The organism is Flavobacteriales bacterium, assembly GCA_016699575.1.
Lineage (GTDB): Bacteria > Bacteroidota > Bacteroidia > Flavobacteriales_F > PHOS-HE28 > PHOS-HE28.
The window spans coordinates 2,937,484-2,993,669 of sequence record CP064979.1; the positions used below are offsets into that span (position 1 = coordinate 2,937,484).

Annotated in this window: 60 protein-coding genes (2 of these 60 only partly in view); 23 read left to right on the forward strand and 37 right to left on the reverse strand. The window is 60.7% G+C overall.

Annotated elements, in window-relative coordinates; translation table 11 throughout:
* Positions 1-62: the 5' end (the start) of a single-stranded DNA-binding protein gene (gene ssb, locus IPJ76_12170; GenBank protein QQR85364.1), read on the reverse strand. It extends 373 nt beyond the left edge of the window; 62 of the gene's 435 nt are visible here — the first part of the coding sequence; its start codon is at positions 60-62; its stop codon lies off the left edge, out of view.
* A 45-nt stretch (positions 63-107) separates the two neighbouring features.
* On the reverse strand, positions 108-1,025 hold the full coding sequence (gene gldA, locus IPJ76_12175) for a gliding motility-associated ABC transporter ATP-binding subunit GldA (GenBank protein QQR85365.1): 918 nt from the start codon (positions 1,023-1,025) through the stop codon (positions 108-110).
* A gap of 82 nt (positions 1,026-1,107) precedes the next feature.
* Here gldA and IPJ76_12180 point away from each other — a divergent pair, with 82 nt between their 5' ends.
* The 3 genes from IPJ76_12180 to fumC are packed head-to-tail and all read left to right on the forward strand — an operon-like array spanning position 1,108 to position 4,125.
* Entirely contained in the window at positions 1,108-1,560 is a 453-nt protein-coding gene (locus tag IPJ76_12180; GenBank protein ID QQR85366.1) for a RecX family transcriptional regulator, read from the forward strand.
* Positions 1,561-1,582: 22 nt separating this feature from the next.
* The gene (gene prfB, locus IPJ76_12185; GenBank protein QQR85367.1) at positions 1,583-2,680 is read left to right on the forward strand and encodes a peptide chain release factor 2; all 1,098 of its coding nucleotides are present in this window, start codon (positions 1,583-1,585) and stop codon (positions 2,678-2,680) included.
* Between the two features lie 50 nt (positions 2,681-2,730).
* Complete coding sequence (gene fumC, locus IPJ76_12190) at positions 2,731-4,125, forward strand: class II fumarate hydratase (GenBank protein ID QQR85368.1); 1,395 nt, start codon at positions 2,731-2,733, stop codon at positions 4,123-4,125.
* 176 nt (positions 4,126-4,301) lie between these two features.
* Here the strand turns inward: fumC and IPJ76_12195 are convergent, their stop codons facing one another.
* Positions 4,302-4,544 (reverse strand): hypothetical protein, encoded by a 243-nt coding sequence (locus IPJ76_12195; protein QQR85369.1) that lies wholly within the window; start codon positions 4,542-4,544, stop codon positions 4,302-4,304.
* Positions 4,545-4,674: 130 nt separating this feature from the next.
* Here IPJ76_12195 and IPJ76_12200 point away from each other — a divergent pair, with 130 nt between their 5' ends.
* From IPJ76_12200 to IPJ76_12210, 3 genes are all read left to right on the forward strand, one after another.
* Positions 4,675-5,877 (forward strand): NAD(P)/FAD-dependent oxidoreductase, encoded by a 1,203-nt coding sequence (locus IPJ76_12200; protein QQR85370.1) that lies wholly within the window; start codon positions 4,675-4,677, stop codon positions 5,875-5,877.
* A gap of 44 nt (positions 5,878-5,921) precedes the next feature.
* Positions 5,922-6,575 (forward strand): peroxiredoxin, encoded by a 654-nt coding sequence (locus tag IPJ76_12205; protein QQR85371.1) that lies wholly within the window; start codon positions 5,922-5,924, stop codon positions 6,573-6,575.
* Between the two features lie 168 nt (positions 6,576-6,743).
* On the forward strand, positions 6,744-8,156 hold the full coding sequence (locus IPJ76_12210; protein ID QQR85372.1) for an MBL fold metallo-hydrolase: 1,413 nt from the start codon (positions 6,744-6,746) through the stop codon (positions 8,154-8,156).
* A 51-nt stretch (positions 8,157-8,207) separates the two neighbouring features.
* Here the strand turns inward: IPJ76_12210 and IPJ76_12215 are convergent, their stop codons facing one another.
* From IPJ76_12215 to IPJ76_12270, 12 genes are all read right to left on the reverse strand, one after another.
* Positions 8,208-9,695, reverse strand: coding sequence for an MFS transporter (locus IPJ76_12215; protein QQR88455.1), 1,488 nt, complete (start codon positions 9,693-9,695; stop codon positions 8,208-8,210).
* A gap of 10 nt (positions 9,696-9,705) precedes the next feature.
* Positions 9,706-10,152, reverse strand: coding sequence for a DinB family protein (locus IPJ76_12220; GenBank protein ID QQR85373.1), 447 nt, complete (start codon positions 10,150-10,152; stop codon positions 9,706-9,708).
* A gap of 16 nt (positions 10,153-10,168) precedes the next feature.
* Positions 10,169-10,882, reverse strand: coding sequence for a DUF2490 domain-containing protein (locus tag IPJ76_12225; GenBank protein QQR85374.1), 714 nt, complete (start codon positions 10,880-10,882; stop codon positions 10,169-10,171).
* A 2-nt stretch (positions 10,883-10,884) separates the two neighbouring features.
* Positions 10,885-11,658, reverse strand: a complete 774-nt coding sequence (locus IPJ76_12230; protein QQR85375.1) for a metallophosphoesterase family protein — start codon at positions 11,656-11,658, stop codon at positions 10,885-10,887.
* Between the two features lie 3 nt (positions 11,659-11,661).
* Positions 11,662-12,315, reverse strand: coding sequence for an aquaporin (locus tag IPJ76_12235; GenBank protein QQR85376.1), 654 nt, complete (start codon positions 12,313-12,315; stop codon positions 11,662-11,664).
* On the reverse strand, positions 12,312-12,725 hold the full coding sequence (locus IPJ76_12240; protein QQR88456.1) for an arsenate reductase ArsC: 414 nt from the start codon (positions 12,723-12,725) through the stop codon (positions 12,312-12,314). The genes IPJ76_12235 and IPJ76_12240 overlap by 4 nt, the downstream gene beginning before the upstream one ends.
* Entirely contained in the window at positions 12,722-13,654 is a 933-nt protein-coding gene (locus IPJ76_12245; protein QQR85377.1) for an arsenite methyltransferase, read from the reverse strand. The genes IPJ76_12240 and IPJ76_12245 overlap by 4 nt, the downstream gene beginning before the upstream one ends.
* A 55-nt stretch (positions 13,655-13,709) precedes the next feature.
* Positions 13,710-14,033 (reverse strand): winged helix-turn-helix transcriptional regulator, encoded by a 324-nt coding sequence (locus IPJ76_12250; GenBank protein ID QQR85378.1) that lies wholly within the window; start codon positions 14,031-14,033, stop codon positions 13,710-13,712.
* 94 nt (positions 14,034-14,127) lie between these two features.
* Complete coding sequence (locus tag IPJ76_12255; protein QQR85379.1) at positions 14,128-14,505, reverse strand: rhodanese-like domain-containing protein; 378 nt, start codon at positions 14,503-14,505, stop codon at positions 14,128-14,130.
* Between the two features lie 60 nt (positions 14,506-14,565).
* On the reverse strand, positions 14,566-14,868 hold the full coding sequence (locus tag IPJ76_12260; protein QQR85380.1) for a rhodanese-like domain-containing protein: 303 nt from the start codon (positions 14,866-14,868) through the stop codon (positions 14,566-14,568).
* Positions 14,869-14,943: 75 nt separating this feature from the next.
* Positions 14,944-16,287 carry an outer membrane porin, OprD family gene (locus IPJ76_12265; GenBank protein ID QQR85381.1) on the reverse strand — a complete coding sequence of 448 codons (1,344 nt, stop codon included), beginning with the start codon at positions 16,285-16,287 and terminating at the stop codon, positions 14,944-14,946.
* An 87-nt stretch (positions 16,288-16,374) separates the two neighbouring features.
* Positions 16,375-16,791, reverse strand: coding sequence for a DsrE family protein (locus IPJ76_12270; protein QQR85382.1), 417 nt, complete (start codon positions 16,789-16,791; stop codon positions 16,375-16,377).
* A 127-nt stretch (positions 16,792-16,918) separates the two neighbouring features.
* Here IPJ76_12270 and IPJ76_12275 point away from each other — a divergent pair, with 127 nt between their 5' ends.
* Both IPJ76_12275 and IPJ76_12280 read left to right on the forward strand, forming a co-directional pair.
* Positions 16,919-17,680, forward strand: coding sequence for a hypothetical protein (locus IPJ76_12275; GenBank protein QQR85383.1), 762 nt, complete (start codon positions 16,919-16,921; stop codon positions 17,678-17,680).
* 225 nt (positions 17,681-17,905) lie between these two features.
* The gene (locus IPJ76_12280) at positions 17,906-18,346 is read left to right on the forward strand and encodes an Rrf2 family transcriptional regulator (GenBank protein ID QQR85384.1); all 441 of its coding nucleotides are present in this window, start codon (positions 17,906-17,908) and stop codon (positions 18,344-18,346) included.
* A gap of 83 nt (positions 18,347-18,429) precedes the next feature.
* On the opposite strand, the gene IPJ76_12285 is transcribed toward IPJ76_12280, so the two are convergent.
* The 7 genes from IPJ76_12285 to IPJ76_12315 form a co-directional block, all read right to left on the reverse strand.
* Complete coding sequence (locus tag IPJ76_12285; protein ID QQR85385.1) at positions 18,430-18,999, reverse strand: fasciclin domain-containing protein; 570 nt, start codon at positions 18,997-18,999, stop codon at positions 18,430-18,432.
* 108 nt (positions 19,000-19,107) lie between these two features.
* Positions 19,108-19,875 carry an ABC transporter permease gene (locus IPJ76_12290; protein ID QQR85386.1) on the reverse strand — a complete coding sequence of 256 codons (768 nt, stop codon included), beginning with the start codon at positions 19,873-19,875 and terminating at the stop codon, positions 19,108-19,110.
* 2 nt (positions 19,876-19,877) lie between these two features.
* Positions 19,878-20,594 (reverse strand): ABC transporter ATP-binding protein, encoded by a 717-nt coding sequence (locus IPJ76_12295; protein QQR85387.1) that lies wholly within the window; start codon positions 20,592-20,594, stop codon positions 19,878-19,880.
* Between the two features lie 11 nt (positions 20,595-20,605).
* The gene (locus tag IPJ76_12300) at positions 20,606-21,874 is read right to left on the reverse strand and encodes a nitrous oxide reductase family maturation protein NosD (GenBank protein QQR85388.1); all 1,269 of its coding nucleotides are present in this window, start codon (positions 21,872-21,874) and stop codon (positions 20,606-20,608) included.
* Between the two features lie 3 nt (positions 21,875-21,877).
* Positions 21,878-22,945 (reverse strand): nitrous oxide reductase accessory protein NosL, encoded by a 1,068-nt coding sequence (locus IPJ76_12305; GenBank protein ID QQR85389.1) that lies wholly within the window; start codon positions 22,943-22,945, stop codon positions 21,878-21,880.
* A gap of 72 nt (positions 22,946-23,017) precedes the next feature.
* Positions 23,018-25,012 carry a Sec-dependent nitrous-oxide reductase gene (nosZ, locus tag IPJ76_12310; GenBank protein ID QQR85390.1) on the reverse strand — a complete coding sequence of 665 codons (1,995 nt, stop codon included), beginning with the start codon at positions 25,010-25,012 and terminating at the stop codon, positions 23,018-23,020.
* A gap of 31 nt (positions 25,013-25,043) precedes the next feature.
* Entirely contained in the window at positions 25,044-25,517 is a 474-nt protein-coding gene (locus tag IPJ76_12315; protein QQR85391.1) for a cytochrome c, read from the reverse strand.
* Between the two features lie 115 nt (positions 25,518-25,632).
* Between IPJ76_12315 and IPJ76_12320 the strand changes: the two genes are divergently transcribed.
* The 8 genes from IPJ76_12320 to IPJ76_12355 all read left to right on the forward strand — a co-directional run bounded on the left by IPJ76_12320 (position 25,633) and on the right by IPJ76_12355 (position 35,532).
* On the forward strand, positions 25,633-26,871 hold the full coding sequence (locus IPJ76_12320) for a hypothetical protein (protein QQR85392.1): 1,239 nt from the start codon (positions 25,633-25,635) through the stop codon (positions 26,869-26,871).
* 201 nt (positions 26,872-27,072) lie between these two features.
* Positions 27,073-28,713: an STAS domain-containing protein gene (locus IPJ76_12325; protein ID QQR85393.1), complete on the forward strand. Its 1,641-nt coding sequence runs from the start codon at positions 27,073-27,075 to the stop codon at positions 28,711-28,713.
* A 149-nt stretch (positions 28,714-28,862) separates the two neighbouring features.
* Positions 28,863-29,270, forward strand: a complete 408-nt coding sequence (locus IPJ76_12330; protein QQR85394.1) for a LytTR family transcriptional regulator — start codon at positions 28,863-28,865, stop codon at positions 29,268-29,270.
* Between the two features lie 91 nt (positions 29,271-29,361).
* Positions 29,362-30,000 (forward strand): GNAT family N-acetyltransferase, encoded by a 639-nt coding sequence (locus IPJ76_12335; GenBank protein ID QQR85395.1) that lies wholly within the window; start codon positions 29,362-29,364, stop codon positions 29,998-30,000.
* 60 nt (positions 30,001-30,060) lie between these two features.
* Entirely contained in the window at positions 30,061-30,570 is a 510-nt protein-coding gene (locus tag IPJ76_12340; GenBank protein QQR85396.1) for a hypothetical protein, read from the forward strand.
* Positions 30,571-30,601: 31 nt separating this feature from the next.
* Positions 30,602-31,240 (forward strand): isoprenylcysteine carboxylmethyltransferase family protein, encoded by a 639-nt coding sequence (locus tag IPJ76_12345; GenBank protein ID QQR85397.1) that lies wholly within the window; start codon positions 30,602-30,604, stop codon positions 31,238-31,240.
* A gap of 31 nt (positions 31,241-31,271) precedes the next feature.
* A complete protein-coding gene (locus IPJ76_12350; protein ID QQR85398.1) occupies positions 31,272-32,330 on the forward strand; it encodes a T9SS type A sorting domain-containing protein in 1,059 nt (352 codons plus the stop codon).
* A gap of 124 nt (positions 32,331-32,454) precedes the next feature.
* A complete protein-coding gene (locus IPJ76_12355; protein QQR85399.1) occupies positions 32,455-35,532 on the forward strand; it encodes a CHAT domain-containing protein in 3,078 nt (1,025 codons plus the stop codon).
* 113 nt (positions 35,533-35,645) lie between these two features.
* On the opposite strand, the gene IPJ76_12360 is transcribed toward IPJ76_12355, so the two are convergent.
* The 15 genes from IPJ76_12360 to IPJ76_12430 form a co-directional block, all read right to left on the reverse strand.
* The gene (locus tag IPJ76_12360) at positions 35,646-36,416 is read right to left on the reverse strand and encodes a hypothetical protein (GenBank protein QQR85400.1); all 771 of its coding nucleotides are present in this window, start codon (positions 36,414-36,416) and stop codon (positions 35,646-35,648) included.
* The gene (locus IPJ76_12365) at positions 36,409-36,996 is read right to left on the reverse strand and encodes a sigma-70 family RNA polymerase sigma factor (protein ID QQR85401.1); all 588 of its coding nucleotides are present in this window, start codon (positions 36,994-36,996) and stop codon (positions 36,409-36,411) included. The genes IPJ76_12360 and IPJ76_12365 overlap by 8 nt, the downstream gene beginning before the upstream one ends.
* Positions 36,997-37,514: 518 nt before the next feature.
* The gene (locus tag IPJ76_12370; protein ID QQR85402.1) at positions 37,515-39,302 is read right to left on the reverse strand and encodes a 5'-nucleotidase C-terminal domain-containing protein; all 1,788 of its coding nucleotides are present in this window, start codon (positions 39,300-39,302) and stop codon (positions 37,515-37,517) included.
* 113 nt (positions 39,303-39,415) lie between these two features.
* Positions 39,416-40,309 carry a c-type cytochrome gene (locus IPJ76_12375; GenBank protein ID QQR88457.1) on the reverse strand — a complete coding sequence of 298 codons (894 nt, stop codon included), beginning with the start codon at positions 40,307-40,309 and terminating at the stop codon, positions 39,416-39,418.
* A 228-nt stretch (positions 40,310-40,537) separates the two neighbouring features.
* Positions 40,538-41,056, reverse strand: a complete 519-nt coding sequence (locus IPJ76_12380; GenBank protein ID QQR85403.1) for a YeeE/YedE family protein — start codon at positions 41,054-41,056, stop codon at positions 40,538-40,540.
* Positions 41,057-41,060: 4 nt separating this feature from the next.
* Positions 41,061-41,624 carry a YeeE/YedE family protein gene (locus IPJ76_12385; protein ID QQR85404.1) on the reverse strand — a complete coding sequence of 188 codons (564 nt, stop codon included), beginning with the start codon at positions 41,622-41,624 and terminating at the stop codon, positions 41,061-41,063.
* A 75-nt stretch (positions 41,625-41,699) separates the two neighbouring features.
* The gene (locus IPJ76_12390) at positions 41,700-43,112 is read right to left on the reverse strand and encodes an MBL fold metallo-hydrolase (protein QQR85405.1); all 1,413 of its coding nucleotides are present in this window, start codon (positions 43,110-43,112) and stop codon (positions 41,700-41,702) included.
* A gap of 124 nt (positions 43,113-43,236) precedes the next feature.
* Entirely contained in the window at positions 43,237-44,049 is an 813-nt protein-coding gene (locus tag IPJ76_12395) for a sulfite exporter TauE/SafE family protein (GenBank protein QQR85406.1), read from the reverse strand.
* A gap of 2 nt (positions 44,050-44,051) precedes the next feature.
* Positions 44,052-44,366: a helix-turn-helix transcriptional regulator gene (locus IPJ76_12400; GenBank protein QQR85407.1), complete on the reverse strand. Its 315-nt coding sequence runs from the start codon at positions 44,364-44,366 to the stop codon at positions 44,052-44,054.
* 108 nt (positions 44,367-44,474) lie between these two features.
* The gene (locus tag IPJ76_12405; GenBank protein ID QQR85408.1) at positions 44,475-45,599 is read right to left on the reverse strand and encodes a ribonuclease D; all 1,125 of its coding nucleotides are present in this window, start codon (positions 45,597-45,599) and stop codon (positions 44,475-44,477) included.
* A gap of 21 nt (positions 45,600-45,620) precedes the next feature.
* Positions 45,621-46,277, reverse strand: a complete 657-nt coding sequence (locus tag IPJ76_12410; protein QQR85409.1) for a hypothetical protein — start codon at positions 46,275-46,277, stop codon at positions 45,621-45,623.
* A gap of 9 nt (positions 46,278-46,286) precedes the next feature.
* Positions 46,287-46,640: a DUF2752 domain-containing protein gene (locus IPJ76_12415; protein ID QQR85410.1), complete on the reverse strand. Its 354-nt coding sequence runs from the start codon at positions 46,638-46,640 to the stop codon at positions 46,287-46,289.
* 3 nt (positions 46,641-46,643) lie between these two features.
* On the reverse strand, positions 46,644-47,153 hold the full coding sequence (locus IPJ76_12420; GenBank protein ID QQR85411.1) for a hypothetical protein: 510 nt from the start codon (positions 47,151-47,153) through the stop codon (positions 46,644-46,646).
* A 396-nt stretch (positions 47,154-47,549) separates the two neighbouring features.
* A complete protein-coding gene (locus IPJ76_12425) occupies positions 47,550-48,641 on the reverse strand; it encodes a mannose-1-phosphate guanylyltransferase (GenBank protein ID QQR85412.1) in 1,092 nt (363 codons plus the stop codon).
* Between the two features lie 262 nt (positions 48,642-48,903).
* Positions 48,904-49,539, reverse strand: coding sequence for a SprT-like domain-containing protein (locus IPJ76_12430; GenBank protein QQR85413.1), 636 nt, complete (start codon positions 49,537-49,539; stop codon positions 48,904-48,906).
* 398 nt (positions 49,540-49,937) lie between these two features.
* Between IPJ76_12430 and IPJ76_12435 the strand changes: the two genes are divergently transcribed.
* The 7 genes from IPJ76_12435 to IPJ76_12465 all read left to right on the forward strand — a co-directional run.
* Complete coding sequence (locus tag IPJ76_12435) at positions 49,938-50,636, forward strand: ABC transporter permease (GenBank protein ID QQR88458.1); 699 nt, start codon at positions 49,938-49,940, stop codon at positions 50,634-50,636.
* Entirely contained in the window at positions 50,636-51,397 is a 762-nt protein-coding gene (locus IPJ76_12440) for an ATP-binding cassette domain-containing protein (GenBank protein ID QQR85414.1), read from the forward strand. The genes IPJ76_12435 and IPJ76_12440 overlap by 1 nt, the downstream gene beginning before the upstream one ends.
* A gap of 139 nt (positions 51,398-51,536) precedes the next feature.
* Positions 51,537-51,833: a nucleotidyltransferase domain-containing protein gene (locus tag IPJ76_12445; GenBank protein ID QQR85415.1), complete on the forward strand. Its 297-nt coding sequence runs from the start codon at positions 51,537-51,539 to the stop codon at positions 51,831-51,833.
* Positions 51,820-52,170, forward strand: a complete 351-nt coding sequence (locus IPJ76_12450; protein QQR85416.1) for a DUF86 domain-containing protein — start codon at positions 51,820-51,822, stop codon at positions 52,168-52,170. The genes IPJ76_12445 and IPJ76_12450 overlap by 14 nt, the downstream gene beginning before the upstream one ends.
* A 328-nt stretch (positions 52,171-52,498) precedes the next feature.
* Positions 52,499-54,211 (forward strand): T9SS type A sorting domain-containing protein, encoded by a 1,713-nt coding sequence (locus tag IPJ76_12455; protein QQR85417.1) that lies wholly within the window; start codon positions 52,499-52,501, stop codon positions 54,209-54,211.
* Between the two features lie 149 nt (positions 54,212-54,360).
* A complete protein-coding gene (locus tag IPJ76_12460; GenBank protein QQR85418.1) occupies positions 54,361-55,158 on the forward strand; it encodes a PASTA domain-containing protein in 798 nt (265 codons plus the stop codon).
* Positions 55,148-56,186 carry the 5' portion of a T9SS type A sorting domain-containing protein gene (locus IPJ76_12465; GenBank protein ID QQR85419.1) on the forward strand. Its footprint extends 1,181 nt past the window's final position, so the window shows 1,039 of its 2,220 coding nt (coding positions 1-1,039); its start codon is at positions 55,148-55,150; its stop codon lies beyond the right edge, outside the window. The genes IPJ76_12460 and IPJ76_12465 overlap by 11 nt, the downstream gene beginning before the upstream one ends.

Here is a 56,186-nt window from a genome sequence, read left to right on the forward strand (position 1 = left end):
TGACGGATCTCGGGGTCGGCACCCAGGTTGCCGATGAGGATGACTTTGTTGACGCCGCTCATGTCGTGAAGAATGGACGCCGAAGATAGCGGCGCGCGGAACCGCCCTCAGGCCTCGCCGGGACGTGTCAATTCCTTGAAGACATCCTCCAGCCCGCGCTCGCCCTTGCGCAGGGTGAGCACTTGCAGGCCGTTGTCCACGGCGAAGCGGAACACGGCCGGGCGCACGTCTGTGCCCGCGCTATGGGCAATGCTCCAGAAGTTGCCGTCCATGCGCTCGGCGCGCTTCACGCCGTCGATGCCCAGGAGCTTGCCTTTGTTCACGTCCTTGTCGAACTCAGCTTCCAGCACTTCGAACTGCCCGCTGGCGCTGCGGAGCTCGTTCGCCTTGCCGTCCGCCACGATGCGGCCCCGGTCAATGATGATCACGCGGTCGCAGATGGCCTCCACCTCCTGCATGATGTGCGTGCTCAGCATCACGGTCTTCTCCCCCCCGATGCGTTTGATGAGGCCGCGCACTTCCTCGAGCTGGTTGGGGTCCAGGCCGCTGGTAGGCTCGTCGAGGATGAGGACCTTGGGGTCGTGGATGAGGGCTTGCGCAAGGCCCACACGCTGGCGGTAACCCTTGCTCAGTGCTCCAATGCGTTTGTGCTGTTCACGTTCCAAGCCCACGGTGCCGATCATCTCGCGCACACGCTCACCTTTCTTCTTCAACCCGTGCACCCCGGCCACGAAGTCGAGGTATTCCTTTACGTACAGATCGGTGTAGAGCGGGTTGTGCTCGGGCAGGTAGCCAACGTTGCGGCGCACGTCCATGCTGGCCTCGCGCGTGTCGAAGCCGCATACGGAGGCCGTGCCGGAAGTCGGGGGAAGGAAACACGTGAGCACCTTCATCATGGTGCTCTTCCCGGCGCCATTGGGCCCCAGAAAACCTACCACCTCGCCGCCACCGATCTCGAACGCGACGTTGTCCACGGCCTTTTGCTTGCCATAGACCTTGGTGATGCCCTGCACGCTGATGCTCATGCGCGCCTGCTCGCCGCAGGCGGGGCGAATGTAGACGCCCGGTTGCGCAGCGCACGACCGTTGCTCGCGCCATCTTCACGCCGTGGACCAGGAGAATGCCCTGCGCAAGTGCCGCGCGTTGTGCGCCCGCCAGGAACGGTGCCGACAGGAACTGCTGCTAAAGCTGAAGGGCTGGGGAACGCCGCGACCGGAGAAGGTGCTGGACCAGCTGGTGAAAGAGGGTTTCCTGAACGAGGCGCGTTTCGCGGAGGACTTCGCCGTGGGCCACTTCAGGCAGAAGGGCTGGGGCAAGCAGATGATCCGTGCGGCCTTGCAAGCGAAGGCGGTCCCTTCATCTTTGATCCAGGCGGGTTTGGACGCCATTGATCCGGCGGAATACACGGCGGCGCTGAAGGCGCTGGTGAAGAAGCGGTGGGCGCAGGAGAAGGAGCCGGATCCGTTCGTTCGGGAACAACGCGTGCTGCGCTACCTGGTGGGGCGTGGGTGGGAGGCCGACGATGTGCGTAGCGCATTGGCTTCCGTGGCCAAGCGGTAGCGGTTAGTTTCGCGGCCCGAAAATGGTCACGGCTTATCAGATCGAAGAACTGGGCCAGCGCCTCGAAGCGCTGAAGGGCTACCTGCAGGTGGAGGACAAGCGCGGCCTGATCCAGGAAGAGGAGAAATACACGCACGACCCCGAGTTCTGGAACAACCAGAAGAAGGCCCAGGCCACCATGAAGAAGATCCGCGAGCTGAAGCGGTGGGTGGAGCTGTACGAAGGCGTGAAGCGCGAGGTGGACGACGCCGGTGTGATGCTGGAGTTCTTCAAGGCGAAGGAGGTGAGCGAGGAAGACCTGGAAGCGCAGTACAAAAAGGCCGCCGACGCGCTGGAAGAACTCGAGTTCAAGAACATGCTCAGCGCGGAAGAAGACCCGCTGAGCGCCGTGGTGCAGATCACCGCAGGGGCGGGCGGCACCGAAAGCTGCGACTGGGCCGGCATGCTGCTGCGCATGTACCAGATGTGGGCGAAGAAGAACGGCTACGAAACACGCACGCTCGACTACCAGGACGGCGAAGGCGCCGGCGTGAAACAGGCCACCATGGAAGTGGACGGCGAGTTCGCGTTCGGCATGCTGAAAGGCGAGAACGGCGTGCACCGCTTGGTGCGCATCAGTCCGTTCGACAGCAACGCGCGCCGCCACACGAGCTTCGTCAGCGTGTACGTGTACCCGCTGGTGGACGAGACCATCGAGATCGACATCAACCCGGCCGATATCACGTGGGACACCTTCCGCAGCGGCGGTGCCGGTGGCCAGAACGTGAACAAGGTGGAGACCGGTGTGCGCCTGCGCCACGCGCCCAGCGGCATCATCATCGAGAACACCGAAACACGGAGCCAGCTCGACAACAAGACCAAGGCGCTCCAATTGCTGAAGAGCCAACTGTACGAGGCCGAACTGGAGAAGCGCCGTAGCAAACGCAGCGAGATCGAGGCGGGCAAGAAGAAGATCGAGTGGGGCAGCCAGATCCGCAACTACGTGCTGCAGCCCTACAAGCTGGTGAAGGACGTCCGCACCGAGCACGAGACCAGCAGCGTGGACGATGTGCTGAACGGCTACATCGACGACTTCCTCAAGGCCTTCCTGATGAAGCACGGCCAGTCACAGAAAGTCTGAATCCCTACCACCCGTACCGTCGACCCACCGGGTCGACCCACATAGCAACCATGGAATACCGCATCGAGAAAGACACGATGGGCGAGGTGAAAGTCCCCGCCGACAAGTACTGGGGCGCTCAGACCGAGCGCAGCCGCAACAACTTCAGGATCGGTCGGCCGGCGAGCATGCCGCTGGAGATCATCAAGGCCTTCGCTTACTTGAAGAAGGCAGCGGCGCTCACCAACGTGGAGCTGGGCAAACTGCCCAAGGAGAAAAGCGACCTCATCGGTCGCGTGTGCGACGAGATCCTGGAAGGCAAGCTCGACGACCAGTTCCCGCTGGTGATCTGGCAGACGGGCAGCGGCACGCAGAGCAACATGAACCTCAACGAGGTGATCGCCTACCGCGGTCATGTGCTGCAGGGCGGCAAGCTCACCGACGAGCAGAAGGCGCTGAACCCGAACGACGATGTGAACAAGAGCCAGAGCAGCAACGACACGTATCCCACGGCCATGCACATCGCTGCGTACAAGCTGACGGTGGAAGTGACGCTGCCGGGGGTGAAGAAGCTACGCGACACGCTGGACCGGAAGGCGAAGGCGTTCGAGAGCATCGTGAAAACGGGCCGCACGCACTTCATGGACGCCACGCCCCTCACGCTGGGGCAGGAGTTCAGCGGTTACGTGCAACAGATCGACAACGGCCTGCGTGCGGTGAACAACGCTTTGGAAATGGTGCGCGAACTGGCGCTCGGCGGCACGGCCGTCGGCACGGGCCTCAACGCGCCCAAGGGCTATAGCGTGCTGGTGGCGAAGAAGATCGCGGAGCTCACCGGCCTGCCCTTCGTCACGGCCCCTAACAAGTTCGAGTCGCTCGCCGCGCACGATGCCATGGTGGAGCTGAGCGGTGCGTTCAAGCGTCTTGCGGTCTCCTTGATGAAGATCGCCAACGACATCCGCATCCTCAGCAGTGGTCCGCGCAGTGGCATCGGCGAACTGGTGATCCCCGACAACGAGCCGGGTTCATCCATCATGCCGGGCAAGGTGAACCCCACGCAGCCGGAGGCGCTCACCATGGTGTGCGCCCAAGTGATCGGCAACGACGTGGCGGTTAGCATCGGCGGCATGCAGGGCCACTTCGAGCTGAACGTGTTCAAGCCGCTCATCGCGGCGAACGTGCTGCTGAGCGGCCGTCTGCTCGGTGATGCCTGCGTGAGCTTCAACGACAAATGCGCCGAGGGCATCGAGCCGAACAAGGAGGTGATCAAACGCCACTTAGAGAACTCGCTGATGCTCGTGACCAGTCTCAACCCGCACATCGGCTACTACAAGGCCGCTGAGATCGCCAAGAAGGCGCACAAGGAGGGCACCACACTGAAGCAGGCTGCGCTGGCACTGGGCCACGTCACCGCCGAGGACTTTGACAAGTGGGTGGATGCGGCGAAGATGTGCAGCGAGGGATGACCACCGATCGTGCTGAATGACGAAGGGCTGCTGATGGGCAGCCCTTCGCTTTTTGCGCGGCGATGGCCTCTAACCCACCCAGCGCCGTGCCATGATCGTTCGTAATACGTGTCCGCTCAATGGACCATTGAGCAGCCAAAGCTCAAGAGGATGTGCGGAGCGGAACATGATGTTCATCACTCCACCCGGGTCTTTTCCTCCGTTGGGCCCGAGGCTTCAACTGACCGACGGCGCTGCCGGAAATAACCTGCAAGGTCTCCGACAACATTCCCGGCCAGCCCGCCCAAAACCGCTCCGCGCACCGCACTGCCCAACGGATGCGCGCTGAAGACGCATCCGCCCGATGTGCAGGATGCCTCGCTCCAAGTGAGCCACCCGATGATGGCTCCGACCATGGCGCCGGCGATCAGGAAAAGCATTCCGCGTTGCACGATCGTTGGTTTTTGTTGCAGGCAAAGTTCCGAGCAGGTCGCCTCCCGCGATGGTGAGGATCATCACGGTCCGCGGCGGTCCGTGGAGATACGTTCGCCCATCAACCTCCCCCTTCCTATGGCCCAACACTACCAACTCCTCGTGATCGGCGGCGGCAATGCCGGTCTCTCCGCAGCCGCACACCTGCTGCTGAAGTCGCCGAAGACCAGCGTGGGCATCGTGGAACCATCGGAAAAGCACTACTACCAACCGGCGTGGACCTTGGTGGGCGGCGGTGCGTTCAACATCAAGGACACCGAACGCAACGAGCAGGAGTACATCCCGAAAGGAGCCGAGTGGATCAAAAGCAGTGTAGCCACCTTCCAACAGGAAGCCAACACCGTTACGCTCTCGGATGGGAAGGTGATCGGCTACGATCAATTGCTCGTGTGCCCGGGCATCCAGCTCGACTGGTCGGCGGTGAAAGGACTACCGGAGGCTCTGGGCAAGAACGGTGTCAGCTCCAACTACAGCTTCCAGCACGCGCCGTACACCTGGGAACTGATCAAGGGCTTGAAGAAGGGCCGCGCGATCTTCCACAACCCGCATACGCCGGTGAAGTGCGGGGGCGCGCCGCACAAGATCATGTACCTGGCCGCTGATCATTGGCGCAAGACGGGCGATCTGAAGAACATGGACATCCAATACTGGAGCGGAGGTGCCAAGCTCTTCGCCGTACCACGTTATGAGAAGACCTTGTTGAAAGTGGTGGAACGCGGCGGGATCAAGCTCAACTTCAATTGGAAGCTTGAAGAGATCGACGGTGCGAACAAGCGCGCACGCTTCATGGGCATCGGCGAGAAGAACAAGGACGTGGTGCAATGGGTGGAGTACGACATGATGCACGTCACACCGCCACAGAGTGCGCCGGACTTCATCAAGAAGAGCCCGCTGGCCAACGCCGCCGGCTGGGTGGATGTGGACAAGCACTCGCTGCGGCACACCAAATTCCCGAACGTGTGGAGCATCGGTGATGCTGCCGGCTTGCCCACCTCGAAGACCGGTGCGGCCATCCGCAAACAAACGCCCACGGTGGTCGCGAACATCCTGGATGCCATGGCGGGCAGATCGCTGCACGCGAACTACAACGGTTACACCTCCTGCCCGCTCGTCACCGGCTACGGCAAGCTCGTGCTCGCCGAATTCGACTACGACAACAAGCCGCAGGAGACTTTCCCCATCGACCAGAGCAAGGAGCGCTGGAGCATGTACATGCTGAAGCGTGAAGTGCTGCCGCGCATGTATTGGAACTTCATTCTGCGCGGCAAGGCGCAGGGGTGACGATCATCACCAGAGCGCTTCCCAGCTGGAGCGATCTTCGCGGCATGGAAACGATCAACACCATGCCCCGCATCGGCGACCAAGCTCCCGACTTCGAGGCCCTCACCACGCACGGTCCGCTGAAGTTCAGCGACTACATCAAAGGCAGTTGGGCCATCCTCTTCTCGCACCCGGCCGACTTCACGCCCGTGTGCACCACGGAACTGAGCGGCTTCGCGCAGAACAAGGAGTGGTTCGCGGCGCGCAACACCAAGCTCATCGGCGAGAGCATCGACAGCATCCACAGCCACGTGGCCTGGGTGCAAGCCGTGCGCGAGAAGACCGGTGTGTACATGGACTTCCCGATCATCGCCGACATCGATATGAAGGTGGCGAAGCTCTACGGCATGCTGCATGAGAACGCGAGCAATACCGCCGCCGTGCGCGCCGTGTTCTTCATCGACCCGAAAGGCATCATCCGCCTGGTGATGTACTACCCGCTGAACGTGGGCCGCAACATGGACGAGATCATGCGCGTGCTGGAAGCCATGCAGACCGCGGACGCCAACGGTTGCGCCATGCCCTTGAACTGGAAGAAGGGCGAGAAGGTGATCGTGCCACCGCCCAAGACCTTGAAGGACCTTGATGCGCGCCTGAACGAGAAGGGCATTGAACTGATCGACTTCTATCTCGCGAAGAAGCAGTTGGAGACGGCCTGAGACGACCGTCGGTTTTTCAGGAAAGGCTCCTTCGGGGGCCTTTCTTGTTGGCGGTGGTGATGATCGTTACACAAGCCCGTTTTCCTGACGATCATCACGTGTACGGCCAGTGCCCCCATGGACTTTTGCGATGAACAAGACCGGGACAGGTCGCAAAACGAACGAGCCATGACCATCAAACAGATCTACACCGGCTGCATCGCCCACGCAGCGTATTACCTGGAGAGCAACGGCGAAGCGGCCATCTTCGATCCGCTGCGCGAAGTGCAACCCTACATAGATCGCGCTGCGGCCGACAAGGCGACGATCAAGTACGTTTTCGAGACCCACTTCCACGCCGACTTCGTGAGCGGCCATTTGGACTTGGCGAAGAAGGCCGGTGCCACCATCGTGTACGGCCCAACGGCGAAGCCGGGATTCACGGCTCACGTAGCCATGGATGGCGAGGTGTTCAACGTGGGCAAGGCGAAGGTGAAGGTGATCCACACACCCGGGCACACCATGGAGAGCACCACCTACTTGGTGATCGATGAGAACGGGAAAGAGCACGGCATCATCACCGGGGATACGCTCTTCATTGGCGATGTCGGCCGCCCTGACCTGGCGCAGCACGTCATCGCTGACCTCACCGAGGAGAAGCTCGCCGGTCACCTGTACGATTCGCTGCGCAACAAGATCATGCCGCTGAGCGATGACCTCATCGTGTACCCGAACCACGGCGCAGGCAGCGCATGCGGCAAGATGATGAGCAAGGAGACCACCGACACCCTCGGCCACCAGAAACAGGTGAACTACGCGCTGGACCCGAAGCTCACCAAGGAGGAATTCAAGAAGGCGCTGCTCACTGGGCTCACACCGCCTCCCGGCTACTTCCCCAAGAACGTGCTGATGAACATCCAGGGCTACGAAAGCCTCGATGCGGTGATGGCACGTGGCAAGCGCGCACTCGCTCCGAACGACTTCGAGGTGGTGGCCAATGAAGAGCGTCCGCTCGTGCTCGATACGCGCCCGGCCGCGGTGTTCGCGAAGGGCTTCATACCGAACAGCATCAACATCGGGCTGGACAGCAACTTCGCCATGTGGGTAGGGGAGATGATCCCCGACATCAAACAAGCGATCCTGCTCGTGACCGAACCCGGCAAAGAAGAGGAGAGCATCATCCGCCTGAGCCGCGTGGGCTACGACCATACCATCGGCTTCCTTGAAGGTGGTTTCGACGCGTGGAAGACGGCAGGGAAGGAGGTGGACTCCGTTGCTCGCATCTCGGCTGAGGAGTTCGCGACGCGTTACAACACCAAGCCGCTCGTCTTCGATGTGCGCAAGAAGAGCGAGTTCGACAGCGAGCATGTGGAAGGCGCCATCAACGTGCCGCTCAACCGCATCAACGATCACCTCGCGGAGTTCCCGAAGGACAAGCCCTTCATCCTGCACTGCGCCGGTGGCTACCGCAGCATGATCGCCGCCAGTATCCTGAAGGCACGCGGCTGGGACAACTTCGTGGATGTGGAGAGCGGCTTCACCGGCATCAAGAAGACCGGCGTGAAGGTGACGGAGTACGTGTGCCCGACGACCTTGCTCTAAAGAACAGGTACCTGAACGCAGAAGCCCCGGTCGGAAGGCCGGGGCTTCATGCTATCGCCATCCCAAAGCCCCCCCGCACAACCACCACGCCCGTCCGAACCCCATGTCCCGCAGCACCTGCGCGGCCTGCGCACTTCTTCCGCCGCCCTTGGCGCACACGGTGATGATGCGCTCCCTGGGCGACCAGTCCCGAACGCGCTCCTGCAGCTCGGTGAGGGGAATGTTGATGGCTTGTGGCAGGTGGCCGCTTGCATATTCTTCGGCGCTGCGCACATCCACCATGCGCACACCGGGTTTGTTCAGCAGCGGCTTCAGGGCTTCCGGCTCCAAACACTCGCGTTCGCTCGGCATACGCAGCCACACCACGATACCGCTAAGCATCGTGACCGCTCCGATGGCCAGGATTGATGCGGTGATGCCGAAGCGATCGGCGATGAGACCGGTGATCAGCGCGCCGATCGCATAGCCCAGATCGCGCCACCAGCGGAATACGCCTACGGCTTCGCTACGCTGTTGCGGATGCGTGTGCGCGGCGATCACCGCGAGGAAAGTCGGGTATACGAGCGCGGTGCCGAAGCCGAGCGCGGCGCTAAGCATGATGTATGCACCCTGCGCATGCACGTAGTGCAGTCCGATGATCGCGAGCCCTTGCAGCACCATGCCGATGATCAGCAACGATCGGCGGTTGACATGATCGGCGAGCTTGCCGGTGAAGAGTTGCCCCAAGCCCCACACTGCAGGATACACAGCTGCGATCAGCCCGATGCGTTCCTGCCCTAAGCCTTCGTTCAGCAGCAGTACGGGCAGCAGGCCCCACAGCATGCCATCGTTCAGGTTGTTCACCAGTCCGGCTTGAGTGACGCTGCCCAGCGTGCGGTGCGTGAGACTGGTCTCCACGAACACGCGCTTGAGTTTCGGGATCGCGCTGGTCACGCTCTCTGCCGCTACATGGTGCACGGTGTCCTTCACCCAAAGCAGTGTGAGCAACAGCCCTATCACTGCGATGCCGATCCCCACCTGGAAGGGCACCGGTCGCGGACCGTACTGTGCGGCCAGGTATCCCGTGAGAAAGGCCATGGCACCTACGGCGATGTAACCGGCGAATTCGTTGAGGCCCATGGCCAGGCCCCGGTCCTTCTCGCCCACGAGGTCCATCTTCATCACCACCGTGCTGCTCCAAGCAAAGCCTTGGTGGATGCCCAGCAAGATGTTGGCTGCTACCACCCACGCCCACGCATCGGCGTAGATGAGCAGGAAGGGCACGGGCAGCGCGAGCGCCCAACCCGTGACAAGCAGTGCTTTGCGTCCGTAGCGCCCAGCCAGCCTTCCAGTGAAATAGTTCGCCAGCGCCTTACTGATGCCGAAGGCCATGATGAAGCTCAGCGCCGCAGCGTGCGAGCCAATGCCGAACTCCACTTCCGCCAGCAGCGGCAGAACTGTGCGCTCTATGCCCACCATGCCGCCTACGAAGGCGTTGACGATGACGAGCAAGGTGAACTGCTTCCAGTGGGGGCGGAGGCCGAGCTGGGCGTTCATGATCTCGGTGCTGTCAATGGCCGTGCTTGAGGAGCATCCCGATCTGGCCTGCGTGGTAGGCCGTGTGCGTCACGATGCGGCCCAGGGCCTCGGCCTTGGTCTTCCTCCCGAACTCCTTTGTTTCGATCACGGCATCCCAGTCGGCATCGGACTGTGCCTCGATGGCGCGACGCAGCGTATCCGCGCTCTCCGCCACGTAGGCCTTCAACGCGGCCAGGTCGGTCCACTCACCGGTATCGTGTCCTTTGGCCACGGTGCTGGCATGCACCTGCACGTCCTTCAGCCCGAACACGTTCTTGGCGAAGAGCATCTCCACATCGCCGATGTGCCGCACCAGGTAGCCGATGCTATTGGGCGCGGGGGCGAGCTTCTTCGGCAGGTCGGCCTCGGTAAGCTGGTCGAGCAATTTGGTGAAACGGGTGCGGCCCTCGGTGAAGAGGGCTAGGAATGATGCGGTCATCGGATGAGCGAGAGTGTCATTCGTTCGTTCCCTGTTCCGGTGCGTTCGAGCGGAAGTCGAGATGGTTCACCCACGTCAGCTGCATGTACCACTGGTTGAACCAACCGTTGGACATCTTCCAGTTCACCAGCAGCAAGCCCGCTTCGATCCCGTGCCTGTCGTTCAGCTTGTAACCAAGCTGTGCGGCGCTCCAGTTCTCCTCGTAAGTGAAGTCCTGGCTGGTGTTGAAGAAGGGTTCCACGTAGCCCATGAAATAGGCTCGCGCATCCGAGGGCCATTTCACCCCCATCAGGTAGCGTAATCTTCCACTGAAGCTAGCGCTGCCCGTCGTGCGATCCTGGATGAAGCGTTCATCGAAACGCAGGCGGTGCTTCCATTCCAACCGTGGGAACGGGTGCTTGTAGGTGATCTGTTGGAAGGCGCGGTTCTCCACCCGGTAGTCGTCGCGGAAAGGGTTCTGTCGTTCATGCACGTACGACGCTGTCACACTCCATCGCGTGGTCAGCTTGTAGCTGAGGCCCAGCTCCCCATAGAGGTAGAAGGAACCGGTCGGGATGGCCCCGTTGGCATCATCCCCTAGCGTGATCGCGTCGAAGAGATAGACGTTGTAGCTGAACTTGTTCGACAGGTCACCGCTGTGGTCGATCGTTGGGAACAGACCGAAAGAGTTGATGTTCTGTGCGATGGCGGCACATGGCAGCAGCGAGAAGACCAATGACAGCAGGCGCATGGTCAACGGGCTTTGCGTAGGGCTTCGGCGTAGTACGCTGGCATGTCCACGTCCATCACCCCCGTGGCGGCCTTTTCCACATCGTAAGGCACACGGATGAAGGAAACACCCAGCGCATCGGGGTCAAGGACCGACAAGTGCGAAGGGATATCCAGTTCCACATAGCACGCGCGTGGATCGCTGTCCTTCGGCTTTCCCACCGACCCGATATTGATCGCATGCCGGTATGCCGTGCGGCCATCGCGCTCATAGGCGAACACCCTGTGGAAAGGCTTGTGCGTGTGGCCGAAGCACAGGATATCCGCATTCGCCCCTTCCAGGATCCGCATCATGCTCTTTTCATCGCGGTCCTCGAAAAGATACTCGTTGATCTTCCGCGGGCTGCCATGCACGAGCAGCAGGTCAAGGCGGTCGTGGTTCAAGTGGTGTTCCACCCGGATGTGCGCAGGAAGAGTGCGCAGATAGGCCCGTTGATCGTCACGCACGAGTTCGTTCGTGCGGGCGATGGATACGGCACCGTTGGCCTTCTCCTCATCCGTCTTGTAGGCGCAACCGCAATCATCGCTCGATCTTCCGATGCCGAAGTCATAGTTGCCCGCGACGGTCGGAATTCCACGACCACGGATCAGATCGACGACCTCGTTGGGCCAGGCGTTGTAACCGACCAGATCGCCGAGGCAATAGATCGCATCGGGTTTGCGCCGATCGATGTCCGCCAGCACGGCTTCGAGAGCGGGCAGGTTCGCGTGGATGTCGCTGAAGAGGGCGATGCGCATGGTTCAGGGCGTTGATCCGGGCGGTTTTCTAAGCAGCCTCCACACGCCGGTGGCCAGAATCGCTCCAAGCGCGGGGGCGAGGATGTACAACCAGAGCGAACGCAGCTCACCGGAGACCAGTGCCGGTGCGATGCTCCGGGCCGGGTTCATGCTTGCCCCACAGATCGGTCCGGCGAAAAGTGCTTCAAGCCCCACCACCGATCCAATGGCGATCCCCGCCATGAGACCGGTCTCCTTCGAACCTTGTGACACCTGCAAGATCACGAGCATGAGGAAGAAGGTGAGCAGCAGCTCCAGGATGAAGGATTGCATGTCGCTGCCAGATGGAAGGGTCGAGCCCAAGGAATGGTTCTCAGGGAAAAGGGATCGCAGGGTCAGTGAGGCGAGTACTGCACCACCCAGCTGTGCGGCGATGTACGATGGTGCTTGTATCGCTGGGAATCGTTTGGCCACAACAAAGCCGAGCGTCACAGCGGGATTCAAGTGTGCGCCAGAGACATCGCCGAACGCGTAGATCATCGCCAGCACGATCAAGCCGAATGTGGCCGCGACTCCGAGGTGCCCGATCACACCGGTCTGCTCGTTGATGATGATGGCGCCCGTGCCCGCGAAGACGAGCGCATAGGTCCCGATCAGCTCTGCGACGTAGCGCCTCATGCGTGCTGCGCGATGAAGTCCTTGCAGTAGGCCTTGATCTCGTCGCGCACCTGCCTGAATGCACGCATGATCTCTTCCTCCGTGCCCGTGACTTTCGCCGGATCGGTGAAGTTGTGGTGGTGCTTCTGCGCAGTGGTGGGGAACCAGGGGCAGCGCTCCTTGGCATTGTCGCAGACCGTGATCACATGGTCGAAGGTGTGGTCCCGGTACTCGTCCACATTGTTGCTCGTGTGGTGGCTGATGTCGATGCCATCTTCCTTCATGATCGCGATCGCGCGCGGGTTCACGCCGTGCGTCTCCACGCCGGCGCTGAGCACTTCCACAGCGGACCCGCCGAAGTGCTGCAAGTAACCGTGGGCGATCTGGCTGCGGCAGCTGTTGCCGGTACAGAGCACGAGGATGCGCATCAGCAGCAGGTGCTATCGATCCCGCAGCCGCAGGTCTCGCCGGTGGCCACCTTCACCTTCTCCGTGCCTTCAGCGTTGGGTGCACAACAATCGCCGTTGTCATTCCGGGCATGACCCGGAATCGCGCTCCCCTTGTATGCAGATACCGTGATACTGAAGATGCCCGTTCCGCTGGCCTTGTAGGCAGCGATCTCCGCCGCGCTCAAGTGGCGGGAGAGAATGTCGTCCGGTACGATGATGGGTTTGCGCTTCTGCACGCTCACCTGCTCGAAGCCCAGGTCGTGGATAATGCCGAGGTATTCACTCTCCTGCAGGGCGCCGCTCACGCAGCCAGCGTACATCTCCGCGCTGGCGCGCAGGGTGTCGGGGATCGCGCCACGCAGTACCACATCGCTGATGCTGAAGTGTCCGCCCGGTTTCAGCACGCGCAGCACCTCGCTGAGGGCTTTGCGTTTGTCGGGCACCAGGTTGAGCACGCAATTGCTCACCACCACGTCCACGATGTTGCTCGTGAGCGGCAGCGCCTCGATGTCGCCTTGGCGGAACTCTACGTTCTGGTAGCCCAGCTTCGCGGCGTTCGCCTTCGCCTTGGCCACCATTTCCGGGGTGAAGTCCACGCCGATAACGCGGCCATCTTCACCGGTCTCGTGGCGGGCCACGAAGCAGTCATTCCCGGCGCCGCTGCCCAGGTCGAGCACCGTGTCACCCTTCTTGATGCCCGCGAACTGCGTGGGCAATCCGCAGCCGAGACCGAGGTCGGCGTCGGGGTTGTAGCCTTCCACCTGGGTGTAGTCATCGGTCATGATGTTGTACACCTCCGTGCTGCAACCACCCGCGCCGCAGCAGCTGCTCGCGTTGGTGTCCTTGTCCTGTTTGGCGATCTCCGCGTACTTGGCGCGGACCATGTCTTTGGTTTCTTGAGCAGTGTTCATGGCTTGTGTCATGCCGGTCCTTCGACTTCGCTCAGGAGACCCGGCGCTTATTGGTTCAACAGCAGTTATCGCTCACGCTCGTGAGCAGTTTGTCCATGCCCTTCTTCAGGGCGTTCCATCCTTTCGGGTCGATGCAGTAGCAGATGCTGGTGCCTTCCACCGTGCCTTGGATGAGCCCGGCGTTCTTCAGCTCCCACAAGTGCTGGCTGATGGTGGCCTGCGCCAGGCCCAGTTCCTCCACGAGCGACCCGTTAACGCAGGTGCCGCGCTTGACGAGGAATTGCAGGATGGCGATGCGCGCCGGGTGGCCGAGCACCTTCGCCAGCGCGGCGATGCGGTTCTGCTCGGCGGTGAAGAGGTCAGTCTTGATGAGGCCCATGATCTTGTGGGCGCAAGACTACTACAATGCTATATCGTAATAATACGATAAAAGGTCCAGGATCGGGATCCTGTCCGTGCTGATGGGGTGTCGTTCAGTTGCCCAATGGCTTGCCGGCCGCGGTCCACGCGTGGATGCCGCCTTGGAGGTCCACCACGTCGTTGAACCCTTGGCCGATGAGGAACTCTCTCGCTGCGGCACTCCGACGGCCGGAAGCGCAGTAGAGCAGTACCGGTTTCGACTTGTCGAGACTACCGGCGTACGCTTGCACTTGACCAGCGTTCTGATCGAGGTTCGTTGCGTTCGCCAGGTGGCCACCGTTGAATTCTCCGGGTGAGCGCACATCGATGAGCTGGGCGCCCGGTTCGTGCAGCCGGGCCGCGAAGGCTTCCGGTGAAAGGCTGTGGGTTTCTTGGGAGGCCGTTCCGCAGGCCAACAACAGCAGCGGGAGCAGGAGGAAGAAGGCGCGCATGGGTTTCTAGGGAAGCGGAAGGGCCGCGCGGATGCACGGCCCTTCCCCGGTGAAGAGCTCTTACTTCAGGTTGTTCACGCTGGTCCACGGACCGCCGTTGTACACATCGAAGCCGTGCCGCTTCAAGGTGTCGGCCGCCATGCCACTGCGCGCGCCGCTACGGCAGCAGGTGATCACAGGCTTGTTCTTGTCGATCTTCTTGAGCTGGTCCTGGATGCGGTCCAACGGGATGTTGATCGAACCGGCCACATGCCCGCTGCGGAACTCATCGGGTGTGCGCACATCCACGATGGTGGCGCCTTGGGCGATCTTCTCGCGGAGGTCCACCTTGGGGCCGCCGATGCCGAACAATGTCTTGAACATGGTTGCTGTTGTTGTGCGGTACAAAGGTCTGTCAAGGTTCATCCGTGGTTGGTGATCCAGGTCACAGAGCAGGGATCAGAACACGTAGTTGATGATCAGGTCGGCATGCAGCATGTCCACTTTGTTGATGGACTGCTTTTCGGTGAGGTCCGGATCGATCGGGAGTTTGGCGAGCACGAGGAATTGTGCCGCAAGCCCCTTCCATCCACCTTTGAACTGGTACTGCGCGTTCATGTCGAACTGGGTGTAGGACGGCATCGCGTACTTGTTCAGCCGGGCATTGGTCAGTTCGGGCATCTGGTACATTCCCCCATCCACTTGGATGCGCCAGCCGTCAGCGCCTTTCCAGATCAAGTTCAAGGACGCCGCATGCACATCGCCCGCGCCTTCGTTCCGCTCGCGCGGCTGGAAGGTAAAGAACGGGTCACGGCCCCACTCGCGGGGCATCAGATATCGGCCATGCGCGGTGATGCGTGTGTAGTTCAGTTGCCATCGGAACTTGCCGATCACATTGCGCACACGACCACTGAAGGCCCAGGATGATCCGCTGGGCGGCATATAGTGGAGAGCGGCATCCGCTTCGCCGCGCTGCTGGGCGGGATCCTGCCGAATGCCGAAGGCGGAGGCGCTCCACCGATCTTCTTTCCCTCCCGCATCCAATTGGACCAGTGCGCTGTTGAACACGTTCTCGGTGTGGAGGTTCCATGCGGTGATCGTCGTTGAGCGGTACAGCTTCTTCTTCACGCTCGCGATGAAGATGCCCGCGCTTGATCCGGACTCACCATGTCGTGCACCTTCGCCGTACACATTGCGACCCACCGGAAAGACGGACATGCTTTCGTACACCGGGTACCATTCACTGGCGCCTCGCGGGGCTACCCGGTAGATCCAACCGCCTTGCCATGTGGTGCCATGTTCTGTGTGGTGCTGCACCCAGACTCCTTCGAACAAGCTGGGGTGCATCCGGCCGTCCTGTGGATTGAGGAACGGTGTGTTCAATTCCTGCTTTCCGAGGATCACCTGCGTTCGCGCATTCTTCGAACGCCAGTCCAGCTGGAATTCGTGCAGGTACGCGAGGTCGTTGGTGTGCCGCGGATCGTTCACGTCATAGAGGCCGATCTCATAGCGGTTCGCGACGCCGGTCACCGGATCCGGCAAGGTCAGGTCGCTCGTGGCAAGGTCGAAGGTGTAGCCGCCGCTCAACTTGAACCGGGTGCCATGCCACCGCTGCGAGGTGAAGCCCATGGTGCCGCCAAAGGCCACAGCGTGATAGTCCGATGGTGCTCCATCGTTGATGGTCGTCATGTTGTAAAGCCGGAAGCGGCCATCCAGCTCGCCCTGTTTCATGATGTCGTACAGGTGACTGGTGCCGCGCAGGCTGTCCGAGCTGGGGATGTCCTGTTCGCTGTGCTGGCCCATCCCGATCAATGGGAAAGCCGCCAGAGAAACAAGCATCAAGCCCGCCCGACCGCAGTGCGACCGGCCCAGTGATCGCTCGTGCATGGATCAGAAACCCGCCTTGATGTAGCTCCAACCGTCCTCCTGCCGCTCCACGATGTGGATGATGCCGGCCTTCACATGACCCGCTTCGGCCAGGACCTTGGTAGGGTCCAGTTGCCGCTCCCGAATGGTGTTGTCGCAGGCGAGGAAGGTGATGCCTTTGCCAGCGAACTCCTTCACCTTGCCTGCCACGATGCTGCGATCGCCCATGAGCAGGTCCATGCCAGGACCGTGGCACACCAGTTCCAATTGCAGGTTCGGCGCGGCTTCCAGCATGTTCTTGAACTGCTTCATCAGGTTCTTGTGCACCAGTGTATCGCCGCTGGTCAGCTGCATCACGATGCGGTGCTGGCGGACGCTGTCCTGCGCCAGGACCAGGAATGAGGTGAGGAGCAAGGTGACGATGAGCAGTGTGCGTTTCATGGCCGCGAAGTTCTCGCAGCGCTCCTCGGTGCTCTGTGATCCATATCACACAACGAGCGGTGCATGGCCGGTGCCGGTGATGCGGCACGCGTGATCAATACAGATGCACTTTTGTACAGCCTTGTTCATGCGACCGGATCTGGTTCCCAAGTTGTTCACCGTATTCCGGCAGGGGTACGGGAAGGAACAACTGCGCCGGGATGTGCTAGCTGGTATCGTGGTCGGCATCGTGGCGTTGCCGCTCTCGATCGCTTTCGCCATCGCTTCGGGCGTATCCCCGGAAAAGGGGCTGATCACGGCGATCGTCGCAGGGTTCTTCATCAGTGCCTTCGGCGGAAGTCGCGTGCAGGTCGGTGGGCCTACCGGCGCCTTCATCGTGATCGTGTACGGCATCGTACAGGCCCATGGTGTGGAAGGCCTCACCATCGCCACATTGATGGCCGGTGTGCTGCTCGTGATCATGGGGCTGTTGCGCTTCGGTGCCCTGTTGCGGTATTTCCCGCACACGCTCATCGTCGGGTTCACATCCGGCATCGCGGTGATCATCTTCTCTTCGCAGATGAACGATCTACTGGGACTGCGGCTCACGAACGTGCCGGCCGACTTCCTCGGAAAGTGGGCACTCTTCGCGTCGCACGTCAGCGACATACAACCCCTGTCCGTGGTGATCGCTGTGGGTACCATTGTGGTAACCCTCCTCATGACGCGTGTGTCCACGGTCGTTCCCGGTGCCGCCCGGTGCGTTCTCCTCGTGGATGTTGGTGGTGGATCCCTTTTCCTTTTCGGTCATAGCTGTGCGCTTCGTTCGCGACTGGGGGCGGATCGTTCAGGATGCGCACGGCCGGGGCCAGGTCAGCATCGAACTGCCCGCGCCGCACGGCCCAGATGAAGGCCACCAGGAACACGCCGACGACGAACGTGCTGGCGGTGATCAGGAGGAAGATGACGCTCATCAGGTCCGTGGCTTTGCGCAGCGAAACTGCCCGGAGCGGTTCGGTACGACGGTGAGACCGGTCAGCGGCGGAATCGACTTTCGTCATTTCCCAGGGCATGGTGCGCCGATCGTGACGATCGACACCTTCGGAACTTGCATGATCCGGTACTTTCGACCGCGATGTTCTCAAAGGCCTGTATGTACGCCATCCGGGCGACGGTGCTCCTCGCATCGGACGAGGCGAAGGGTGTGCGCTGGACGCTCAGCGCGATCGTGGAGGAGACCGGGGCGCCGGAAGCCTTCATGGCCAAGATCCTGCGCAAGCTCGTGCGTGCGGGTATCCTGCGGTCGGTGAAAGGCCCGGGCGGTGGTTTCGATATGCTGCCGGGCCGGGCCGGGATCCTGCGGCTCGGCGAGGTGGTCACAGCCATCGACGAGGATCATCTCTTCAAAGGCTGCGCACTGGGTTTCTCCCGATGTGATGCGAAGAAGCCTTGCCCGATCCACACACAGGTGGAGGCCGTGCGGGAACGGCTCCGTGGGGTGCTGGCGATCACACCCATCAAGGATCTGGGCCGCGACCTGCACGACGGCAGGGCCTTCCTCAAGGGAAAGCTCTGAACAACGAAGGCGCCCTCGCGGACGCCTTCGCCGACTTTCACCAACCCCGGGTCATGCGTCAGGGAGGGTGATATGCCACCGGACTATCCCGGCAGCAACACCTTATCGATCACATGGACGATACCATTGCTGGCCGGCACGCTGGCCACGATGTTGGCACCGTTGATGGTGATCTTACCGTCAACAATGGATACTTGCGTCTTGCCTCCATCCACCATGTCGATCTTCTGGCCATCGCGCAATTGTTCGGGTTTGAGCACACCCACGAAAACATGATACTGGAGCACGGTCTGGAGGTCGGCCTTCTTCTCCGGCTTCAACAGCCCATCCACCGTACCCGCAGGCAATGCATCGAATGCCGCATTGGTCGGTGCGAAGACGGTGAACGGGCCCGCGTTGCTCAGTGCGTCCACGAGTTCCGCCGCTTTTACGGCGGCCACGAGCGTGGTATGGTCCGGCGAGCCGACCGCGATTCCTACGACGTTTTTCTGGGACTGGTCATCAACTACGGTGGATTGGCCACCCTCCGCCGGTGTTGCTGTGGTGTTGGTCGCACTGGTCTGTCCGGGATGATCGGTCCCTCCTCCACAGGCGATCAGGAGCGAGGTGCAGAGGACGGTCAACGACCATTGTATGGTGGGTGTGGTGAGCATGGTGGTTCTTTTATCAGGACAATATTGTCCGGTATTGACGGTGCCGAGGCTGATCGTCATCATTTGTCGTGCTGTTTTCGATCAGTGCTTTTGATGGCGGTCTCCGGTTCACAGATCCTTGCGTGCGAAAACGCGCACCGCGGCCCAACAGGGAAGCAAGGCCCACAGCAGCAGGATGCTCAACGAAGCGAGCATGCCGCCCATGCTGCCGAAGAACTTCTCGTACACGGCGCCGGTATAGCCCAGCAATGCGGCGAGGTCGATCTTCAACATGATGAGCATGCGGGAGAGGTCGATCGGGTTCAGCGCGGCGAGCGGCACGATGAGCGGTTCGATGGGGCGGTCACTGAAGCTGAACATGATCCACAACAGCAGCGAATCCCACACGATCGCCATGAGCACCCAGGCTACAAGACCTATTCCCACGGCCTTCGCGCGGTCACGCTGTTCCACCGCGATCCAGAGGCCCAACGCGCAGCAGACGAAGGTGAGCAGGCCGCCGGTGAGCAGAAGCGTCCAGCCTACCGGCCCTGGTGCCCAAGCCGCAATGGGGAGGCCGACGCCGAGGATGTACGATGCGGACAAGGCCGTGCTCACCGCGAGGTACTGCGCCCGGGTGATCGTGTGCCGGTGGAGCGGCTGCACGGCTAGGAGCACTGTGAACTCGTACTGGTTGTAGAACCAGATGATGGTGAAGACCAGGGAGAGGAGCGGCGTAAGGGCCAGCACCACCTGCGAAAGCGTGATGAGCGCTTTGGTGTTGTCCGGCTCCAACATGAAGAGTGCGGTGGAGATCGCCAGGAGCAACATCGCGTAGCCGATCGCGAAACGGTTGCGTGCCAGGTCGAGCAGTGTGTATTTGAAGACCTTCCACATTGCTACGGCTGTTGTGCGAGGAATTTGGGCAAGGCCACCGCGAGGGACGTTTCGCCGGTGGCTTCCGTGATCAGTTCAGGCGGCAATGCGAAGCGCAGGCGCCCGTCCTCCAGATAGGCCACACGATCACCTAGGCGTTGCACCTCTTCCATGATGTGCGAGGTGATGAGCACCGTGGCTCCTTCACGCTTGGCAAGGATCGCGGTGTCCAGGAGTTTCCCGGCGCTCACCGGATCGAGGCCGGCAGTGGGTTCATCGAGCACCAGGATGTTGGGCCGGTAGCGGAAGGCGAGCACGGCGCTCACCTTCTGCCGCATGCCCCCGCTCAACTGGCTGATGCGTTTGTCGAGCAGTGCGTCCACGCCGAGCTGGTGGATGAGCAGGTCGTCGGTGGAGCCTGATCGGGCATCGCGGATGTCGTTCATCATGCGCAGCAACTGCTCCACGGTGAGCTCACGTGGGAACTCCGCGTACTGCGGCATGTACCCGATGGCTGCGCGGTAGGAAGGGTCGGTGCCCACCACGGTGCCGTTGATCGTTAGCGCGCCTTCGGTGGCATGCACCAGCCCGAGCAGGCACTTGATCAAGGTCGTCTTGCCGGAGCCGTTCGGACCGATCACCATCACGATCTCGCCTTCAGCGAATCGCGCGTTCACCCCGCGCAGCGCCCATTGTTTGCCGTAGCGTTTGCCCAGACCTTCGATGATGATCCTATCCATCTGTAGCCGCTTCAGCGTGTGAACAGAGAGAGTCGAGGGCGCGTCGACGCGGTGGCGGTGGGCGGTCTCATCAATGGTGACTTGTCCTCAAGGGCCGCCGGCGTGAGCGTGGGCACGATCCGTTCGCTCTGGTCCAACAGGTTCACCATCAGGCTGCGCGAGAGTACCATGGCGTAGGGCATCCGGTCGGTCACGAGCGCGAAGAAGCTCAACGGATGGTGGGGCACATCACCGCGCCCATCACGGTCCAGATCGTAGCCTTGGTAGCGGTCCCAGTAGTTGCCGCGCAGTTCGCTCAGCACCAGGTCGCCATTCGTCGTCATGTCGAAGGTGTTCCCGCTGAAGCTGTTGCTTTCGAACACGGTGGATGTGCTGTTCGCGAAGAGCTTCACCGCCCAGCCGTTCGCACTGAAGGTGTTGCCCTTCACCTGTGCACGATTGCACCCGTCCACGAACATGCCCACGGTGTTATCGGAGAAGTGGTTCCGCTCGATGTGCGCGTCGTTGATCTCCTTCAGGAGCAAGCCGTAGGCACTTCCGCCCCGGTTGTGCTCGAAGCGGTTGTCGGTCATGGTCACTTCGCGGGTGAACATCACGGCCACGCCCGCGCCGTTGTCGTGGAAGAAGTTGTTGGTGTAGCTGTCCCGGTGGCTGAACATGAAGTGCAGGCCGTAGCGCGTATTGTATGCGGTGGTGTCGTGATCGATGCGCGAGTCCGTCACGAATTCCAGGTAGATGCCATCGCGGTGGTGCGATACGCGGTTGCGCAGGATCTCCACATGCTGGCACTTCCAGAGATGTACACCGTTCGCCCGCCTGTTCTCCGGTGTGGAGTGATCGCCGATCACCGTATTGTCGGCGATCATGGCGCGGGCCACACTGCTCAGGTAGATGCCGAAGAAGCAGCCTTCCACCTTGTTCCGGGTGATGCGGATATCCGTGGCGCTGATGCACTTGATGCCCGCGTTGTCATTCATGTCGCTGATGGCCGTTCCACGCACGACCAGTCCGGAGATATGCACATCACCGGACTTGACGACGATGACCTCTCCGCTGCCTTTGCCATCCACCACGGGCCAACCCTCGCCCAGCAGCGTTACCGGTTGCGTGATCGTGATGGTACCTTCGGTGTAGGATCCGGCTTTCAGCAGCACCGTGTCATGCGGGGCTGCGGCGTTCAGGCTCTTTTGCAAGCTCATGCCGGCCGTAACCGTGCGCGTACGTGCCGCCACATGGCAAGCGCAGAACAGGAGAGCACATGTGGTGAACAGGATGCGCATGGTTCAATGCGTCGACAGCAGTTTCCGTGTCGCGGCCCAATCGAGCGATCCTCCTGGATGCGTTACGATAGCGACCGCGCGCGTTTCCGCATCGCTGAACGCCGCAACGTTCCCGTTCATGGGACTGCGCAGGGTTGTTGCGTGCAGGTAGTACGCCGTGGTCGCATCGATCACTTCGCCGGGGCGCGCGTGATCACAAACCCACCAGCCTTGCACCTGATCTTCGGCGATGCGACCCTCGGCCACATGCTGCACCATGCACTCCGGTGAGTCGAAGGCATAGGTGCGTCCGGCTTTCGTGACGATGGCCGAGGCGAACTGCCGGTCCATCACGTTCATGCGGCAATAGGCGCATTCAACCTGGCCGAAGTCGATCACCGGCGGGCCGTCCGACGCGCAAGAAGTGAGGGACAGCATGCCGATCAGGGCGAGCACATGGGCTTGCGGGGGGACCTGTTGTCCCGCCTCGCGCGGTGCGGTCGCCGCGGTCCGGCGCGGCCAACGCCACTCTGCCAGCCAGATGAGCACCGCGATGGTGATCGCGGCGAAGAGGATCCACCCACCCGTGTCAGGCAGCGACCAGGCATCGAAGTTCAGCAACTGCTTGTGCCCGAAAAGGGGTGGTTGGTAGGCCATGCCTTCCACTTTGATCGCCGCGTGCGGGTCCAGGTCGTGCCCGTATTTGTACCCCCACGAATACATGTCCCACATGGCCCACAGTACAAAGGCCCCGAGCACCAGAAGCCAGGTGAAGAGCGCACCACGCCGACCGATCAGCGCCGAGATGACCCCCCACCCGACGAGCAGGCCGATCGCGTAGCGCATGATGGCGAATTCCGGGAACATGTCATTCTCGATGGTGGCCATGCCGATGTAGTGGTTCAGCCCGTTGATGTTGCGCACGTCCCCGGAGAAGCGATCATGGAAGATCTGCAGGTAGAGTCCCTCCGGGTATTGTGGCGCAATCAGGTCGATGCGCCAGATGGGGACCACCAGCAGCGCACCGATGGACAGTGCCGCGAGTGCGATGGCGATGCGCGAGATCGGTCGAAGTCTGGGAACTGTGGTCATGATCAGGGTTTTGTGGCAACGGCGGGTTGTCTCCCGCCGTTGCCACGTTTCATCCTACGAGGGCGGGCAGGACTAGGATCCCGCATCCACCGAACGGGTCTCGGCCTTCAGTTCCACCTTGCTGCCGGCTGGTGAAACCCGCACATAGCCTTGCATCTCCTGGTGCAGTGCGCTGCAGAAGTCGGTACAGTACATGGGCACCACGCCGACCTGGTCCGGCACCCACTTCAGTGTTTGCGTTTCACCCGGCATGATCAAGAGTTCCGCGGTGGCCGCCCCTTTGATCGCGAAGCCGTGCGGTACATCCCAGTCCTGTTCCAGGTTGGTGATGTGGAAGTACACTTCATCTCCCACCTTCACCCCTTCGATGTTGTCCGGGGTGAAGTGTGAACGGATGGTGGTCATCCACACATGCACCTCGTTGCCCTTCCGTTCGATCCTGGTTTCGCTTTCGCCCTTGGCCAGGTAGGGGTGCTTGTTCTTGTTGATGTCGAAGAACTTCACCTCGCGTGGTTTGACGAGTTCGGCCGGCAATGCCTGTGCGTAGTGCGGTTCACCGATCGTGGGGAAGTCCAGCAAGAGCTCCATCTTGTCGCCTTCTATGCTGAAGAGCTGTGCGCTCTGGGCCAGTTCAGGACCAGTGGGCAGGAAGCGGTCCTTGGTGATCTTGTTGTACGCGATCACGTACTTGCCCCAGGGCTTCTTGCTGTCGCCGCCGGGCACGCACAGGTGGCCGATGCTGTAGTATGTGGGTACGCGGTCCAGCACCTCCAGGCTCTTCAGGCTCCACTTCACGATCTCGCTGCTCACGAACATGGAGGTGTAGGCGTTCCCGTTCGCGTCGAATTCGGTGTGCAGAGGCCCGAGGCCCGGCTTTTTCACCTCGCCATGCAGCACGCTCTCGTACTTCAGCACGGGGATGCCCATGAAATCGCCGTCGTGATCCTTGGCGGCTATCGCGGCTTGGATCTTCGTGAAGGAGAAAACGGGGATCAGTGCTGCCAACTTGCCGCTGCCTACGATGTACTCCCCGGTGGGATCCACATCGCAGCCGTGGGGTGATTTCGGGCAAGGCATGAAATAGACCAGGTCGGTAAGCTCGCGCGGGTCCAACTGGAGTACCTCTTTCATCACCGTGCTCTCGCCCGTGTGCGTCTCGTCGTTGTACCAGTTGCTGTAGTACTCCACAGGCACCTTGCGGCCTTTGCCCGCCTTCGCGTATTCCTCGGCCTTTTTCCAGTTCACGGCCATGATGAAGTCCTTGTCGCGTTGGCTGGCGTTCACTTCCAGCAGACTGTAGGCTTGTTCACTGTTGTAGCAGCTGAAGAAGAACCAGCCGTCGCTCGGGCCTTTACCGGTGTGGCTCAGGTCGAAGTTCATGCCCGGGGTGATGATCTGGAAGGCGATGGACATCTTGCCGCTCTCCGGCTCCGGGTGGATGAAGCTCACCGTGCCCTTGAAATTCTCCCGGTAGCTCTCGATCGGCACATCGCGTTCGGTATCGGTGCCCATGGGGATGGAGAAACGCGTGCCGCTGATCACGTACTCGCTGTTCGGCGTCGTGAACGGTGAACTGTGGTTGCCCGCGCAGTTCGGGATCTCGATGATGCTCTTCGTGCGGAACGTGCCCAGGTCCACCAAGGCGATGCGCGGTGTGTTGTTGCCGTTGATGAAGCACCACTTGCCATCGGGCACCCCATCCGTCATGGACAGCTCCGGATGGTGCGAATCGTCCCAGGGAATGAAGCCATGCGTGGTCATCAGCATCGGTTTGGTCTCCTCGCTGTAACCCCAGCCGCTTTCGGGGTTCACGGAGAACACCGGGATGTTCCGGAGCATCCGGCCACTGGGAAGGCCGTAAACGCTCAGCTGCCCGCTGAACCCGCCGCTTACGAAATTGTAGAACTCATCATAGCTGCCCGGTTTCACGTAGGTCTTCGATCCGGCTTCGCCGGTAACCGCCGCTTGTGTGGTCTGTGGGCGACAGCCCTGCATGGTATTGAACAGGAGGAACAGTGCAGCACCGCTGCCGAGCAGCAGGGTGGTGGTCTTCAGGGAGCGTTTCATCTTCGGTTCGGTAGTTCGTGGTGGTCTTGCATCACAGGGTGCGCATGAATTCGAGCACTTCGCGCGCTTCATCCTTGCTCAGGTTCTGGTTGGGCATGCGCACGAGGCACTCCTCGAGGAGCTTCTGCGCTTCAGGATCCTTTTCGAGCATCACATCGATGTTCATGATCATGTTCATGATCCACGCGGGCTCACGCCTCGTAGTGACGCCTTTCCAACCGGGGCCTACAACGCGGTTCTCGCCCGTGCTGTGGCAGGCCTGGCACTTGACGTCATAGGTGGTCTTGCCCTTCTCAGCCATGGCCGGGTCGACCGCGCTGAGGTTCAGGTCCGCTGCGGTGATCAGCTCACCTGCTCCGCCCTTGTCGGCGGTGGCGCCTGATGCGCCGGGGGGACCCGAAGGTGCTCCCGGCGGGTCGGCCGGCGTGCTTCCGCCACCGCAGGCCTGTATCATCACCAGCGTGGTGAGCAGGACCGCTGTTCCAATTGATCTGAGGGGCTTCATGTTTGCTGTCGTTTATTGACGTGACGAATATCAGCGGATAGAATTGTCCGATATATGACGTTTGTCAGCGGAGTACGCGAACCTCATCGGGTGCCCGGAAACACACGCCATGAACATGGACAACGCTTCAGCCGGACTGCGCCAGTGGTACCGGATCTCCTTGTTCTTTCTGGCCGCAGCGGCGACCATCGGTGCCTTGCTGCGCCTGATCTATGTGGTGGACATGCCGTGGCTCATCTTCAAGCCGTGGCTCCATGCGCACTCGCACGTGGCCATGCTGGGCTGGGTTTTTCCCGGGCTCATCATCGCGTTGCTGGCGCTGGAAGATCGGCGCCTACCGAAGGGGATGAACTTCTGGTTCACCTTGTCGATGGCGTTGGTCGCCGGCATGCTTGTCAGTTTCCCGGTGCAGGGCTATGGGGAGCTTTCCATCGCCTGTTCCGTGGGGCAGATGATCGTGGGTTATGTGATGCTCGCGCAGGTGTGGGCGCACACGCGGCACTGGCCCGCGCGCGGAAGCCGCCTGCTGGTGCGGCTCGCGATCGTCTTCCAGTACCTGAGCACGCTGGGCATCTGGGCCATGGGGCCGATCATGACGAGCAAACTGGCGGGCACCGAATGGTACTACTGGAGCATTCAATGGTTCCTGCACTTCCAGTTCAATGGCTGGTTCTGGTTCGCGGCGATGGCCATCGGCAGCCGATGGGCCGAGCGCCAGGGCGTGGACGTGCGGCTGGATACCGCGACCACCCTGCTTTGGGCCACGGGCACGGTGCTCACCTTCGCTCTGGCCATCGCCTGGAGCGAACGGTTCTTCCTGGTATTGATGGTGAATTCGCTCGGTGTGGTGCTGCAGGTGGTGGCGGCATGGCGCACCCTGCAGGCCATGCGCAAGGCGCGACTCGATGCCTACGTGCGGACGACGCCGTTGATGCGCGTGCTGATCGGCGTGCTCTTTCTCAGCATGGCCGTGAAAGTCGCCGCGCAGGCGTTGGTGGCGGTGCCGATGGTCGCCAATATGGCCCTTACGCTGCGCAATTATGTGATGGGCTTCGTGCATCTGAGCACATTGGGGGCCGCAACGGCGTTGCTCTTCTCCATGGCGCTGATGAAGGGCTGGTTGAACGAGGCCTCGCGCTGGACCCGCGCCGGAATCCTCCTGTTCATCGCCGGTTACGCCTGCAGTGAACTGCTCCTTTTCGTGCAAGGCACCTGTTTCTGGGCGGGCTTCGGACTGCTCCCGGGATACTACATCAGCCTGTTCGCGGTCAGCGCAGTGCTGGCGACAGGGGTGTGGTTGTTGTTCGTGGCGGCTTTGGGCAGGGGCGGTTCGGGGTTGCAGGAGCGGGAATGAGCAGCAAGGAACTGCCAGGGATCGCAGGAAGCAGGTGCCGAAGCACCCATGCGTATCTTATGGAACGCGCAGATGCGCCGAAGCACTGCTCTTTGAGCAAGGATGTTATGCTTGATGGGACGCGCTCATCAGTAATTGCATCGCTTGTTCATCGGGTCTGGCGCTAGTGAGCATTACAAGCTCACCTTTGCCTGACCGCTCATGCGACCGGATCTTGTTCCCAAGCTGTTCACCGTGCTCCGTCAGGGCTACGGCCGGGATCAACTGCGCCGGGATGTATTGGCCGGTATCGTGGTCGGCATCGTGGCCTTACCGCTTTCCATCGCGTTCGCCATCGCTTCGGGCGTATCCCCGGAAAAGGGGCTGATCACAGCGATCGTCGCAGGGTTCTTCACCAGTGCGTTCGGGGGAAGTCGCGTGCAGATCGGTGGGCCTACCGGCGCCTTCATCGTGATCGTGTACAGCATCGTGCAGGCCCATGGCGTGGAAGGTCTCACCATCGCCACGTTGATGGCCGGTGTGCTGCTGGTGATCATGGGACTGCTACGCTTCGGAGCCTTGTTGCGGTACTTCCCGCATACGCTCATCGTTGGTTTCACCTCCGGTATCGCGGTGATCATCTTTTCCTCACAGATGAACGATCTGCTCGGACTGCGGCTCACGAACGTGCCTGCGGACTTCTTCAGCAAGTGGGCGCTGTTCGCTTCACATGCCCGCGACATCCAACCCCTGTCCGTGCTCATCGCTGTCGGCACGATAGCCGTAACGGTCCTCATGACGCGTGTTTCCAAAGTCGTTCCTGGTCCGCTCGTGGCGATCGTGCTGGCATCGGTGCCCGTAGCTGTTTGGGACTTGCCCGTGGAAACGATCGGCTCGCGTTTCGGTGGTATTCCGAACACGATCCCAACTCCGCACTTCGCATCCGTGGACTTTGCCACGTTCAAGGAACTGCTCCGCCCCGCGTTGGCGATCGCGCTGTTGGGCGGCATCGAATCGCTGTTGAGCGCCGTAGTGGCCGATGGCTCCATCGGGGGCAAGCACCGCAGCAACATGGAGCTGGTGGCGCAAGGCGGAGCGAACATGCTGTCCGCACTCTTCGGTGGTATACCCGCCACGGGGGCGATCGCACGCACGGCCACGAACATCAAGAACGGTGGGCGCACGCCGGTGGCAGGCATGGTACACGCCGGGGTGTTGCTGCTCATCATGCTCGTTGCGGGACGATGGGCCGCGCTCATTCCCATGTCCTGTCTGGCCGGCATCCTCGTCGTGGTGGCGTGGAACATGGCGGAGGTGCGGAGTTTCCGTGCCGTGTTCAAGACCAGTCGCCACGACATGGCCGTGCTGCTGGTCACCTTCTTCCTTACCGTGGTTGTCGATCTGGTCGTGGCGATCGAGATCGGGCTCGTGCTGGCCGCCTTCCTCTTCATGAAGCGCATGAGCGACAGCACGCGGCTCAAGGAACTCAGCACCGCTGATGCATCCGGGGAGAAATTGTTCGAGTCGGAGTTCGGCAAGGTCCCTCCGCATGTGGTCGTCTACGGGATCGACGGACCGCTGTTCTTCGGCGCGGCGCAGACCTTCACCGAGACGATAGGCAAGATCGGCGACCAACATCGTGTGCTGATCCTACGCATGCGGAATGTGCCGTTCATCGATGCGACAGGGCTGCACCGGCTCGAAGAGATCATCCACACCATGGAGCGGCGGAACGTGCGCGTGCTGTTGACGGATGTGGTGGAAGAGGTAGAGAACAGCCTGCGTGAAGCGGGTGTGCTCAAGGAGGGGATGCTCTTCGCGGATATGCGATCAGCCTTGGACGCGGCTCACCGGAACTCGTAGTCGTACCCTTCCAGCTGGCTCAGTAGCGTCTGCGGCGCGTCCGTGGCGGTGATGCGCCCTTCGACTTTCGGAGAAGTGGGTCCAGCTCGGACTGCTTGCGCGATAACAGGCACTGGCTGTATGGAATGCACCGGTGAAATCCCGCCGCCGTGAAACCCTCTTTCCCGCTTCTACTGAGATCCAGCACCGGCTGGGTCTTCATTACCACCGTGGAGATCCTGCACATCAAGGCCGAGGACAAGTATGCCCGGCTCACATGCACGGATGGGTCGAACCTGGTGCTCTTTCATTCGCTGGCCGATCTGGAGCGCAGACTGGCGTGCGGCAAGCGCATCGGTGAACTGCTCTTCGTTCGCACGCACCGCAGTTGCATCGCTGCCATGCACTACGCCCAAGCGATACCACCGAAGCGTGGGCTGCTGCTCGCGGATGGCACCGAGCTCCCCTTAGGCCGCGGGGTTCGTGCGGACCTGTTGCGGCTGATGGGGGCCGTTCACGCCACCGCGCGTGCAGTTCGCGCTGCGGTATTACTGCTTGTCGGAAACCTGCTCCACTGAGCACCTCGAGCGGTGCTCGCGGAATAGTTTCACGCAATGTGATAACGGTTCCATCGATCGAGGTATGCACCTCCTGAAACCCTGAAATGCCATGATCAGTCTCACCGCCATCACCGATCCGATAAAGCTGGATGAGTATCATCAGTTCCGGCACCGTATCTACAGCGATAGTAGGCAGAAGTGCTTTCTTGGAAGTCGGACAGGGTTCGACAAGGATGCGTACGACGATAGGGCCATGCACTATGGATGGTACGTGAACGGTTCACTTTCCGGTTGCATCCGGTTCATTGAGCCGAATGAAAGCGCACACCCCGTTCCGATGGTGGCGCTCGCACCGGACACGCTGGTCCTCACGGCGGTGAACCGCTATATCACCGAGCGCCGAAGTAGGAACGAGCGTATGGTGGAGGCGAGCCGTTTCTGTTTATCTCCTGAGCATCGGGGATCGCGCACAGCGCGAGAATTCGTGCTCGCCATGTTGCGGGCGGTACACCCGTTCGGCATCGAACACGGTCTGTTCGATTGCGATGAGAAACATGCCCCGTTCTATCGCGCTCTAGGGTTCGATCTGCTCGCAGGTGCTGAGCGCTGGCAAGTGCCTTTTCTCGATTACCCTTCCGTGGCGCTTCACTACGACTTCCGTAGGATGATCGCCAGCCATCCTTCGCTGCTAGCCGGTCAACGTGTTCCTCAACAAGTGTCTCAGGATGGGGGCAAAAAGGCGGCGTAAGGTGATAACGCGAACCGGTCCATAGGAATACATCAACACCAACAACCAAACCCAACAGATATGAAAACGACACGATTTCTCACCATCATGGCCACTCTCTCATTCAGCCTGGCTGCTTGCGAGAAGGAGGGCCCCATCGGACCACAAGGCGAGCAAGGGGAACAAGGACTACCTGGTCAGGACGGGAGTGCGAATGTGCTCAGCGGTGAATGTACTTTCGGTGAATACAATGGCGGGGCCTCGAATTTCGACTACACATGCAATGCTTCGTATATCACCCAGGACATCATTGATAACGGGGTCGTACTCGGCTATGTGTCCACCTCAGGTGGCTGGTCACCACTCAACTTCTTTGTTCCTATCGGGGGCGAATTACTCATGTATCGCGGTTACGTTGAGCCTGGCGAGTATCGGGTGAACATGAAGTTCAGTGATGGCAGTGTCATAGATGCTGAAGACCCGCTGGACTCAATGAACCCGCTTACTGTGAAAGTGATCGCCATCGAAGGCGGACGCATGATGACCGAGGATCAGATACGAACGCTGGCCCAAGCTGAGTTGGCTCGCTGAACCATCCGGGATCACAAAGCACGGATTTATCATGAAGAAGCTCCGTTCCACCGCTCTGTTCTTGTTTGCCTTCTATGGGCTCCCGCTTTTGGCGAAGCCCGAACTCCTGATGGCTTGGCCTGTGCTCACCCTGGCCTTCTTCTGCACGGTGCTCTTCGTCACACAACCGGCACTGAGCGTGCAGGAAAGCAAGGAACACCGAGCTACCGATGGTTGGACCATCTGGTTGATCGTGGGCGTGAGCGGGGTAGGGCAGATCGCGAGCCTGGTGGAATGGGCCTACTTCCGTGGAGCGCCGCAGGCACTGGATGCTCGGGCGCTCTGCGGGGTGGCTTTGCTCGCAGGTGGCACGGCGTTCAGGCTTTGGGCCATACGCACGCTCAAGAACAACTTTTCCGCCACGGTGCGGATCAAGCAAGACCAACAACTCGTGACTTCCGGGCCATATCGCTGGCTGCGCCACCCCAGCTACACGGGTGCATGGTTGGCTATGTTCGGTGCCGCGTTGCTCATGCACAGCTACATTGGTCTTGTATTGATGGGACCGGGCATGATGCTGGTGTACATGCGCCGGATCGCGTTGGAGGAACGAACATTGGAAGCCGGCTTTGGGGAAGCGTACCGGAGCATGAAGGCATGCACGCGCCGTTTGGTGCCTTGCATCTGGTAACCCGTTTCAACAACAAACCCTACAACGACCCATGACGAATTTTCTGCCTGCCATCGCCACGGCTTTCCTTATCGGAGGCGCGTGGGACACAATTCAAGGACAAACGCTCAGCGATAACCTGATCGCGCACTTCCCGCTGGACGGTTCGCCGGATGATACCGTTCAAGGACTTGTGCCGGTATCCACCTCCGGCTCACCCGGCTTTTGCGCCGACCGGTTCGGGAGTCCGGATAGCGCTGCCTGCTTCGATGGTTCCAGCTTCTGGACTTATGGCGATGTACTTGACGTGGATACCTCCGATTTCGCACTCACTTTCTGGATGCGGCCGGATTCAGTGCCCATGGAATGGCTGATCAGTCCCGGATTCACAAGCAATGGGACACAGCCTGTTTGCAAAGGGACAACGATATTCGCAACACCCACACACTCGGGCTACACGTTACAGCTCAAGCAACTGGTTGCGGATAGTTATCTGCTCGACTGGGTGACTGGCGGCCAGAACGACGATGTGCATCTGGCTCAAAGTCCTATCCCTATTGGCGGCTGGATGCATGTGGCAGTAATGCGCTGCGATACGGTGATCAGCATGCACTTGGACGGAGAGTTTGCGGCCATCAACATCACACCCCCCAATAGGAATCTGAATACGAACATCTACTTCACCCTTGGTGCATTGAATCGCGAGCCAAGCGGAGAGCCTGCTAGTGAATGGTTCATTGGGGCTGTGGACGATGTGAGGCTTCACAAAGGCCGTTGCCTCAGCCAGGCCGAGATCGATACGCTGGCGTTCGATCTGGACCTCACGGTCGGGATGGCGACTAGAACAGAAGAACCAGCAATGCGCATCAGCCCCAACCCGGCTTCGGAAGTGGTCCGCATCCATTTCGATCGTTCGGTCGAGCTCATTCAATCGATGGAGATTTTTGATGCGATGGGCAGGAAACAAGCGCTACGCGCATCTGGCCTGATCATGCAGGGCACCGGGGTGTCCCAGATGGAGATTCCAGTTTCCGATCTCCCTCCCGGTGCTTACTTCGTAGTGGTACCAACGGATACCGGGCACGTATATGGGCGGTTCATCAAGGATTAGCTTTTGTGGGAGATGGCTGGCTGCATGTGCCTGGGTGTTCGCGGCCTGTGATACGCCCAATGAGGTAAACACTTCCGATCGTGCTGCGACCGCGGAGCGCGCGGTTGTTGTTGGATCGCGTCCCTTGATCATCAAGCCGCGCTTCCCCGAGCATCATACTGTTCCCGACGAACGGATCAACGGCTTCGCTGTGATGATCGATTCGCTGTACCGCCATGATCATCAACCGGAGTTGGCGAGACAGGTGTCTGGTGCCCTTGAGCTTTTGAGAAGTGCGGCGTCCAGGCCGGATGCGGCCAGCCAACGGGCGTTGGGGTTGGCCTGTATGAAGATCCACAGCGCCATCGGTCTGGAACGCGGTGCGTCGGTAGCGCATGATTTCATAAGCATCGTTGCCCAACAGTGGGATGCCAATTGGCCGCAGCCGGACTCCGTTGGAATGGAATTTCTGGCCACGAAGGCTAAGGGCCTTGCCGCACTAGGGCAGTTCGCCGAAGCCCTCTCCATCTATCAGGACGTATTGGAACGCGCGCAAAGTCTTCAGAACTGGGGACGAATGGGTGCCCACGGTCGAGCTTTAGCCTATGCCTTCCTGGACGCTGGTCAGCCGGACAGCGCGAAGGCCGTATTCCGTCGGATGATCACTTTGCACAGTGCGGTGACCACGCTTGATACCAGTTTGTGGGTGGGGAGCCTTCTGGCCTCGATCGCCGCAGATCGGGACAGCTCAGTGGCCCGGTTGGATCAAGCACAGATTCTGCTCGCAGGGGTTCGTGATCCGCAAGTCATTGGCATGTTTTATACCTTGAGAGGTATACGGCTTGCGGAAGGTGGTCGTTCGACCGCAGGGGCTACATGCTTTAAGCAAGCGATCTTTTCCATCGACACGGTCGCGGAGAAATCCACTTCACAGGCAGAGGTCTTTGCCATCTACCTGCACAACGCCGCTCTTGCTTATCGAAATCTCGGTGACTTGGAACACGCCAGATCCTATGGCACGAAAGCCGTGGCGACGAACGAGGCGCTCACCCTTTGCGATGATCCAATTGTTGCGCGGAATGCGCTCGATCGTTTGGCGGGCAACTTGGAAATATTGCCGCTTGCAGACAGCTGCAACGTCCGTTATGGCAATGGTGCAGCGAGGCAGATGAGTGTTCTCGCCTTGCGCCGGGCCCGCGTTCCGCTGGACTCCGCTTCGGTTTCCAAGACATACGCCAACCTGGCTGCAGAGTATTTCCATTGGGATTCACTGGGTGTTGATTCCGTGCTGAAATACGCCAACCTTTACTTGGAGTGGCCCTATCGATCAGAGGTGCTTGCGGCTTTGCAACTCAAAGCGTTCAGCTTGGCGATCAAGGGACGCGATGTCGAGTCTCTCACGCTCCTTCAACAGGCGTGTGCCACCCAATGCGCCAACCCGCACTTCAATTGGGATTCGCTTGAGCTTTCCACCTTTCCATTGACGATCAAAGATATTGAGCGCATCGGCACCTACGAAGAGGTCTTGGAACTACTTCAACGAAGGAACGAACAGGTTCGCGCTGACCGGCTGTTGGAGCGCTTGTCCGCGGTCCAATCGCGCATGATCGACAGCCTGTTCATGGTAGAAGGCGCTGACCTCTCAAAGCTCATTCGATCGCGAGAACTGATGACGGCGCGGTTGATGCGCAATGCCTGGCCATCCGCAGACGGGACACGGCATGGGAAATCGGCGGACAGCGTGTTCGCATGGATGGACGATGATAAGGCAATGGCTTTCCTCCGCGACCGCTATTTGATGCAACAAACCGACCGGAGCGAACTGCGCGTAGCGAGCAATACCGCGAAGGAACAGCGCGAGGCAATGACGGTGCAAGGCCGTGGCGATACTGATCCCAGCATACTGGCACTTTCAACGGTCATCGATTCCATCGAGGCGCTCTTGGCGCAGGATCCGGCAAGAGGTGAAGTACCCTCCCACGCGGACATGCACTTGGTGCATAAGCTCCGTGGGCACCTGCCCCGATCAACGGCGATCCTATCCTACCGCATCAGCAAGAATGATGTGTTCATGGCTTGCCTTACCCATGACACGGTGCTGTTGGACCGGTTCGCTAGAGACCCCGAATTCAACCGCGCATTGAGCACATTGGCGAACGGACGAACGGGTATCGATTCTCTGCCCCTGCTGAACGAAGCTGCACGGGTATCTTTGCGAAGGCTTTTGCCGAGCGCATTTCTCCGTCCCGGAATGAGTGAATTGGTGGTGCTGCCCTCGGGCGACCTGAGCTACATTCCATTGGAGATGCTCCCGTTGGATGCGAACGGCAAGACGCTCCTTGATGACCACAGCGTCCGATACGCACTATCCGCGACCGCGTTGATCGGATCACCCGTTGCTTCATCGGCGGAAGAACAGGAGGTACTCGCCTTCGCTCCACGATACGCTCAACAAGGATCAACCTCCGACGGTAAGGCACGTTCTAGCAACATCCTGATGGCCACTGAACAGCGCGGCTCCTCAGGTCCACTGATCCACAACAATGAGGAAGTGAGTTACATAGCGAACCGGGTGGTGACCACCACCTACACTGAGAACGACGCGGATGAAGAGGCATTCAAATCCTCCTTGGATCGCAGTGGGGTTCTCCATTTAGCGATGCACGCATACTCCAGTTCCGAACCTGCTCGATCGGGTCTGGTGTTCAAAACTCCGGACAGCATGGAAGGAGGGACACGAGGACTTGCCGGGACGATGGGGGAGGACGGTGTGTTCCATGCCTATGAGTTGCTTACCCGTCATCTGAACGCAGAACTTATTGTCCTGAGCGCTTGTGAAACCGGCCATGGCGCACACCAGTCAGGCGAAGGTGTTCGATCACTCGCACGCAGCTTCATGCTGGCCGGTGCACGCAATACCATATCCTCTCTATGGAAAGTCGACGACCTGGCCACCAAGGAGATCATGGTGAAGTTCTACGAGAAGCTGGCCGAGGGCATGGGCAAGGCCGATGCCCTGGCCGAGGCGAAGCGGTGGTACCGTCGTGAGCATCCCGATGCGCCACCGAGCAAATGGGCGGCGTTCATATTGATCGGGGATAATGAGCCGGTGAAGTTGAAGAAGCGCAGCCCGGTGCGGCCGTGGATGTGGGGCGGGGCCGTGGTTGTGCTCGCCGCCGCGATCGCCGCGCGCCGTAGGAGAAGATCGAAGTTGGCGGCGTAGGTGCCTTGAGACTTCCTGGTTCGAGTGCAATGCGCGCGCATTGATTTTCCGGCTCGTGCATGACCGTAGATCCGAACGCGCCGTTCAGACCTACGGCGTGAATTAACATGCGGTCACTCCATCAAAGCACGCAATCCTTCCGGCAGGCATCCCGCCCGGTCCGCCTGCTTGAACTCCTCGCGCATGCGGTCCTTTTCATCCTTCAGGGCCGCGGCAAGCCCGCGTACCTGGGCCGACTCGCACTTCTCCCAGTGTTGCGGATCGCGGAGCAGGGCCAGTTCCTTCAAGGCCTTATCGGGCTCGTTCAGCCGCAGCCACACGATGGCACGGTCCAGGCGCACCGGATCGTGGAACAGGACGGCGAACGAGGTATCGGTCGTGAGCGCCTTCTCGCTTTGGAGAAGGTAGTCTTCGAGCTTCCCGGATCTGCGCAGGCCGTTGAGTTGTTCGTCCATCGCGTCTGCTGTGCCGCTGCGGGTGCCACTGAATTCGAAACCTCTTTCCGTGTTCAGTTCGGCAAGCGTGTCTTGGCGAAGCCCACCCGCACCCCATTGCCACAGCGCGACGGTGACCACCAACGCCACGCTGGCCGCAGCTGCGATATAGGCCCAAGTGCGCGACCGGTCGATCGATATCACCTTCGTCTCCGTCTTCGTTGCCGCAAGCTCCTGTTCGCTGACCACCTTCCGCACCCGATCGCGGAAGCGCATCACATCCTCGTGCTTGATGGTGTCCCGGAGCAGCCGCTCGAGTTCCACGTCGTTGGCCAATGCGGCATCGCGCGCCATATCGGCCTCGAACGCGGCGCGCTCGGCACCGGTCAGCGTGCCGCTCACGTACGCAGAGATCCGATCCGCCCGGATCAGGTCGTCGTGATCACTCATGTCCGTTGGGCGTATCGTTCATGGTGGCCCGGTACAACTCCTTCCATCGGTTCATGCACTTGAACTTCTTTACGCGCACCGAGCCTTGGTCGTCATAGGCCAGCGCCGTGGCGATCTCCAGGGTGCTGTGCTCGGCCATCTCCATGCGCAGCAGGGTCCTGCACTTCTCGTCCAGCATCTCGAACGCACGCCAGGCGGCATCGAGGCGTTCGGTATCGGCCATCAGGTCCAAGGCGGTACGTGTTTCCGCGGGTTCATTCCGCATACCCTCCTCGATGTTATCGCCGGCGGTCTTTCTCCGCTCACGGAGCACCTTAAGCCACAGGTTGCGCCCGATGCTCCAGGCCAGGGTGCTCAGCTTGGTGCCGGGGTTCAGTGTGAAACCGGATTTCTTGATCAATTGGTATAGCGCTACGATCACTTCCTGTACCAGGTCAACGGCCTCCAGCCGGGTTCCGCTGTTCGCGCGCACATGGTCGATGATCGGCCCTTTGATCCTGTTCGAGAAGAACGCGATGGCCTTGTCCTGCGCCCGGGTGTCCGGACTCAGGAAGCCTGCGATGATCTCCGTATCGGTCATGCGCAGGGCAATTTAGCAGCACGCCGATAACCAGCGGCGAACTCGTGGTATGTACCCCTGAACCTGGATGATCCGGGGGAGGGCGGATGCCGAAAAGCCCGGAAGAGAGTAGGTGCTTTGAACGAAAATCATGAACCGATCAACCTTGTTTGTCCTTCTGGGTCTGTTTGCCACGACAGTAGCATGCGTGAAAGAAGACCCTGTTGAACCCGTTGCGCCGAATTGCACAACTGGAACGCTGCGATGCAGCAACGCGTCCCTGCATACCGTGCAGAAGATCATGCTCAACGGAACGAACCATGGCACGATCGATCCTGGTGAGTATCGCGATATCAGCCTCGCACCCGGCAACTGGAATCTGCAGTTCGTGGGTATCAGCGGGGGGGGCGGTTGCAACGCAAGTTCCTTCAACATTGCTGCTTGCCAGAGTATGGGTCGGTCATGCAGCTATTGAAGGTCGGGTACGCGTTACATCCTCCGGGTCTCCCGAGGAATGTGCGCGCACCTGTTCGGCCAACTCACCGGAACTCGTAGTCATACCCTTCCAGCTGGCTCAGCAACGTTTGCGGTGCATCGGTTGCGGTGATGCGCCCTTCGACTTTCGGAGCAACAGGTGAGAATGCACCGAAGTATTCGCGAAGGATGTTGTGCATCGTGGCGTTCGCGCGGCGCGGGTTCTTCACCTTCTCCAGGCGACATAGGGTATCATCGGGATCCCCTTCGCGCTCGCACGCGGCGATCAGGTAGGACTTCTGCAGGTCGATGGGCTTCTTGCCGATCTTGATCCAGTTCACGCGCTTGCCCAGATCGTTGTGCATGGTGAAGTTGGCCGTCATGCCTTTGAAGCGCACCACCCAGCCGCCGAAGCGTTTCGCGGGATCTTTCGCGAAGACGTTGTGCAGCTCTTTCTCCAGCCAATCCCACAACTGCTGACCGGTGGCCTCGCCGTACTTGGCTTCGCTGTCCACCGGTATCATGCTCCAGAGGTGGTCGTTGGTGATGGGTACTGGTGTCTTGCCATCGGCCACGATCGGCGGGCAGAACCGGAAGCCGTTGCTGATGGCCACGTCGGGCTTCAGTTTCCACATGATGGCGTCCGTGATCAGGTTGTCCATCGGGTTCTCGATGACATAGTAGCGCACCAGCGTGTTCTTCGTGCTGCCCACCACTTTGCTGAGCTGCTCCTTGTAGGGCGTGCTCGCTTCGTCCACGAGTTGCAGCATGCCCCGGTCGGCCGGGTATTTCTCCGGGTCCACGTCGAGCAGTTCGTAGTGGCTGTCTTTCACCTTGCCATCTTCCACCACTACGTCCAAACGTGCAACGAACGAACCGAAGGCTCCCGGTTCCGTCACCTTGCTGTACTTGCCATCGATGGGCTTGCGCACGCGCTCGTGCGTGTCGGCCCCGAGGATCAGGTCCGCACCTTCCACCTCGGGCTTGTTCGCCAGATCAACTTGTTGTGCGAGGCCCATGTGCGTGACGAGGAACACCATCGCGCACTGCTCGTAGTCGCGCAGGATGCGGATGTATTTCGCCACGTTCAGCTCCGGCTTGGTGAATTTGATGCCGCAACTGTACGCCGGTGACTGGCGCTTGGGCGTGAGCGGATCGTTGTAGCCGATGAAGCCGATCTTGATGCCAGCGATGTTGCGCGTCCAGTAGGGCTGGAAGATCATCTCGCCCGCCAGGTCGGCATTGGGATCCACCATGTCGCCGCAGTACGCTGCGTTCTTCTCGTGGTACATGTTCGCGCAGATCTTCGCCGCGCGGTATCCGCCGAGGTCCCTCAGCATCATCTCCTTTCCGTACACCACTTCCCAGTTGCCGGGCAGGATCAGGTCATAGCCCACCGCGTTCATCAGCGGTACGATCGCGCGGCCTTCGCTCATGGCCGCCACGCCGCCACCCTGGAAACAGTCGCCGCCGTCGATCACGATGGTGTTCGCCGGATTCTCGTTCCGCAGCGTGTCGATCATTGTCTTCAGCACGCCGTATCCGCCGCGTTTCTTGTACACAGGCTTGCCGCCTTCCAGGAAGAACTCGTCGTGCGTGTGCAATTGCGCGTGGATGTCGCTCGTGTGCAGGATGGTGAACTTCTGCGCTTTGCCTTGCGCAACGGCACGGCTTCCGGTGAGTTCCTCGCGGCGTTGCGGGTCGCCCATCGCACCCATGGCGAGCGTCGGCCCCAGCGTCAAACCCGCTCCCAGTGCGCCCAGCGAGCGGAGCATCTGCCGTCGGCTCACGGCGTTCACTGTTTCGTCGTGCGCGCCGCATGTGCAGCCTTCGGGGTGTTGGATGTCGCTCATATGCTCAGGGTTGGGGTTCTGAAAGGGAATGGCTCACACGGAGCCACGGAGGCACGGAGCAATGCACTGATGGCGGCTGTGGACCCATGTTGATCGCCTCCGTGCGCGCACGTTCACTTCTTTGTGTTTCCCGTGGCCTTGATCGCCGCGATCGGACCGAAAGGCCCGAATTTGTGTTGCACTTCAGGGATGCTATCCGCGTAAGGTCCGAACGGATGGTCCACCGGTTTGCCGGCAATGTTCGGCCAATCCGTGGACAGGTCGCGCGACGGCCTCTGCCGCGAGTTCACGTAGGCCGCAACGTCCCACGCTTCTTCATCGGTGAGTTGCGGGTTTTCCCAGGTCACTCCTTGCGGCATGTTGTTCTTCACGTAACCGGCGAAGCGCGACAACCGGAACAAGCCCGCTCCGATGTTGTAGCTGTGTTCGCCCCACAGCGGCGGATATTGGTACGTGGAGCGGGAAGCGGCCAGCAACCCTCCACCGTCTTTCTGGTGGCAGCTCTCGCACTTCGTTGTGTAGATGGCTGCGCCTTTCACCGGGTCAGCAGCGCGATCAAGGAAGGGCAACTCGGCCAGGCCGGAGCCTTTCGGTTTCTTGCCTTTGTCGATGCCGGTGCCCAGCCACTCCATGTACGTCACCAGCGCACGCATCTCTCGGCTGCTGCTGTCCAAGGCGCTACCGTTCAGGCTTCGCTCGAAACAGTCGTTGATGCGTTTCACCACGGTCTCGGTGCTACCGCTTCGCTTACGGAATTTCGGATAGGTGCTCCACACAGCGCTGTAGTTGTTGCCCCACGGCCGTGTGCCGGCATCCAAGTGGCAGTTCTGGCAGTTCATCCCGTTGGTCTGCTCCGCCACGATGCCGCTCGGGCCCAGATAGAACGATGTGTTGCGGATCAGCTCGCGGCCATAGCGCACCAGCTCTTCCCGCTCACCACCGATGTGGTCGATCAACGTCGTATCCATACCTGCCCAGAGGCTGTCCGCGGTGAAGGTCGCGACCATCGGCGGTGGTGGTTCGAACCATTGCTTCGGCGTCAGCAGGATGGCGACGATCAACACGATAACGCTCCACGTGGCGAGCCGAGCGATGCGCGGTCCACTTTCGTTCTGAGCGATACCCGCGTGCTCCTTCAATGTGCGCAAGGCCTGGTCCGTGACGTGCAGCCACAACAGCACCAGCAGTGCCATCACGAGCAGGATGAGCGGGATGAACATCGCGCGGGCGATGGATCAATGGGGGAGTTTCTCGCGCAGCAGTCCGTACACCCATGTGCCCGCCAGAGCGCTGAGGAAGGTAATGATGATGACACCGAAGCCAGCACCCATCTGCGCGAACAGGGGGCCTGGACATGCGCCGGTGATGGCCCATCCAAGGCCGAAGAGCAAGCCACCGTAGATCTGCCCTTTATTGAACTCCTTGTTCGGTATGTGGATGGCTTCGCCGTAGATCGTCTTCGCTTTCGTACGCTTGATGAGCAACACGCTGATGAGGCCCACCACCACGGCTGTGCCGATGACACCGTACATGTGGAAGCTCTCGAAGCGGAACATCTCCTGGATGCGGAACCAGCTGACGATCTCGGCTTTCACGAAGACGATGCCGAAGAGGATGCCCCAAGCCGCATACTTGAGGTTGTGCCACCAGGGGTGCTTCAGTTCGCTTTCGTTGACGCAGATCGCATCCAGTTCCCTGGCCTTCAGATCGGCCAGTTCCTGTGCAGTAGGTGCTTGTTGGAAGGCTTGTGCCATGGGATCAAAGAGTAAGGAGGTAGGGAAGAATGAACCAGGTCATCGCGATGCCACCGACCATGAAACAACAGGTGGCGACAAGGCTCGGCCATTGCAAGCTGCTGAGCCCCATGATCGCATGTCCGCTCGTGCAACCGCCCGCGTAGCGTGTACCGAAGCCCACCATGAAGCCGCCGATCACGAAGAAGATGAGTCCGCGCAGGGTGAAGAGCTGATCCCAGGAGAAGATCTCCGAAGGAAGCATGGCAGAGTGGTCGGTAATCCCCTTGGATGCGAGGTATTCAGCGGTTGGCTCGGCAAGCACCAAGGGGTCAGGGTTGCTCAGGAAGTTCGCGGCGAGGAACGCCCCCAAGGCGATACCACCCACGAAGAACAGGTTCCACACCTCCTTCTTCCAGTCGTACTTGAAGAATTTGATGTTGGCCGGCAAACAGGCTGCGCACATATGGCGCAGCGAGCTGCTGATCCCGAAAGTCTTGTTACCGACAAGCAATAAGTAGGGTACTGTGAGGCCGATGAGGGCACCAGCCATATACCACGGCCAAGGTTGTTTGATCGCTTCCAGCATGACTTCCGTCAGGTTGTTTGGTTGAGGCCCGAAAAAGCCCGGACAGAACGATGTCCGGGCTTTCGAGGTAGTGTGTTATTTCTTGAGGGTGGAAGGGCACACGTAGTCGGTCACCTTCACATCCGTGTTCTTGATCGCGTTGAAACCGCCGCGCACCTCGACGAGGTTGTGGTAGCCGCGGGACTTCAGGAGGCTCGCTGCGATCATGCTGCGGTAGCCACCTGCGCAATGCACGTAGTTCGTCTCGTCCTTGCTGAAGGCGGCCATCTCCTGGTTGATGAATTGCAATGAAGCATGCCATGCACCGTCAACATGCTCAGCGCTGTATTCGCCGTCCTTGCGGACATCCACTACGCGCAGCTTGGCAGCGTGGAAACGCTTGGCGAACTCTTCCGCATCGATGCGCTCGATGGTGTCCACTTCCTTGCCGCTCGTCTTCCATGCAGCAACGCCTCCTTTCAGATAGCCGAACACATGGTCATAGCCCACGCGGGCAAGACGTGTCACCACTTCTTCTTCAGCATCCTCCTCGGCCACGATCAGCAGCGGGTGTTTCACATCGGGGATCATCGCACCGACCCAAGGAGCGAAGTCGCCCTTGATGCCGATGTTGATGCTGCGCGGGATGAAGCCGTCCTTGAAGTCCTCGGCGTTGCGGGTGTCCAGCACGAGAGCGCCTTCGGTCTCGGCAACGAGCTCGAATTGGTCCGGCGTCAATGCGCGAAGGCCTTTCTCCTTCACGGTGTCCACGCTCGGGATAACGCCTTTGTTCAGCGCGACGTTCTGCGGGAAGTAGGCAGGTGGCGGCAAGAGGCCATCGGTCACCTCCTTGATGAACTGCTCCTTCGTCGCGGCTTTCAGTGCGTAGTTGTTCCGCTTCTGGTTGCCCAGTGTGTCGAAGGTCTCCTTGCTCATGTTCTTGCCGCACGCGCTGCCAGCCCCGTGCGCCGGGTACACGATCACGTCATCGGGCAAGGGCATGATCTTGTTGTGCAGGCTGTCGTAGAGGAATCCGGCGAGGTCCTCCTGCGTCAACGAACCCATCTTCTGCGCCAGGTCAGGGCGGCCCACATCACCGATGAAGAGCGTGTCGCCGGTGTAGATGCTGTGCGGCTTACCGTTCTCATCGATGAGCAGGTAGCACGTGCTCTCCATGGTGTGGCCGGGCGTGTGCAGTACCTTGATGGTGACCTTGCCCAGCTTCAGCTCCTCACCGTCCTTGGCGATGTGCGCATCGAACGAAGGGTTGGCGTTCGGGCCGTACACGATGGGTGCGCCGGTCTTCTTGCTCAAGTCCAGGTGGCCGCTCACGAAGTCGGCATGGAAGTGCGTCTCCAGCACATACTTGATCTTGGCGTTGCGCGCTTTCGCCCGTTCGATGTACGGACTGGTCTCGCGCAGCGGATCGATGATGGCCGCTTCGCCGTTGCTCTCGATGTAGTACGCGCCTTGTGCCAGGCAGCCGGTGTAGATCTGTTCGATTTTCATGGGGAGGTAGTGTTCAAGGGTTAACCACGGAGGCCACAGAGGGCACAGAGAAATGCAGAAATGGACAGGCGTTGGGATCGCTTGCCAACCTGCATGCTGTGTTTTCTGTAGTTCCTCATTTGTGCTAGCTCAGAGCTGAAAGTTCCCTTCCGATGATGTAGATGCCCATGAGGAGCACGAACCATCCGAAGGCGGGTTTGAGTTTTTCGTTGGGTATGCGTTTGCTGAGGATGCTTCCAGCGATGATGCCCACCACGGCGATGGCCGAGAAGAGCAGCAGGAAGTTCCAATCTATGGATCCGCCGCCCTTCAGATCGCCAGTGAAACCGATCAAGGACTTTGCGGCGATGATGATGAGCGAGGTGCCCACCGCTTGTTTCATCGGAAGTTTCGCCAGCAGCACCAGCGCCGGAATGATCAGGAATCCTCCACCGGCACCAACAATGCCCGTGATCATGCCCACGACGACGCCCTCCGCAAGGATCAACGGGTAGTTGAAGGCGATGGCCTGCTCCGCGCGTTCGTCCGGTCCCAATGGAACCTTGGGTTTGCGGATCATGCTGTACGCTGCAGCCACCATGATCACGGCGAACAGGAAGAGGATGCCCACGGCCTTGCTGAGCACCACACCACCTGCACTGAAGATCGGGTCAGGTATGGCAGGCACCACCCAGGCGCGCGTTGCATACACCGCCAGAATGCTCGGTATGCCGAACACGATCGCCGTGCGCCAGTGGATGTTGCCCATGCGCATATGGCTCAGGCTGCCCACCAAGCTCGTCAACCCGACGATGAAGAGTGAGTAGGCCGTGGCCAGAACCGGCTCCACCATGAACAGGTATACCAGGATCGGCACGGTGAGGATGCTCCCGCCGCCACCGATCAGGCCGAGCGAGAGACCCATGAGGATGGCACCGATGTATCCGAGGATCTCCATGTTCACAGGTGCTCGCAGCAGTTCTCCAGGTCCTTGATGATCTTCAGGAAGCCGGGTTGCTGCAGGTAGTAGAAGCTGTACTTGCCTTCTTTCTCCACGCCCAGCAGGCCCTTGTCGCGCATGAGGGTGAGGTGCTGGCTGAGGATGGCTTGTTCGATGCCGAGCACCTCCGTCAGGTCGCTTACGCACATGCGCTTCTTGCCGCCGAGCAGGTCGAGTATGGCCAGGCGCTGCGGATGGGCAGCAACCTTCAGGAGTTCACTGGCCTTTACCAGTTTCTCAGTTCCAATACGTTCGTCGAGGGTGATGACGGACATGTCCCTTGCTTGAATGGGACAAATGTATAGCCATACGACTATGTGACTATGTGAGGAAGGTCACACCGGCAATGACATGACGCAGCGGATCAGGTGATAAATGCCGCTTCAAAGGGCGGCGAGAAGGGCGGCCCCGAAGTGCTTCACTTGGTAGTGGCGCATGCCGGCCACTGCTTTCAGTTCCTCGGCTGTGCGCGGCATTTTGCGCGCGATCTCCGCCAGCATGTTGTTGTTGCAGATGATGCCTGGCGGCAGGTCGAACTCCTTCATTTTCTCCTCCCGCGCGGCGCGCAAGCGTTTCACCCGGTCCTCGAAATCGGCATCGCGCTCATAGCGCAAGGGCTTTGGTACGCGGGGCCAATCTTCCTTGGGCACGGCGCGGCCGCGCTCGATGGCTTTCAGGATGGCATCGCCATTGCGTTGCGCGTTGGTGTCGCCGACGCCCTTGCGTTCACCGAGTTCCTTCTTGCTGGCCGGTGGCTGTTTGCACAGGTCGAGCATGGTTTCGTTGCCCAGCACCATGAACGGAGCCCGGTCCAGCCGCTCGGCCAGCTTCTCGCGCCACGCGTGCAGTTCGCGCAGGATGGCCAACTGCGCAGGCTTCAGCAGTTTGGCGCCCTTCACGCGCAGGAAGCCGGGCTCGTCGTTCTCCTCGACATTGAATGGGATGTCCACCAAAAAGGCGAATTCCTCTGCGGCCCATGCCTCGCGGTCCTTGGCTTTCAATTGTGCGGCCAGGTGATCACGCAGTTCCAGCAGGTGCGCCGTGTCCTTCGCGGCATACTCGAGCATCGCCGGTTTCAGTGGGCGCATGCTCCAATCGGCTTTCTGGAACTTCTTGTCGAGTTCCACGCCCACGTACTTTTTCAGCAGCGCGGCCAGGCCCAGGTTGGGTTCGTTCACCAGCTCGGCGGCCACCATGGTGTCCCACACGCGCACCGCGTGGATCCCGCTCTGCCGCTTGAGCAAGCGCAGGTCGTAGTCGGCGTCGTGGATCACGGTCTCCACTTTCTTGTCCGTCATCAGCGCGTTGATGGCGCTGAGGTCGTGGATGGCGATGGGGTCAACGAGCCACGTGCGGTTGCGCGTGCTGAGCTGGATGAGGCACACGCGCTCTTTGTACCGGTGGAAACTGCTGGCCTCGGTGTCGAGGGCCACGGCGGGCTCCTTGCGCAGGTCGGCCACCAGCGCCTTCAGCTCCTTCTCGTCCACAATGAGCGGTGCCCCGGCCATGGGGCCGAAGTTGGGCAACCGTCAACGGTCCGCAACGGGCTTGGGCCTGAGTAGTACACATAGGTGTGCGAACAAGACCACCGGCACCACCACGGCGGGCAGCAGCACGTAGGTGCTGGTCAGCACCAGCCGGTTGGGCATGGCGTGGTTCAGTACCTGCATGGGGCCCGGCAGGCTCAGCACCGCGGTTACCACGATGTTCACCAAAAGGGCCAGGCACAGCAGGTTCCAGAACGGCAGCACCCAACGTTGGGGTGACTTGGAATAACGCAAGTAGGTCCATACCGGCGGCGCCGATAGCCCGCTAACGATGTCGAAGTTGGTGCCTTCGAAGGTCATGGTGCGGGGTACTTGGCCATCGAGCCATGCTTGGTGCAGCACCCATTCCACCCCCACGCGGCAGGTGTGCAGGAGGGTAAGTGCGCCCAGGTCAAGGGAGCGCATCCACTTTCGTCCTGCAGGCCGGGCCAGCACAGCCAGGATGACCAGCACGGAGGGTGCCAGCAACAGCACGGCCCGCGGGGGCAAGGTGTCCGTGCGGGCATAGAAGCCGTTCCCTTGAAGCACTAGGTGTACAACGCCCAGCACCGCACAAACGGCTACGGCGCGAAGGCCCGCCCCGCTGCGCCATAGGAAGAACAACGCCCAGGCCGATGAAAACAAGAAGAGGGTGGTCATGGTGTGCGTTCAGTTGAAGTTGCGCAGCACGCCCCAGCCCGCGATGGCCGCCACCCAACCCCACCAAAGCAGCCTGCGGACTTGGGTGGGCACCTGCTCGCCGAACCAGTGCAACAGGGCCCAGTGGAGCCCCGCCAGGGGAAGTGCCAAAAGAAGGAAGGCGTTGTGCCCCCAGGCGGTCTGGAAGTGACCGTGCAGGAGTTCGTGCACGCTGCGCTGGCTGCCGCAGCCGGGGCAATCCCAACCGGTGAAAAAGCGGAAAGGGCAGCTGGGATAGCCGCCCTTTCCGGGGTCGAAAGCATACAGGTAGGCCAGCAGAACAGCGCCGCCCAAGGCGGCCAGCCCTGTTCCCCAGCCCCGCATGGCTCAGCTCATGTGCTTGAGGTTGAGCGCATAGAGAATGATGAAGATGACCGGGAAGATGGCTCCAAGGGTTGCCATCAGACCACCGGCAAGACCGCCCACGAAGATGAACGGAGCTGCCACCGTTACCACTTGAGCCAACGTGTAGATGTAGAACCCGGTCTTCTTGAGCTTCCACATCATGAAGACACCGATGAGGCAGACGATCGCCGCCAGGCCCTGGATCAACGAGCTGGTGGCCATGGCGCCGAAATCCATGGAACCGCCGAGCGCATCGCCGATAGCACTGGCCATCTCGCGTTCCGCATCGCTCATTTCGCCGCTGGCCATGGCCTCGTCCATGGAGCTGCTGATCTCACTGGAGAGGGCATCACCCGAGCCCACAAGGGCCTTGTTGGTGAAATAGCCGGTGAATCCCCCGAAGATGCCGAGACCGCAGCCGATGAAGCTGAGGATGCAGAGCACGGTGAGGAATGTCGGCCGCTTAGGGGCGCCTGTGTTCATGTCGTTCATCGGGAAGAGGTGTTTTGGTTTGCTGCCAATCTATCCGGGTTCCCGATCCCTGCAAATCGGGTGGCCAAGGACTTTCCAACGGGGTTGTTAGCCCGTCAGTGCAGTGCAGCCGTTTGGAACGGCCCGCAGGCTAGCCTGAGCCAAGCAGAAAATACCCAGAAGTGGGTATTGTGGCCCCGGCAGAGGCTTGCTCATTTCGCCCGCATGTCAGCCCCGTTTCCCCGACCTGTCGCGCCCGCACCCCCGGCGGCCCACCCGCAACCCAGCAAAGCAGACCTGCACAGGCTGCGTTTGCTGCTGCGTGCCTTCAAGCGCCGGTGGGAGTGAGCGGATAGCAGGTCCCTGCGACAAGGCCCGGGCAACCGGGCCTTGTTCGTTGGTGTGCGGTCTGGCGTGCTACACGTACTTCCCCCCGCTCTCCTTACCGGCGTCCGTAACGAACTGCTTGATCTGCTGTTCGTCGTGCTGGCGGCACACGAGGAGCACATCGGGGGTGCTCACCACAATGCAGTTCTCGAGGCCTTGCAGCACGATGAGCCGTCCGTCCTCGGTGCGGATCATGTTGCCCTTGGCATCGTGCAGTTTCACGTTGGGGCCTACCACGGCATTGCCGTGCGCGTCCTTGGGCAGGTGGGTGTAAAGGCTGCCCCAAGTGCCCAGGTCGCTCCAGCCGAAGTCGCTTTGCACGGTGTACACGTTGCGGGCTTTCTCCATCACACCGTAGTCGATGCTGATGTTCTCACACTGCCCGTACATGCCATCGATGAAAGCCTGCTCGGCGGGTGTGCCGAAGGTGCCGGTGCCCGCGCTGAACTGTGCTTCCATCTGCGGCAGGTGCACTGCGAAGGCCTTGCTGATGCTCTTGAGGCTCCAGATGAAAATGCCGCTGTTCCAGAGGAAGTCGCCGCTCTTGAGGAAGGATTCGGCGGTGGCGTGGTCGGGCTTCTCGCGGAAGGTCTTCAAGCGCTTGACGCTGGGGTGCACGGTACCGGGCTCATCGGTCCATTGCAGGTAGCCGTAGCCCGTGTCGGGGCGCGTGGGTACTATGCCCAGGGTCACCAGGTTGTCGCCCATGGCCGCTTGGCGGAAGGCGTTCATAACGGTGGCGTGGAACTCGGGTTCCTTCAGCACCAAGTGGTCGCTGCTGGCCACCACAATGAGGGCATCGGGATCCTGTGCGGCAATGCGGTGGTTGGCGTAGGCAATGCACGGCGCGGTGTTGCGGCGGGCGGGCTCCAGCAGGATCTGCTCGTCGCGGATGGCGGGCAGCTGCTCCTTCACCAAAGCTTTGTAGCCTGCATTGGTCACCACCAGGATGTTCTCAGGCGGGCAGAGGGCCAGGAAACGGTCGTAGGTCTGCTGGAGCATGGTGCGGCCCATGCCGAGGACGTCGAGGAACTGCTTGGGGCGGGCACTGCGGCTCATGGGCCAGAAACGGCTGCCGATGCCGCCGGCCATGATGACGCAGTAGTGGTGCTTGGAGATCATTGGGGGCGCAAGATCGGTGGGGACGGGGACTGTAGCGAGCAGGGGCGGTGGAGTTGTTGGTTGGTGGGTGTTAGGCTGCCGGGGTTAGGAACGGGCCCATGCTTCATCGCTCAGAAGCTGCATGTACATCTCACACAGAGACACGAAGGCACGGAGAATGCGTGCCATGCTCACGGTTGTATGCTCTGTGTCTCCGTGTCTCTGTGTGAGATACCCGTTGATCCAAGCCTTGCATTTTCCCCCCGATCGAACAGTCGTCTCCTTACCCCGCCCGCAGCGCCTCCACGGGCTGGTCCACGTGCACCTCGGCCACGGGGTCGAAGCTGTAGGTGCGGCGGTCGTTGAGGCAGCGGCACATGTAGCGCTTACGCTGGCGAACGCCCTTCACGAAGAGGCGACCGTGGTGGCGGAAGATGGTCCGCTCCGGCAGCTCCTCCAGGAAGGTCACGGGCTCGGGGTCGTAGCGGCGTAGGATCCGCAGCAGGTGATGGTCCGTGCAACTGCTGGCCGGGGCGTCCGTGAGGTGGCGCTCAAGTGCAAGCAGCACATCGGCGGGGAACACCTCTCGGCTCATAAAGGGCCGCATGAGGCGGGCGTATTCGTCCTTCCACACCTTGCCGTGCGGATCGGTGAGGCGACGTGTGCGCAGGAATGCGCTGTAGTGCGCGAACTCGTGCACCAGGGTAACAAGGAAGGAGTACTTGTTCAGGTCGGCGTTCACGCTGATGCGGTGCGGCTGACCGCGGTGCGCAGCGCGGTAGTCGCCGAGCTTGCTTTTGCGGGGCCGGCTCACACGCACTTGCACGGGATAGCGGCGCATCCAGTCCTCCACCACGGGCACCGCAGCCTCGGGCAGTCGGCGGCGCAGGGCGTCGAAGGCGTCAACAGCGGCGAGCATCACGAGTGCCGTGGCGGAACCGAATTTGTCCCACTTGGAAGAGGGTAGGGGGATGACGGCTCAGCAACCGCACCGTGCACATCGTAGTTGCGCTCAGGCGCGGGCACGTGGTCCCAATGGGGGCAGTCGCACTTGTTCGGCTTGAACAGCGAACAGCCGCTGAGCAAAAGCAACGAAGCAACAAGGGCCAAGGCAGGCAGCGAGGTGCGGCGGTAACGCATGGTGTGCCAAATGTAGGATCGGCAGGGCATGCCGGAGCAACGCGAACGCGCGTGTTTTGTTGCCGTCAGCCCACGACCGTTGAAAGCCGTTGCAAAGACGCCTGAACCCCACGACCTGCCCCGATATCTTCGGCCCCCGTGCAGTTCCTCTACCACATCGGCCACTACACCCAGCTCATGGGCGAGGTGTTCGGCAAGCCGGAGCGTTTCCGCATTTACCTGCGCCGCACCCTGGAGGAGATCGATCTGCTGGGCGTGAAGAGCCTCGGCATTGTTTCCGTGCTGAGCGGGTTCATGGGGGCGGTCATCGCGCTGCAGACCAAGAGCAACATCACCAGCCCGCTCATTCCGGACAATCTGGTGGGATTCGCCACGCGACAGAGCACCATACTCGAGTTCAGTCCCACCATCATCGCGCTCATCCTGGCGGGAAAGGTGGCCGGCACCATTGCCGCCGAGATCGGCACCATGCGGGTGAAGGAGCAGATCGATGCTCTGGACATCATGGGTGTGAACAGTGCAGGTTACCTCATCCTGCCGAAAGTGGCGGCGGCGCTGCTCATCTTCCCGTTCCTCATCATCATCAGCATGTTCCTGAGCGTGTTCGGGGGCTATCTGATCGTTGCGGCCACGGGCATCATCAGCACGGCGGCTTATGACGAAGGCATCCGGCTGGATTTCGATCCGTTCACCGTCACATACGCGTTGATCAAAACGGAGGTCTTCGCGTTCATTATTACAACGGTTGGCGGCTATCACGGGTACATCACCCGGGGCGGCACGCGCGAGGTGGGCATCAGCAGCACCACCGGGGTGGTATGGAGCATCGTGGCCATCATCATCAGCAACTTCGTGCTCACCAAGCTCCTGCTCTGATGATCGAGGTGAAGGGCGTGAGCAAAAGGTTCGGTACAGCGCAGGTGCTCACCGATATCAGTGCCGTGTTCCAGAAGGGGTTGGTGAACCAGGTGATCGGCAAGAGCGGCAGCGGCAAGAGCGTGCTGGCCAAGTGCATTGTTGGTTTGCACGTTCCCGAGGAAGGTGAAGTGCTGTACGACGGCCGCAGCTTCCACAAGCTCGGGAAGGAGGACAAACGTGGCGTGCGCCAGGAGATCGGCATGCTGTTCCAGGGTGGTGCGCTGTTCGATTCGCTCACCGTGATCGAGAACGTGATGTTCCCGCTGCGCATGTTCGGCACCACCGACACCAAGGGGATGCGCGATCGTGCCGAGCATTGCCTGGAGCGCGTGAGCATTGCACCGGACAAGCACAAGCTCTTTCCCAGTGAGATCAGCGGTGGCATGCAGAAACGCGTGGGTATCGCCAGGGCCATTGCCATGCAGCCCAAGTACCTGTTGTGCGATGAACCCAACAGCGGTCTGGATCCGCAGACCAGCATCGTCATCGATCAGCTCATCGCTGAGCTTACCTTGGAGTACGACATCACCACAATCGTAATCACGCACGACATGAACAGCGTGATGGAGACCGGCGACAACATCATCTTCATCCACGAAGGGCGCAAGCATTGGCAGGGCAGCCGCGAGGACCTGCTTCACAGCGACAACCCCGAACTGAACGCCTTCGTGTACGCCAGCGGACTAATGAAGCAGGTGAAGAAGGCGATGGGCGGGTAGGTGGGGGATTGGATCTGTGTGACTTTGCTGGAAGAGGATGGTTCCGGTGGAATGGTGCCACGGGCGCGTATGCTCGGCTATTTGCCGAGGCGGCCTTCTCGCAACATACCGGGTGGTGAGAGAGGCGTAGCTTCGCGCTATGCGATTGGACGATCAGGCACTGGGGCAACTGCGTGCATACTTCGCCGGACAACCGGTGAAGCAGGCCTATTTGTTCGGGTCGTTCGCGCGTGGAGTAGCTGATGAACGAAGTGACGTGGATATCCTGGTGGAATTGGATCATAGCCGCCCGATCGGCTTGCACTTCGTGCAGATGGGCTTCGACCTGGAAGCCTTGCTCGCCCGTCCCGTGGACCTGGTGACCACCAAGGGCCTGAGTCCTTACGTGAAACCATACGTGGACCGCGACAAGCAGTTGATCTATGCGCGCAGCTGAAGCGGACCGCGCCAGGATCCTGCACATGCTGGATGCGATCCGGCAACTGGAAGCAAGTCCTGGTAGTGTTTCTGAGCGTGAATTGGATGCTGACCCCATGCTCCGGTTCGGAACGGTGAAGCTGATCGAGATAATCGGCGAAGCGGCCAACATGCTCACCAAGGAATTGCGAGCTGCCCATCCAGAAGTACCATGGCCACTGATGATCGGCATGCGGCATCGGTTGGTGCACGACTATTTCCGCATCGATACGGCCATCGTTGCCGAGGTGGTGGGCATGCACATCACTCCGCTCAAGAGCCAGTTGCAGTCCATCCTTGCGGACCTCCCGGAGTGAGCCGCTCACTTCCGGGTTGGCCTGAGCGGCCAGGACCCTGCTTGGCGCCCAAGGCGCGCGACCGATGAACACTCGGCTAAGCCGAGCGTTGGCTCACTTGCGATATTCAGGCTTGTCACCTCACGCGAGCTTGTGCTGGGGACACACGACTGATGAACACTAGGTACAGCCGAGCGTTCGCGGAGCCAATGCTCCATCAAGCATGTTCTGGTGCGTGGCCTTCAGCGGTCTATCGCCGCCTTTCGCCCCACATTCTGCGGCTCGTCCCCAAGTGGGATGTACAGTGAGGACGAAAGGGTCACTTCGGGACCAACAAACTTGAGAGCCCATGAAGAAGTGGATACCCGTGGTGGCGGCATGCATCGTGTTCACGTGCACGAAGACCAACGCGCAACAAGTGACAGTGGATGTGCTGGAGCCCGCCGCCATAGCAGGCAGCTATGCGCACACTTGGGCGGAGCCCGCAGCGGGCAGTTGGGCCACCCCGGACATGACCGATGCGGCCAACGCGGTAGTGGATACGGTGGCGTTGGCATTGGACGGTTCCGCGGCCGACAGCCTGTGCTGCAACGCCATTGCCAATCCTGCGGCCATCAACGGCAAGATCGCGTTGCTCTACCGGGGCAGCTGCGATTACAGCGAGAAGGCGCTCTTCTGCCAGAACGCTGGTGCCGTTGCAGTGGTCATCATCAACAACATTCCCGGTGCACCGGTTGGCATGGGCGCAGGTGCCGTGGGCACGCAGGTCAATATTCCCGTGTTCCAGATCGGCCAGGCTGAAGGGGCGGATTGGCGGGCACAATTGGATGCCGGTGCAACCGTGGTGGCTTTCCTGGGCAACAAGACGGGCTTCTTCGCGGACGACATCGGTTTCAAGAAGCAAGGCATGCTGATGCCCAAAGGCCTCAACTATCCCGCGCTGTTGGCGGGCAACAGCAGCGAGTACAGTGTGCAGCTGGGCGCTTGGGTCCACAACTTCGGGCAGCAGCCGCGCACTGGCGTTACGCTCACTGCCACGGTGGACCAAGGTGGTCCGCTGCTCTACAACGAGACGAGCGCTGCCGTAGACATCGCTTCTGGCGACAGCTCCTTCATCGTGCTGCCCGACTTCAGCCAGAACAGTTACGGTGGCGATTACCAGTTCACCTACACCACGGCCTTCGGTGGCACCGACCAGAGCACCGGCGACAACACCTTCGGGGTGGAACTGCGCATGGGCGAGGAGTTCGGCTATGCCCCTTGGGACGATGCCAACGACCGGCCCGTGGTGACCATCGGCACCCAACCCGCAGCACCCGCCGGTGCTTACACCAGTTGCGCGCACTTCCTGGATGGCAACGCCAGCCGCATCGGGGTGGCGGGCATGCACATCTACGCCGCCAAGAACGCACCGGGCAACATGCTCGGCGAACTGCTCACCCTCACCGTCTTCGAATGGCAGGATCAGTTCACCGGCTTGAGCGATGGCGCCTTTGCCTTCGATAACATCATGCCCGTGAGCGAAACGGAATACAATGTGACGGTGGACAGCAACCTCTTCATCGGGTATGTGCCGCTGGAAGATCCCATCGTGCTGCAGGACGACATGCGCTACCTCTTCTGTGTCACTGCGTTCAACAACGACATCTTCCTGGGCTACAACGAGGACGTGAACTACGACCAGAACGAACTGACCAACGATCAGCCGACCACCCCGAACCAGAACGGCACCAGTTGGTTCGTGGGCTTCGTGGGCGGTCCAGTGGCCACCGTTTCAGTGCGCACGGTGCCAGCGGCGAGCATTGGTATCCTTGAAGCGGACGGTCCTGAGGGCATCGGAGCGTATCCCAATCCCAGCAGCGGCCTATTTGCCATGGACCTTAGCGACCAAGGGCCGGTGGACATCACGGTGTTCGACGCGACCGGTCGGGTGGTGCGCACCGAGCACGTGACCGCCCGACTGCACGTCCTGGACCTGCGCCACGAAGCCCAAGGCATCTATGCGGTGGAGCTGCGCAGCGCAAAGGGCCGGAGCGCGGGCAGGGTAGTGGTGGAGCGCTAGAACAGGAAGCGCCAGGGGGACCTGTCGGCCTTTGCCGGCAGGTCCCCCCTTCTGTTCGGGCAAAGCCCTCCGGATATCTTCGCCCGCCTGTCCAAAAACAGGTGGATCGGATGGCGGCTCAAGGACGTTCGCAATGGTTGCGCTGGTTGATGCCGGTGTTGTTGGCCGTGGTCATCCTCATGGTGGGCTACTGGTGGATGAACATCTACACCCGCCACAACGAAAAGGTGGCCATCCCCGACCTGAAGGGCATGACGATCGAAGAGGCCAGCGCAGCATTGGCCAAGCGGGGACTTACTGCAGAGGTCATCGACAGCGTGTACAACGATGATGCCCCCAAAGGCACCGTTGTGGACCAGGAGCCGGATGCTGAATGGGAGGTGAAGCCCGACCGCCGTGTGTACCTAACCATGAACGCCAGCCAGCCCAAGATGCTGAACATGCCGGCGCTCATCAATCTGAGCAAGCGCCAGGCGATCAGCGTGCTCGACATCCTTGGTATCAAGGTGAAGGAGCTGCAGTACAAGCCCGATGCCTGCGTGGACTGTGTGCTGGACCAATTGTACAAGGGCAAACGCATCAAGCCCGAAGAGCGGATCCGACGCGGAGAGAGCATTACGCTGGTGCTGGGCAGCGGCGAGGGCGGCGAGCGCGTCCCAGTACCGGATGTGCGCGGGTTCACGCTGGGCGAGCTGGCCTCGGTGCTCAACCATGCATCGCTCAACCTTGGCGTGGTGGTGGAGTGCGAAGGATGCAATACGGCTGCCGACAGTGCGTTAGCCCGCGTGCAACGACAGCAACCCGGCGCAGGCATGAACAATCGCATCGCTCTCGGAGGCGCCATCGATGTATGGCTCACCGTCGATACGGCGGGCCTCGACCCGGATCGGTCGCTGCTCGACACCCTGCGGGCAGACACCCTGAAGACAGTCCTTGATGAAGAATAGCTTGACCTTTTCCGCCCTTCTGTTGAGCGGTGCGATCCTTGCGCAAGGCGACGGCATCGGCCCGCTGCACGCGCAGCCCGAGCAAGCCCGGCACCAGCGCGTACTGCGCAGCGGCCTCAACGAGTGGTTCATCTACCAGTACCTGCCACAGTCGCTCCCCATCTTCGATGACTTCAGTACCGACCGCACCCGTCACCTCGACGCGCAAGGCGGAGATGCCGGGGTGACGCTGATCGAGACCGTGTACCATTTGGAGGTCAGTGGAGTGAGCGCGCCCGACCAAGCCTTCATGCTCGATCCTACGTACACTTACACATGGGAGGTATTGCCTGACACCACCATCCTGGACACCATTGAGAACGCCAGTGTGAGCGTGGTCGTCACCGACATCACCACCTACCCGGGCAGCAGCCAGACCATGACGCTGTGGCCGCCTTACACGCAATTCGACACCATCGGGGGCAGCAGCACCCAGATCCCCTTGGCACCTGACTTCGTCCAGGATTCACTGCTCGTGTACGATGTGACAGCGAATGCCGAGCTGTTCGATTGCGCTCCCGGAAGTGCACCCTTGATCCTGTGGGAAGAGGACGACGTGTACATCAACGGCACCTATCCGGTGGATCCCCCCACGGTCGGTGTGGCATCGTTCGAAGGGCTCGACCGGACCGGCTACCCATACGACTTCGATGTGCCTACATCGTACGGCTTGTGCGATCAGCTGACCAGCGTGCCCATCAGCATGGCCTACCCGGCAAGCGATAGCATCTACCTCAGTTTCTTCTACCAGGCACAAGGCCTCAGCGGCGACAATATCCCGCAGAACGAGGACAGCTTACGCCTGGAGTTCTACGCCGCCAATGAGGACCTCTGGTACTTGGTGTGGTCCACAGGTTACACGGCCATGCAGCCCTTCGAGCAGGTGATGTTGAAGATCACCGACCAACGCTTCCTCACCAACAACTTCCGTATGCGTTTCAGTAACGTGGGCACGCGCAGCGGGGCGTTGGACCATTGGCACCTGGACT

Coding starts and splice junctions, on each gene's coding strand:
- IPJ76_12360 (QQR85400.1), bottom strand. CDS start 36,416: ATGAGTGATCACGACGACCTGATCCGGGCGGATCGGATCTCTGCGTAC.
- IPJ76_12255 (QQR85379.1), bottom strand. CDS start 14,505: ATGCGCGCCTTCTTCCTCCTGCTCCCGCTGCTGTTGTTGGCCTGCGGA.
- IPJ76_12295 (QQR85387.1), bottom strand. CDS start 20,594: ATGGATAGGATCATCATCGAAGGTCTGGGCAAACGCTACGGCAAACAA.
- IPJ76_12415 (QQR85410.1), bottom strand. CDS start 46,640: ATGCGGGGCTGGGGAACAGGGCTGGCCGCCTTGGGCGGCGCTGTTCTG.
- IPJ76_12225 (QQR85374.1), bottom strand. CDS start 10,882: ATGCGCCTGCTGTCATTGGTCTTCTCGCTGCTGCCATGTGCCGCCATC.
- IPJ76_12420 (QQR85411.1), bottom strand. CDS start 47,153: ATGAACGACATGAACACAGGCGCCCCTAAGCGGCCGACATTCCTCACC.
- IPJ76_12340 (QQR85396.1), top strand. CDS start 30,061: ATGAAAACGACACGATTTCTCACCATCATGGCCACTCTCTCATTCAGC.
- IPJ76_12375 (QQR88457.1), bottom strand. CDS start 40,309: ATGGTCGCGACCTTCACCGCGGACAGCCTCTGGGCAGGTATGGATACG.
- IPJ76_12430 (QQR85413.1), bottom strand. CDS start 49,539: ATGCTCGCCGCTGTTGACGCCTTCGACGCCCTGCGCCGCCGACTGCCC.
- IPJ76_12195 (QQR85369.1), bottom strand. CDS start 4,544: ATGCTTTTCCTGATCGCCGGCGCCATGGTCGGAGCCATCATCGGGTGG.
- IPJ76_12370 (QQR85402.1), bottom strand. CDS start 39,302: ATGAGCGACATCCAACACCCCGAAGGCTGCACATGCGGCGCGCACGAC.
- IPJ76_12305 (QQR85389.1), bottom strand. CDS start 22,945: ATGACCACAGTTCCCAGACTTCGACCGATCTCGCGCATCGCCATCGCA.
- IPJ76_12280 (QQR85384.1), top strand. CDS start 17,906: ATGTTCTCAAAGGCCTGTATGTACGCCATCCGGGCGACGGTGCTCCTC.
- IPJ76_12395 (QQR85406.1), bottom strand. CDS start 44,049: ATGGAGATCCTCGGATACATCGGTGCCATCCTCATGGGTCTCTCGCTC.
- IPJ76_12435 (QQR88458.1), top strand. CDS start 49,938: ATGGGCGAGGTGTTCGGCAAGCCGGAGCGTTTCCGCATTTACCTGCGC.
- prfB (QQR85367.1), top strand. CDS start 1,583: ATGGTCACGGCTTATCAGATCGAAGAACTGGGCCAGCGCCTCGAAGCG.
- IPJ76_12365 (QQR85401.1), bottom strand. CDS start 36,996: ATGACCGATACGGAGATCATCGCAGGCTTCCTGAGTCCGGACACCCGG.
- IPJ76_12325 (QQR85393.1), top strand. CDS start 27,073: ATGCGACCGGATCTTGTTCCCAAGCTGTTCACCGTGCTCCGTCAGGGC.
- IPJ76_12400 (QQR85407.1), bottom strand. CDS start 44,366: ATGTCCGTCATCACCCTCGACGAACGTATTGGAACTGAGAAACTGGTA.
- IPJ76_12320 (QQR85392.1), top strand. CDS start 25,633: ATGGACAACGCTTCAGCCGGACTGCGCCAGTGGTACCGGATCTCCTTG.
- IPJ76_12350 (QQR85398.1), top strand. CDS start 31,272: ATGACGAATTTTCTGCCTGCCATCGCCACGGCTTTCCTTATCGGAGGC.
- IPJ76_12405 (QQR85408.1), bottom strand. CDS start 45,599: ATGGCCGGGGCACCGCTCATTGTGGACGAGAAGGAGCTGAAGGCGCTG.
- IPJ76_12235 (QQR85376.1), bottom strand. CDS start 12,315: ATGAGGCGCTACGTCGCAGAGCTGATCGGGACCTATGCGCTCGTCTTC.
- IPJ76_12230 (QQR85375.1), bottom strand. CDS start 11,658: ATGCGCATCGCCCTCTTCAGCGACATCCACGCGAACCTGCCCGCTCTC.
- IPJ76_12455 (QQR85417.1), top strand. CDS start 52,499: ATGAAGAAGTGGATACCCGTGGTGGCGGCATGCATCGTGTTCACGTGC.
- IPJ76_12410 (QQR85409.1), bottom strand. CDS start 46,277: ATGACCACCCTCTTCTTGTTTTCATCGGCCTGGGCGTTGTTCTTCCTA.
- IPJ76_12425 (QQR85412.1), bottom strand. CDS start 48,641: ATGATCTCCAAGCACCACTACTGCGTCATCATGGCCGGCGGCATCGGC.
- IPJ76_12260 (QQR85380.1), bottom strand. CDS start 14,868: ATGTTCAAGACATTGTTCGGCATCGGCGGCCCCAAGGTGGACCTCCGC.
- IPJ76_12220 (QQR85373.1), bottom strand. CDS start 10,152: ATGACCGCATCATTCCTAGCCCTCTTCACCGAGGGCCGCACCCGTTTC.
- IPJ76_12315 (QQR85391.1), bottom strand. CDS start 25,517: ATGAAGCCCCTCAGATCAATTGGAACAGCGGTCCTGCTCACCACGCTG.
- IPJ76_12265 (QQR85381.1), bottom strand. CDS start 16,287: ATGGGCCAGCACAGCGAACAGGACATCCCCAGCTCGGACAGCCTGCGC.
- IPJ76_12380 (QQR85403.1), bottom strand. CDS start 41,056: ATGGCACAAGCCTTCCAACAAGCACCTACTGCACAGGAACTGGCCGAT.
- fumC (QQR85368.1), top strand. CDS start 2,731: ATGGAATACCGCATCGAGAAAGACACGATGGGCGAGGTGAAAGTCCCC.
- IPJ76_12270 (QQR85382.1), bottom strand. CDS start 16,791: ATGAAACGCACACTGCTCATCGTCACCTTGCTCCTCACCTCATTCCTG.
- IPJ76_12200 (QQR85370.1), top strand. CDS start 4,675: ATGGCCCAACACTACCAACTCCTCGTGATCGGCGGCGGCAATGCCGGT.
- gldA (QQR85365.1), bottom strand. CDS start 1,025: ATGAGCATCAGCGTGCAGGGCATCACCAAGGTCTATGGCAAGCAAAAG.
- nosZ (QQR85390.1), bottom strand. CDS start 25,012: ATGAAACGCTCCCTGAAGACCACCACCCTGCTGCTCGGCAGCGGTGCT.
- IPJ76_12345 (QQR85397.1), top strand. CDS start 30,602: ATGAAGAAGCTCCGTTCCACCGCTCTGTTCTTGTTTGCCTTCTATGGG.
- IPJ76_12245 (QQR85377.1), bottom strand. CDS start 13,654: ATGAACACTGCTCAAGAAACCAAAGACATGGTCCGCGCCAAGTACGCG.
- IPJ76_12335 (QQR85395.1), top strand. CDS start 29,362: ATGATCAGTCTCACCGCCATCACCGATCCGATAAAGCTGGATGAGTAT.
- IPJ76_12300 (QQR85388.1), bottom strand. CDS start 21,874: ATGCGCATCCTGTTCACCACATGTGCTCTCCTGTTCTGCGCTTGCCAT.
- IPJ76_12285 (QQR85385.1), bottom strand. CDS start 18,999: ATGCTCACCACACCCACCATACAATGGTCGTTGACCGTCCTCTGCACC.
- IPJ76_12450 (QQR85416.1), top strand. CDS start 51,820: ATGCGCGCAGCTGAAGCGGACCGCGCCAGGATCCTGCACATGCTGGAT.
- IPJ76_12445 (QQR85415.1), top strand. CDS start 51,537: ATGCGATTGGACGATCAGGCACTGGGGCAACTGCGTGCATACTTCGCC.
- IPJ76_12205 (QQR85371.1), top strand. CDS start 5,922: ATGGAAACGATCAACACCATGCCCCGCATCGGCGACCAAGCTCCCGAC.
- IPJ76_12210 (QQR85372.1), top strand. CDS start 6,744: ATGACCATCAAACAGATCTACACCGGCTGCATCGCCCACGCAGCGTAT.
- IPJ76_12460 (QQR85418.1), top strand. CDS start 54,361: ATGCCGGTGTTGTTGGCCGTGGTCATCCTCATGGTGGGCTACTGGTGG.
- IPJ76_12385 (QQR85404.1), bottom strand. CDS start 41,624: ATGCTGGAAGCGATCAAACAACCTTGGCCGTGGTATATGGCTGGTGCC.
- IPJ76_12250 (QQR85378.1), bottom strand. CDS start 14,033: ATGGGCCTCATCAAGACTGACCTCTTCACCGCCGAGCAGAACCGCATC.
- IPJ76_12275 (QQR85383.1), top strand. CDS start 16,919: ATGCGACCGGATCTGGTTCCCAAGTTGTTCACCGTATTCCGGCAGGGG.
- IPJ76_12440 (QQR85414.1), top strand. CDS start 50,636: ATGATCGAGGTGAAGGGCGTGAGCAAAAGGTTCGGTACAGCGCAGGTG.
- IPJ76_12390 (QQR85405.1), bottom strand. CDS start 43,112: ATGAAAATCGAACAGATCTACACCGGCTGCCTGGCACAAGGCGCGTAC.
- IPJ76_12290 (QQR85386.1), bottom strand. CDS start 19,875: ATGTGGAAGGTCTTCAAATACACACTGCTCGACCTGGCACGCAACCGT.